This is a genomic window from Alteromonas lipotrueae (genome assembly GCF_019249215.1).
GTDB classification, from domain to species: domain Bacteria; phylum Pseudomonadota; class Gammaproteobacteria; order Enterobacterales; family Alteromonadaceae; genus Alteromonas; species Alteromonas lipotrueae.
This window is the reverse complement of sequence record NZ_JAESDI010000005.1, coordinates 57,672-115,342: the sequence shown is the minus strand read 5'-3', so window position 1 is coordinate 115,342 and position 57,671 is coordinate 57,672. Positions and strand designations below refer to the sequence as shown.

Genomic DNA, 57,671 nt, shown 5'->3' with positions numbered 1-57,671 from the left:
TAGGTTTTTGCGCGATTTAACCGGGTCTAGGTATTCACGGCTGGCCGAACTGCGCACGCCGTCTTTCACGGTCATGTGCATAGGGCCAAAGCCTTCCTGCTGGGCGGCGTTATAATCAGCCGTTGTAGCGTAGCCCGCTTCTTTTCCTGCTTCTATAAAGGCGGTGTATAAAGGGTTGGCCATTTCGTTGCCATTGTTAACCCCTAATGGCCCATTGCCACCTCGGTATTCGTCGTTCCCTAGGTAGAAAGATTCAGCCTTTTGGAAGTACGGTAAGCACGCTTGGTAGTTCCAGCCTTGTGCGCCATGTGCTTCCCATTCATCAAAATCTTTTGCATGGCCGCGAACATACACCATGCCATTTATAGATGAAGAACCTCCTAATACCTTGCCTCGTGGGCAATGCATTTTACGGTTATCTAGAAACGGCTCTTCTTCAGTGTGGAACTGCCATGCGTATTTGTCGCTATTCATGGGAATAGACAATGCCGTGGGCATTTTAATAAAAATGCTTTTATCGCTACTGCCGGTTTCTAGCAAAAGCACGTTATGGCTTGCGTCTTCTGATAGCCGGTTAGCTAACACACACCCTGCAGAGCCAGCACCTACTATGATGTAATCATATGCTTGCTTACTCATTAAAACGGGCTCTCTATGTCGGTCATGCCCACATATACTGATTTGGTCTGTGTGTAGTGATCGAGCGTTTCAATTCCGTTTTCGCGGCCAATACCAGACTGCTTATAGCCGCCCACAGGCATTTCAGCCGGTGAATTACCATAGCTGTTTATCCAGCAAATACCGGCTTGCAGCTTGTGGATAACACGGTGTGCCCGTTTAATATCTTTGGTAAACACACCTGCAGCCAAGCCTAAGTGGGTATTGTTACCACGCTGAATAACATCGGCTTCGTCTTCAAACACCAACACACTCATGACTGGGCCAAAGATTTCTTCTTTAACAATAGTCATATCGTCGGTGCAATCGGTAAATACAGTAGGTGCCACAAAGTAGCCGTTTGGCGCAGATTCAGGGCTAAGCGTTGTGCCGCCCGTTAGTACGGTAGCGCCTTCTTCAACACCTTTATTGATGTAGCTCATCACTAGATCTTGGTGATTTTTAGAAATAAGTGCGCCTAAATTCACGTTAGGATCGAGCGGGTCGCCAGCAACTATGTTTTGTTCTGTACGGGCTTTAAGCTCGTCAATAAAGGCTTGGTATACCGATTTATGCACGTAAACCCGTGTACAGTTTGTGCAAACTTCACCTTGGGTATAAAAGTTACCCAGCATGGCTGCGCTTACTGCTTGCGATACGTCGGCGTCTTCAAACACCAACAATGGCGATTTACCACCAAGTTCCATGGTGACGTCTTTTAATGAACCCGCTGCACTCGCCACTACCTTTTTGCCTGTACCGACTTCGCCAGTAAAAGACACTTTTTCAATATCTGGGTGTTGGGTTAACCATTGGCCAACTTCTGCTGCACCTTGTACAACATTGAACACGCCAGCTGGTACGCCCGCTTCAAAGAAAATTTCAGCAAGTTTAATAGCACCTAATGGTGTTTCTTCTGAAGGTTTAAACAGTAAGGCGTTACCTGCCGCTAAGGCAGGGCCAGACTTCCAACACGCAATTTGTAGCGGGTAGTTCCATGCACCAATGCCCGCACAAATGCCAAGCGGCTCTTTGCGGGTGTAGTAAAAGTCGTCACCCACCATTTGCTGTTGACCCACTTGCGTTGGCGCCAAGCCTGCAAAATATTCAATGACATCAGCACCGGTTTCAACGTCTACACACTCGGCTTCTTGCCAAGGCTTACCTGTATCTAGAACTTCAATTTTAGCCAGTTCATCGTTTCGTTCGCGTAACAATGACACAGCTTTTAATAAAATACGGCTACGCTCAACCGGTGTCATAGCAGACCAAGTAGCAAAGCCTTCTTTTGCGCTTGCTATTGCCGCTTGTTGCACCCCTTCGTCTGCCACTTCAACATGGTAAATAACTTCGTCGGTAGCAGGGTTTTTAACCGCAAACGTTTCGCCACTTTTATTGGCGATGAATTTGCCATGAATGAAATTTTGATAAACCGGTGTTGTCACATTAAAACCTATCTTGATAAGTGCCAGCAGATTAAAACATGCTGACATTGTTCAAATTCACTTTGTCAGGCGTGCAGACTACTTTACGCAGGCCTGATCTCTCGAAGTAACACGCATACCGCTTGATTAACGTCTTGAATCCGTTATCTATACATAAAGCGTTTACAGATAAAGTTTCCACTTGAGATTACAACTGCTAGTTGAAAGCTTGTTTCCACAAACGGCACTATTCAGTATTGAAGACTAAGAAAGATATTCAACTCTATCTGAGAAATGTGTATTTTTTATTAATTGATCGTTCAATAAAAATAAATACTAAGGGATTAACACTAATAATTCAACGTTGACAAAAGCTGAATTTATTTAAAAATGATTTGAGCTAAATCTAAGGCGCTTTGATTGAGCACAGACTAAAAGGTCAAAATGCACAAAAACTGATGCTTTATTGGTTTACTTTTCTTTATTTAGTATGATTTATATACTATTTTTGGAGCCGGTTATTTTGGTATAAATAAACTTTCGTCTGTTAGAAGTTACGATTAGATTGAACACGAACAATTTATTACGCTAAGCACTAACCTAAAAGCAGTTCATAAAACACTCAAAAAAGTTCTAGATACTATGCATGCCTGGAATAAGTACTAGTTAAATGGATGGGCATAATAAGTATCCTCAAATAATTTCAAAATGCATTGCCACCCTATATGGGTTAGATTATCCCTAGTATTCTTCTTAACAAAACCAAACTAGTGCATACTTTCGTAAGAAGCTGCAACACTGTGACAAACAAGGCGAAAATTACTTAAGTGCAAAAAATTAAACTTACACAAGATGAAAACCTATCTATTAGAGTCGATTATCAGCTGCTACCAAGCGATCATCAGCGTCTTGACCTGTTTTTTTCATTGCCTGACGACATGGGAATTAGCGCTAAAACCCTCACCGAAGAACAATATTTTCACCATAGCATTCAAAATCACAGTGCCTACTACTCCGATCAACTCCATGTACCACTGGTACGCAGTCGCTTTATCAGTCAGAAAAAAGGCGAGCAGAGTGATTACCGCTTAAACTTGAATTTGTACTCGTATCAAATACGTACCGCACTCGACACTGATATAAAACAAACCCTCAAGTTAAAAGACAGCAAAACCTTTTACCCCCAAGCTATAGAACTTGCAGAACAAACCTCTAGTTTGTTGAAAAAGCTCAGGCGTTATACACCCACTGATGAAAAATTAAGGGCTTACTTCGAAAATGCAGACAACTATTTAAGTTGGCAGGTAGAGCAGTCATTTTTGAAGTTGTTATCGGCTGCACCTAAAAGCAGTGATTATTCCAGTGAGCGAAAATTTCTTTTCGATTTTTGTCGCCGTGAGAACCAATACCGTGAAGATAATCAATACAATTCACAAATCACACTGGATGATCCCAATCGTATTACTAACAAAATGCGGTTATTACAGCGCTTAATTGAGTACGGCGTGGTGTTCCAGAAAAAAACCAAAAGTTTGAATACCTATTTAAACCGCCTAGTGCGTGGCACGGTTACCGCAATTATTATGGCTTTAGTGATGGTATTGGTGTTGAACGCTCGTACTAACTTCACTGAAGTTACCGTCGCCTTTGTAGGTATTCTTGGGGTTATTTACGGGCTAAGGGAAATCTTTAAAGAAGACATTACGCGGGTAATTTGGCGGCGTATTCAAAAAGGGCTACCGAAATGGAAGATTATTTATAGCCACAGTGTGAATAAAAGCAGAATAGCCACCCAAACTATTTGGCTTGAATACATTCGCAATAAAGATTTACCGAAGCAAGTTGATAAGTTGTATCAAACCCGCAGGCAACAAAACAAACAAGCGGCACAGTTACTTCATTTTCGCAGCGACACTCGCGTAAATGCGAAAAACTTCCTGCCAGGTTACGACGACATACAGCAACGTATTTATTTTAACCTCACCCCCTTTGTTCGCTTTCTAAAGAAAGGTGAAGGTAGGCTGTATTCTTTAGAAAACAACAAAATTACTAAACAAGCCGTTGAGCGACGCTATCAAATAAACGTTGTGCTGATGCATACCAACAAACAAAAGCAGCAGCAAGTACAACGATTTAAGATAACCCTAAACCGCTCTACTATTATCAATATTGAAGCACTGGAAGTCCGTGAAAACCCGTGAATTTTTTACCTGCTGAATTATTCATCCTACTGTTGCGGGTTATTCTGATGCAGGCCAGTCTTCTTCACTTATCATTTCTTTTTCAATCAGCGCGTTTCTAAGCGTATTTATTTTCACCTTCAGTTCATCCCTAATTAGCCGTATAGCAGGCGTTATAAGTTGTCTGCTAGGTAACACCAGCCACATTTCAGTTAGGGAAATTTGATAAGCAGGCATAACCCGCTGAAGGCGCCCCGCCAGTAAATCCTCTGCAATATCAATAACCGATTTCTTTGCGATTCCCACCCCATCAACACACCATCGGCGCACAATATCGCCGTCATTCACTGCACGGTTACTTTTCACTTTAACTTTGAATTTCTCTTTGTCTTTATACAAATCCCAACCGTCGTGGGTTAGCTCGTACAATTTGTAAAGCAATGCATTGTGATTTGCTAATTCTTCGGGGCTAGTAGGTTCCCCATACTTTTCAATATAGCGTGGCGAAGCACAAATAAAGTGTGGAATATTACAAATTTTGAACCCATACATATTGAGCTCTTGAACCGCGCTTTTGGTCATGGCTCTTAGTGCAACGTCTACCCCGTCGCGGTAGAAATCCACACGGCTGTCACTTACCTGTAACCTAACTGATACGTCTTCATGTTCCGCCATAATATCGTTTAGCAAAACCCGCATTAGGTTACGTCCCATCTCCGAAGACATGGCCATTTTCACTTCGCCATTAATGTCTTGCTGCTCTTCACTAATACGCATAACACCTTGTTGCAGCAAGTCTACTGCTTGCTGACATAAGGGTAGAAAACGCTCACCTTCAGGGGATATTCGTATTTTGCGGGTAGTTCTCACAAACAGTTGAGTGCCAAGCTCTTGCTCTATACGCTTTAATGCTACGCTTGCGGCAGAGGAACTTATGTCTAGCTGGTTCGCTGCAGCAGTTATTGAATGCAGTTCTGCCACCTTGAGCAATACTTGCAAGTCTTCTATCTTCATAACATCTTCTTTTTTATTTAGTAGAATTTAGTTTTATTAACGCTATGGTTGTGTAACTACAATGGCATAAACTTTAGCCAGGTTCCTTTCATTATAGCTAAAACCGAATCAATATCTTCAAGTACAGCAACTATTATCCACGTTTTAACGAAAGTGTATTGGCGATTAGCCCATTTATCCACTGCCTTTCAGCCCATAAAATACACCCAAGCAATCAAGTTAAAGGGTTTAAAAATGAAATTCACAGTTAAAGCAACATCGCTCGCACTTGCGTTTTCTAGCGCCGTGTCACTTTCAACATCATTTACAAGTACATCAGCGTTTGCCGCAGAAACAGCATCTAAGGTCGTAGCAGCAGATGATATTGAATGGGGTTACCTTAACCCGCTTCGCGGCGATAAGAGCCCAGGCGCAGCAGACCTTTGGGGCGACCGCACTAAAGATACTGCAACCGGTATGCTAGTACGTTTTAATAAAGGTTTTGAGTCTCCACCGCATATTCATAATATTACGTATCGCGGCATTGTGATTGAAGGTGCTATGCATAATGACGATCCTAGTGCAGGTAAAATGTGGATGCCTGCGGGTTCTTTTTGGACCCAACCTGCTGGCGAAGATCACACCACAGCAGCAAACGGCAGCGCCAATTTAATCTATTTAGAAATTGATTCTGGCCCTTATTTGGTACAACCATCTAATGAGCATTTTGATAATGGTGAACGCCCGTTAAACCTGCATAAAGACAACATTGTGTGGCTTAACAGTGGTGAGCTGCACGACATAACTGCAGCGGGTGTCTCGTCTACTTATTTGTGGGGCAGCTCCGGCGATATGAATGGCTCAATGGTAAAATTACCCGCTGGCTTTAAAGGCACTATTGGTACACGCGCCAGCGAATTTCGCGCTGTCGTTATAGCTGGCGACGTAGATTATCAGTCAGTAGAAGTAACATCACCTATATCGTTAAGTGCGGGTAGCTATGTGGAGTCTACTGGCACCTTTAACCATCAACTAGTGAATGAAGGTCAGCAAGAAGCGACTATTTATATTCGCACCGATAGTGCATACCGCGTATTCTAATAACCATAATGAGTGGGTTAAGCCTATAGCTTTAAAGGGTTAACTCACTTGTTCTAGTTTTTAGTTAGCCCGTACCGTAAAAGGCCGTGACTTGTGAGCTGTTGGTTGGCTTCTGCATTAAATTGAAACGCGTTCTTAATAGGCTATTAATAGGTGGAAAATTTTTCATTTGTTTATTAACTTATTCCTTCCTAATCAATTAGTTGAATAGCTCCCATATTTGGTTGACGAGTATATTAGAAGTTTGTAATAGTGTAGCATTACCTTATACTTTGCATTCTTCTTTGTGTTTACTTTTCCCTTGGCCAATCTCGGAGCACATCAATGAGAACATTTCTGAGAATAGCCAGTTTTGGCTTAGTTTCTTTTACCTCTAATGCATTAGCCCAAAGTACACCTTCAGAATTCGCTGAATTAAGCTTTCAAGCGTTGCTTGATATTGATATAAACGAAAACGATACTCAGCAATTTTCAGCGAATAAGTGGAGCTTCTCTGTACAACTAAAAGCCGCAGAATTTGATGGCTATAAAATCGATGATAGCGATATAAGTCTCGATGATGTGTTGTTCTCGCCTGGTGAAGAACCACGAACTACAAACAACTTTCCTGTTGTACCGACAATTATCGACCAGTACGCTAAAATTGTTCAACTAGGTTACCAAGTAAATGAAGGTCTAAAACTCGGAATTCAAGTTCCTTTCATTCACCAAGAAACTGACCATATCAGTGTAGTACCAGGTTACGAACATTTTGTTATTTCATCTTCAGGCATGGGCGATATTGCGCTTTCAGCAAGTTATGCGTTAGAAGACAATAGTGATTTTAGTTGGTGGGTAACAGCGGGAATTAGTTTGCCAACCGGATCCATCGATGAGCAAGGCGATACGCCTAGAGATGCAGGTAATCAACAACTTCCCTACACAATGCAGCTAGGCTCGGGAACCTACGACTTCCCTGTTGAAGTGAGTTATCAAAATAAGGGCGAGCACGCATTTACTATCACCCTATCAGCCATGCTCCGCACGGGTACCAACGATAGGAACTATCGCCTAGGAAACAACTATAAACTTAGTGGAAAATATAACTTCCCACTTTCCCAGAGCACAGCATTGTTCACTGGAGTCGCCTTTGGCTACTCAGAATCTATCCACGGGCAAGACGATGAAATCACGATAGGTGGTAACAACCCCTACCCTGCAAGTATTACTAATCCTGATCTGTATGGCGGAGAAAAAGTAAGTGTGTTCGGGGGGATTTCATTTGTTCCCATCGACTGGTTAAAAGTGGTTGCCGATGTCAGTAAGCCTTTATATCAAAATCTAAATGGCCCTCAACCCCAAGAGTTGTGGCGAGCTGGCCTTCAACTTTCTGTGTTGTATTAAGCGTTGTATATGCGTTCATTACTGATTGTTGTCGTTCTGACCTTAGGTGTCAGTCACTCAGCATTTGCTGACCTAAAAAAGGTCGACAAGCTTAAAGCGGCTTACATGTTTAACTTCACAAAATTTATGACATGGAGCAGTATTAACACTGACTCGGTCAATTTTTGCGTGCAGAATGATGAGGCGTTTCAGCAATTTTTAACCCAGTTAGTTGAAAGCAGGCCTAGTAGCAGTGGTGCACCCATTCGCATCGTTGTGTTAGATGGTAAACAGAGCTGCACCTTTGCATTCCTAACCAAAAATGATGACAGCCTGTTAAACCTTACCACTTCAACCATCATTATAAGTGATTTACCTAACCTTATTGACCGCCCATCGGTATTTACGTTTTATGAGGAAAACAACCGGTTAAGGTTTGAAATTGATTTAGCAGAGGCTGAGCGTCTTAATTTATCGATTAGCTCCGAATTGTTGAAGGTAGCGAAAATAAAATGATATTTCGTTCTACGTCGTTTTTCACAAAACAATTGTTTGCCATCCTCTCGGTTAACTTCCTATCGCTATGCCTAGTAGCGGGTTTACTGTATTCCAATTTTGTGGATGATTACAAAACTAACTTAGTGAACGTGCTTAGCAGCCAGTCTAAATTGTTGGCTTCGGCCAGCCGTTCATCGGTACTTTTCAATGACGCTCAACCTACCCAAGATTTACTGTTTGCAGCATCGCAGTTGCAAGCTACGTTAACCGCCAAGGTTTACGATGCTGAATTTAACCTGTTCGCCGAATATGCCAGAGAAGGCGTCTTCGACTTAATCTCCCCCCAGCAGCTACCTTTAGGGGCCACCTTTAAAGACGATGCGCTTTACTTTTTAGAACCTATCATTTTTGATAAAGAAATTATTGGCTACCTTTTGTTATCGGCCAGTACGCACTCTCTTGATACACAACAGCATCAAGCAATGCTGGTAGTATTAAGCGTATTGTTGCTAAGCATGCTGCTCTCTTACTTGCTAAATTTTCGTTTACAGAAACTCTTTACCAGCCCCATCGACAAACTGATCGCGCTTATTAGAAAAGTCGCAACATCTCGTGAATATCACACTCGCCTGCCAGCAGTACGCAATGATGAATTAGGCGAATTATTTTCTGGCGTTAACGATATTTTAGCAACCGTTGAAAATCACCAAGAGCAGCTAAAGGCTCATAATACTGAGCTTGAGAGTTTAGTAGAGCTTCGAACTCGCCAACTTTACCAACGTGCCAATTATGATGCGTTAACGCACTTACCGAATCGCCACCTATTTTTGGATCAATTGGAACTTGCGGTAAACAAAGCCAATAAATATGGCAGCCCACTGGCCGTCATGTTTCTAGATTTAGATCGCTTTAAACTTATCAACGACAGTTTAGGGCATGATATTGGCGATAAGGTACTTATTGAAGTTTCGAAAAAGCTGACTGAAATTGTGAAACGACAAGACAGTGTATCTAGGTGGGGTGGCGATGAATTTGTTGTTATGGTTGAAGAAACTCACTCTAAAGATGATTTAGCGTACCTTGCGAATGAAATTATCGCGAGCTTGAGTGAACCGATGCTATTGGAAGGTCATCAACTTCACATTTCTACCAGTATTGGTATCGCAATATATGAAACTCAGAATGAAAACGGCATATCCCTCTTAAAGCATGCCGATACCAGTATGTATCATGCGAAAGAGAATGGACCAGGCCAGTTCTGCTTCTTCGATAACGGCATGTTAGAGAATTCATTAAATCGACTGTCTGTGGAAGGGCAACTTCGACAAGCGCTAAAACTTGAAGATGCTTTTCATATGGTTTATCAGCCCCAAATTTGTGCCCATTCTGGTCATGTTCAAGGCATGGAAGCGTTAATACGTTGGCAAGATGATGAAGGTAACTATATTCCTCCTTCACACTTCATACCTATTGCTGAAGAAGCAGGTCTTATCAATATGCTGAGCATATGGATTTTAAATCGTGTGAGCGCTCAAATGAATCAATGGCGTGCACAAGGGATTCCTATAGTGCCTATTGCGATTAACTTGCCAGCTTGTTTTATTACCCAATTAGATTGTGCCGAGCAAATTGCCGAGATTATGTCGTGTAACCAGATTCCGCCTGAATTCATTGAAATTGAACTGACTGAAAATACGTTTATAAGCTCTACCGAATTTGCATTAACATCACTGAAGAAACTAAAAAAATTGGGCTTTAAAGTATCCATTGATGACTTTGGTACCGGCTATTCCTGCTTAAGCTATATTTCTACGTTACCCATTGATAAATTGAAAATTGATGGCAGCTTCGTTAAAAAACTAGGCAAGTCAAAATCTAACGATGGTATTGTAAGCGCTATTGTTATGCTGGCCAAAGGACTTAACCTAGCCACGGTGGGTGAATGCGTAGAAACAGAAAACCAGCTTGTACGCCTGCGTGAAATGGGCTGCGACGTGATTCAAGGCTACTATTACCATCCTCCCTTACAGGTGGGTGCAGCTGCAACATTGATGCTAGAAACTATCGAGAACTAAATTTTTCCAACAAACCACCTAGCGGTAAGCCCGACCGCTAGCGTAATGACTACACTCGTTAATGTGCCCAGTAATACATATTCCGTTAGTTTCTTGTCTTCGCTTTTTGTCAAATCACCAAACCGAAAGATTGATTTAGCAGCAAGTAGAAAACCTATTGCAGCAAATTGATTGAGCAGTACAAAGGTAAGAATAAGCAACCGCTCTAAATAGCCAATTCGCTGCCCTGCCATGGCGAGCGTATTTTGTATAGGAAGCTGAACCAGTGGGCTAGTTGTTTTAGGTTTGGCATGCTCATCAAGCTCTTTGCTCCATGGCGACAGAAGTTGTTTTATGAAAATGGACGTTGGTTTTAAAATAATTAAGTACGCCAAGAGTAAGGCCAGATGCTGGTGATTAACCAGTAAGAGTTGCTTAAACAATGCCCCGACCTGATTAGTAAGCATCGCCCATAAAATAACAATTACACCTATGTGCGCGGCTTGATCGACTGCAAACGCTAGTGTTGTGCTTCCCGCGTAAGACTTTATTGCATCAATAACAAAATGGCTTATTAATACCCCACCAGCTACCATCAATAATGCTGCAATATCGATATCCGCCATGCCCGCCTCTTTTGTCGTAAATACCGACACGGCGAACAACGTAATAAGTGCTAGCACACCATGCAGTAGAGCATGAAGGTATAACGCAGGCGATTGCAGATGTTTAGTGTTTCGGCTTTCCACCCAGCGAGTTGGCTGAAAATAGAAGTCTCCCAGTAAATGGGCAACCAATAGCCCTATTACCATGCTAAGTTGCTCCATGCTTACTGCTCCGTTTTCACTTCTGTTGCCATGTAATGCAAATAATCACTAACTAGGTGATATTGACTCGCGATTAAAATACGGGTGATGTTGCTACGGGTTTTCCCCAGTGTATTCGCTATACTTTCGTGACCTTTATCTTTTGCTTTAATATAGGCAAGTAACGTTTCTGACTGTGTTTGCGTTAAGGAAGTCATATGACTATCGACAAATGCAGTCAATAGACTTGCGTGTTTATTAAACGCTTCATTGTCGCTTGAAAAAGCGAGGAATTGGGACTTCATACTATCCAGCGTCCTACCCGAGCGTACGAAGGCGTCACCATTTCCAGTTTTCACTTTTCCATCAGTAAAACTTACTCCACCAATCCCTACGCTAATACGCACATCTGTAGTGGGCGTGCAGGCTTTTAATGCTAACCTGATGCAAATGGCGACAAGCATAGCACTTTCAGGCTCAGGTATGACAACTTGAAAAGCATCACCACGAAATACGTCGTACTGCCCGTTGTATAATGCAGATTGCGCTTTAAGTTCGTTGGTTAGCACCTGTAACACATGTGCTAAATCAGTATCGCTTAACTGCTGTGAGTTTGCGATATCACCGGTTATCACCGCCTGCCGCTTTTTTGTATTATCCATACCTTCCCTTTTCGGTGACAGCTCGCTTTAGTTCATCATTAGCCAGTTTGCCCTCGTGTTCACGAACTTGCATCATAGACACGACTCAGATTGCCTGTGTTTTTATACAAGTGCAATATTACACGGCAGTTAGTTTGCTTAGTTATAAAGTTACTATAAATAATCACATTTAACAAAGTTACCATAAACAATCACTTATCGAAAGGTTACTCTAAACGGTAACAGAAACAGAATAACGACACGAATCAGCGCAAATTACTCACTCAAAAAAGGCCGTGTACGAAGGGATATTCCCCAATCTTATACTGCGACTTGCAAAGGTAGAATGATTGCTCTACCCTCACCTCATTAAAGTAGAGCAAATATTCTACCCGTCTCGTAGAAGTTGGCCAGAGATTGGAGATCAAAATGACACCCGATGAGCGAAAAAATGACATTGCCGCACGGTTAGAAAACGCATTTAGCGTTAATGGCTTCACCCAGCCTAATGTCGCCTCGTTAAAAGAACAAACAGGCACTACGCTAAAAACCTTATACAAATATTTTCCTTCTAAGGAAGAGATGATCATTGGGGCGCTCACCCATCGCCACCAGCGGTATTTATCATTTCTAGCAACAGACTTCCCGAACGATATGAAAGCCGCAGTACAGCATGTTTTTTCACGTTTGGCGTTATGGCTACAGCAATACGCCCCTAACGGATGCATGTCACTACAAGCCTTATCTAGCTACCCAAACTACACACAGATAACCACAGCCGTAAATACTCATAAAGCCGACGTACGCCAATGGCTTTACGACTTAACCCAAAGCGAATCACTGTCTCGTTCACTTTTCATTATGCATGAAGGTATGTCGGCTGCGTGGCCAACCATGGGCGAAGAAGCGTTAACCACAACGCAAGCTATGTTAGATCAAACACTTGTAGAACACGGTTTATCTTAAAGGAGACAATTTATGTCACAACTTCCCTCACACATGAAAGGGGTCGTACTTACACGCCATGGCGATCTTGATGCGCTTAGTCTTCGTCACGATCTCTCCCTGCCTATTCCAGCTACCACCGACGTTGTGATTAAAGTGGCCGCCGCGGGTGTCAATAACACAGACATAAATACCCGCAAGGGATGGTACACAAAGGACGATGGCACTGACGTGGAATCGTGGAATGGTGAACCGTTCGCACTTCCTCGAATACAGGGCGCAGATGTATGCGGCTATATTGTGGCTGTAGGCAGTGAAGTAGACACTGCACGCATTGGTGAGCGGGTAATGATTGAACCCTGCTTAACCGAAGCGGATGGTGCTAAATTACCTTCACCTTGGTATTTTGGATCTGAATGCGACGGTGGTTTTGCACAGTACACAAAAGTTGCTGCAAAACATGCGTATACCGTAAATACAACCATGTCAGATGCCGAACTTGCTTCCTTTCCATGTTCATATTCTACCGCTGAAAACATGCTGCACCGCGCTAAAGTAGCGGCGGGAGACAGGGTGCTTGTTACTGGCGCTTCTGGTGGCGTTGGCTCTGCTGCAGTGCAATTAGCAAAAGCACGAGGCGCTTTTGTAGTGGCTATCACCAGTGAATCAAAACAAGAAGCATTGAAAGCACTGGGGGCAGACGACACCCTAACCCGCGACTGTAATTGGTTAACGTATACGAAAGATAAGCCGTTTGATGTTGTTATCGATTTGGTGGCAGGACCAAGATGGCCTGAGCTACTTGATATGATGCGCCCCTTTGGTCGCTACGCAGTATCGGGTGCTATTGGTGGGCATAGCGTAACCTTAGATGTTAGAACCTTGTACTTAAAAGATTTACAATTACTGGGCTGTACTGTGATTTGTGAAGAGGTATTTGGCAACGTAGTGAAACGCATTGAAGCAGGCGATATTGGCCCACTTGTCTCTAAAACTTACCCCATTGAAGATATAAAACAAGCGCAAACAGACTTCGAACAAAAAGCGCATATTGGAAAACTGGTGCTTACGTTTTAACGCAGCGCTGTTTCACGGTTTTCCCATACATCGACGCGATTACGCCCTAGCGATTTAGCCAAATAAAGTGCAGCATCGGCACGCTGAATTAATTCATTAGGGCTCACTGGATGAGTAAATGCCATTGTGGAAGCGCCTAAGCTTATCGTCAGCCTGCTGTTGTAGCTTGACTGTTTGAACACAATGGCCGCTTGCTCAATATTGCTTCGAATACGCTCTGCTACTTTGAGTGCGGAATTCATGTCAGTAAATGGCATGATGACAGCAAACTCTTCTCCACCATACCTTGCCACTACATCGTCATTACCAACACAGGTTTCCTTCAGTATTTCTGCAACCTTTATTAACACACGATCGCCCGCCACATGCCCATAACAATCGTTGTAAATTTTAAAGTGATCGACATCAATTAATAATAAGCTTAGTGGCATTTTACACTGAACGCTTCTTTGTATATCGCTTTGCAATGTATCGTCAAACAGCCTTCTGTTCGCTATACCGGTTAAGCCATCTATATTGGCAAGCTTTGCCAACTTGAGGTTGGCTTCTATAAGTTGTTGTTTTGCCTCATACAGAGCCCGTTCGTTATGCGCGTTTTGTAATGTGTTAGCCAACATCTGCGCGATACGCTCTAAGTACTTAATATCATAATCACGCCACGTATAAGGGCTACCCGTGATATCACAGCCAATGAAACCGAAAATGCCCTCATCCAATTCAATCGCGGCACAAAGAATTGAACAAATGTGCTCTCGCTCAAACTCCTCTTTTTCCCCCGCGGCTTCTCTTGGTAAATAGGCCACATTATTCACTTTAAAAAGGCCATCTTGCTTAATCTTTCTATCAAGGTAAGGCATGGTTTCCATCGGTAACGCTTGAAGATCATTTTTATAAGGCGTTACCCCTGCAGCTACCCATTCGTGGGTGTTACAGGCGAATTTTTTGTCGTCATAAAATTCGAATAAATAGCAGCGGTCAAGATCGCAGAATTCACCGAACGCGCCTAAAATATTCTCTATAAGACTATCTACTTTGTCACTGGTAGTATTTATAAGCTGCGAAGATAGAGTTGAAAGTAGCCCATTAAACGTAATGTGTTTGCCCACGGGTGAAGATTCTTCCGGCGCGATAAACAAATTATTTTGAACCGCCTTTGCGTTGATAACCACTAAGCTAACGCCGCCGACCGTGATAACCGCACTTTCTATAAAAAACTGAATCCCCCTTTCATAAGATTGAATGCGTACCCATTGGCAAAGGTGCAAGGTTTCCTCTGCTATAGCGAATGGATGATAGCTACCAGAAAGCTCATCTTTAGTAATAGGATCGAAAAAACGCAGGCTGTCTAAGAACGCATCAGATACCACTGCCTCACCAAACTGACGCGCAAATGCAATGCTTACGTCAAACGCTGTATCACCAAGACGTTTGAACAACAAACACGTAGGGAGTTGACGTAACAATGCAATGCCTTCATTTGGCTTCACATATCCCCCTTATGGGAAGTTAAACAATTAGCTTTTACTTTAGTACATATTGGTAAAACACGCTCCTTAGCCAATAGTCCAGAATGTAACAATTTTTGCAGTAAACCATTGCAAGAAACTTACGTAATAAATTACAGCAACTATGTTTCACCATAGTGTCATTCTTTAGGATGCGAGATAACTTACGAATGGGTCAACATGAATGAATCAATAAGTGGGCTTTTGGACAAGCTAGTTGATGAAGACGAAGGAAAAAAGCAAAGCGCAGGAGATATTATTGCTCGCTTCGAAGACAGAGGCTTTGGTCCACTACTACTCATACCTTCACTAATTGCACTACTGCCTACTGGCGCCATTCCCGGCGTGCCTTCCTTATGTGGTATCACCCTCTTTCTAATCTGTATACAAGTTGCTTTAGGCAGAAGTGCGCCTTGGTTACCAAATAAAATTACTAAACAAGAAATTAAACAAGACAAGTTAGAAAACGCGGTAGACAGAGCCAAACCTTACGTTAAAAAAACCGAGAGGCTGTTAAAACCACGTTTAACAGTACTATCAAAAACGCCATGGAAAAATATAGTTGCAGGTTATTGTGCTATAGCATCATTGTGTATGATCCCTCTTGAGGTTGTTCCTTTCGCCGTAGCACTCCCTGCTTTTGCGCTAACATTAACCGCTATAGGCATGACCAACCGAGACGGTGTGTTTATTGGCCTAGGGATGATAATTCAGCTGGGGACTGTGTATTTAGCTCTGAAGGTTTCTGGCTTATTGTAGAGAGTAATCACGTAAAACTTAGCGATTAAATGGTATTTTCAGCAATGCTATTATGCCTGCATTATCGTTTGTTGCTGGGTATTCTTTTTGGCCAATAGCAATATCTTCATCGCGCATGGTTGCGCGGCTTTTGAAGCTGCCAAAGAGTTTGTCCCACCAAGAGACGCTGAAACCAAAATTAGTATTAGACTCTGCTTTTGTCTGGCTGTGGTGGATGCGGTGCAGCCGTTGGGTAATGATAACCATCCCAATTCTGTCATCCCATTTTTGAGGCAGTCGGATATTCGCATGGTTAAACAAGGCAAATCCGTTCAAACCAACTTCGAAAATAACTATCGCAATAGCAGGCACACCGAACGCAATAACCACCGCCGCTTTAATGAACAAGCTTAATACAATTTCGATAGGATGGAAGCGAAGCCCTGTGGTGGTATCTACATGACTGTCTGCGTGGTGCATCTTATGAATACGCCACAGCAGAGGAATTTTATGAAATAGTCTGTGCTGCCAATAAATCACCACATCAAGCAGCAATACACTAAGCGCAACCACAACCCAATGGCTCAAACTTACGCGGTTAAATAACCCCACATTAGTACTATCCGCCCATAGAGCCACACCCACTAAACTGGCGGGCATCACCACTTTTGAGCACAGCGCGCCTAATACCACCATACTCAGGTTGCCTTTCCACCTGCTGGCTCGCCCCAATACCGATTGCCTAGCAGGCAGCCATGCTTCTAGCAAAGCCATTATCACGAAAATGCCTAAAAATAGACAGACTCGTACAAGTGCAGTGTTATCCACTATTGCTTCTCTTTCTCTTTATTAGTGCAGTAATCATCAATACCTTCTACAGCTTTAAGGGTAGTAAAACCACTGTAAACTCGGGTGATGATGGTAATGCCACACGCTACCGCAAAAACATAAGCCAACACCGGAAAATACGCTGGCCATATACAGAATGCTAAAAATAAGAGTATGGTTTCGGTACCCTCGGTAAGCCCCTGCATATAGTAAAAGCTCTTATTCTTAAACTGTGGTTTTTCGATATTAAATTTTTCTGCGGCTACGGCGAAGGCCAAAAAGCTACTGCCCGTGCCTACAAACGCGGCCATTAGCACTAGCGCAGGTACACCCCATTCGGCAGGGTTTGCTACACCAAACGCTAACGGCACGGCAGCGTAGAATAAAAAGTCTAAACAAATATCTAAAAAGCCACCTGCACTACTGCTACTTTGCTGAAAGCGAGCAAGTTCGCCGTCAATACCATCGGATACTCTATTTGCAACAATACATATGAACGCCATTGCCCACCACCCATTGATAATGGCAGGAACCGACAGCATACCAATAACAAAACCAGCCAAGGTAATTTGATTTGGGGTAACGCAGGCTTTGCTCAGCGCCAAAATCATGGGTCTTAACAGCGGCTTTATAAAAGGCGTAACTTTCGCATCTAACATGTTTCTATCTCAATTAAGCGCCCTTGGGCAGCTTCTACATCTTCACTATCGTGCGTGACCAATAAGGTGGGTAGACCACGGGCTTTAAGCTGACTAAATACCCAAGTTCGCATTTGAGTTTTGGTTGCAGCATCTAATTTACTAAACGGCTCATCGAGTAACACCACATTAGGTGCGGCAGCCAACGTTCGCAACAAGGCGATACGCGCCTGTTGTCCGCCCGATAAGGTCTGTACGGGTCGATGCTGTAAACTTTCAAGCCCCACTTCGGCTAACATCTCAGTCACCCGTTGATCACGCTGCGCTCTTGATAACGTTTTTTTACTAGGCGCATTATGAATCGAAGCTTTATCAAGCATATTGCTAGGCAATGCAAACGCAATATTTTGCCCAACTGTCATATGTTCAAAAAGCAAAGGGTCTTGATATAGCACGCCTACCCCACGATTATGAGCTGGCATGCCGTTAATGCACTTATCATTAATGTATATACTACCCTTCATGGAAAAAGGCGCAGTTAATTGCCCAGCAATTGCGTTAAGTAAGGTCGATTTGCCAGAGCCGCTTGGCCCCATGATAGAAAGCACTTCGCCTGGGTTAATCTCTTCATCGAGTGAAAACAAGGTATCTGTGTATCGAAACAAACTCACCTTATCTAATTTCAAGGTCATAATTTCGATTTCCGTGTTTGTAGAAGCGAATAGCGCCCCATCGGGTTAAAACAAACTGTGGGCAACCACCAGGCCAATACAAAGCCCAATAAGGGCATAAGCGTTTGTACTATCACATACACTGCAGTCAACCGAGCACTGCTACCCGATGCCGCGGCCACCGCTTCTGTGGTAACAGTAGCAATACGCCCACCGGTACTTAGCAAGGTAGGCAAATACTGGCTGAAACTAATAGCCAGCCCTAATGCAAAAGCCACCAGTATAGGGGCAAGCAATAACGGTAGCTTTATGTTCACAAATACCTGCCATGGTGTTTTTCCCATGCCATAAGCTACCTGCGCATACCTAGGGTCAAACTTACGATAAGCCACCGCCAACGAAATAAACACATAAGGCAATACATAAACAAGATGGCTAATAAATAAATGAAACCACACGGCCTCGTTAAAATAGGCTAATTGAAACCATACTAAGCCATATAAGAAGGCCACGCCTGGCACTAGCAGTGGTAAAAACAAAGTAAGTGACAACAACGCCCCTGACCATCCGTTAAAGTAAGACGTAGGTTTACTATTATGGTCTCCATGCCCGCTAACCGTTTCTGCTTCTAGCGCCATGATAGCGACTATCACCGAAAAGCCGCTCACTAACGTGGCTAGCAACAGGGTATTATTGAAAGGCTCAGCCAGTGCCCAAAGCGTGGTTTTCCAATGCAATAAGGTTAACCCTGCTGGTAAAAAAGCAGGAAACTGCCAAAAAGTGGCAAAAGACCAAAGTACGGTACTGACGATTATCGAGAGTACTATCACGGCGTAAACTGCAACTATGGCGTACGCCAGTAACGAGGAAAACACTTGACCTGTGTGCCTAAAGCCATTTGAGTAGAAACGCCCTTGAGCATACTTTGCTACGTGTTCACCCACAACCCATACACACAGTGCTACTAGCGTTACTGCTACTTGTAACAGTGCAGCTGCCGATGCCTGAAAGCGCATCGATAAATCAACATGGTTGAACCATTGCACCACTGCCACTGCTAGCGTGGGCGGGTTATTTGGGCCTAGTAGCAAGGGTATCTCCACATTCGCCGTGGCATAGGCTAACACAGCCAATATGGGTAAACGCGCTTGAGGATAAACGGTGGGGAAAATGACTTTAAAGAATACGGTTACCGGCGAGTAACCTAGCGCCGTCGCGCTTTTAAAATAGCCATCGAACTTACGTTTAACATGTGGCTGCGACATCACAGTTATCGCCATTAAAAATACGAAAGGTAATTCTTTAAGGGCCAGCGCAATAATAATAGAGATGCCGTAACTGTCGTACGGAAATGCCCACATCGGCGGTAATAGCGTACTAGCGCCACCTACACTAGCTGCTTCATCGGTTCCTATACTACTTAGTATGTTACTAAAATTTGCCGCGATGCTCGAAAAGAAGCCAGAGGGTGAAAGCACGAATAATAACGCAATGGCAGCTGCAGCATGTGGCAAGACTAATAACGGGCTAAGCCAAGTTTGCAGTTTATTGAGATAGGCTGAGCGGTAAAATACCGCCAACAGTAAAAAGGCACTAGCAACTGAAATTACGGTGGCTGACAAGCCTGTGATAAATGACAACAGCACCATTTTACCCATGCCATCTATCGCCAATAACTGTGCAAAAACAGTGAAGGTAAAATCATGCGCATCCAGTGCGGGAAAGTAACCAAAAGCAGGTAACATCACACCAACAAGCCCTGCTAATACCGGCAGGCTTAACAGCAAAACAAGTAGCACCCGTACGCTCAGCGTTATGCGTTGAAAAAGTGTCATGCTGCGAAGCAATGTGAATCGTGAGAACACCGACATTAGAACCGCTCACCGTAACGGTCAAACCATGCTTGTCGTATGGCATCTGTCCAACTGCTATGAGGCTCAGCGAAAAGTGGCACTGCCTCTTCTTTGTTTATTGCAGAAACGTGGTGCGAAACAGGTTTAAACATCGCTTTGTCGTTAGCAGCAAGCATAGAAAAGTCGAGTACTGAGTCGTCACCCCACACTGCCAATTGTTGTTTTTTCGCTTGGGCTTGGGGAGATAATAAAAAATTCACCACCTGCTTAGCAGCTTCAACATTTTCGGTGTTGTAAGTAATGCCTATGAAATGCACGTTCGCCAGGCTGCCGTCTTCCATCGCATAGGTACGAATGCTGCTAGGTAAGTCAAAACGATTTACTGCACTGGGTATTTCTGCGGCGGTAAAAGAAAAGGCCAAAAGTAATTCGCTGGTTCCCATTAAACGTTGTAGTTGTGAAGCCTGGCGCAGCATATAATCCCCTTGTTTATACATCAGAGGATGCAACGCATCTAGGTATTCAAAAAGCGCGAGGGTGATTTTCGCCAATGCAGTGTCAGTTACCGGCTGATACAGCAAGCCCTGTTGATCTTCATTTAACGCAATAGCCGCATACTTTAAAAAGCTTATACCTAAATAATCGTTGGGTATTGGGTAGGTGAATCGACCCGGGTATTGCTTGGCAAAGGCAAGTAACTCATGAATATTCAGCGGAGGCTTTTCTACAAATCGGTGATTATAATAAAACACCATAGACGCCTTGCCCCACGGTGCTTCTTGCCCGTCGGTAGCAATACCAAAATCGGTGATCATTGCAGGGTTTCGAGACGGATTAGTGAGTGCAAAATTAGGAATACTATTTGCCCAGTCTTTCAATAATAAATTATGGCGTTTCATGGCGGCAAAATTTTCGCCATTAATCCAAATTAAGTTAACGCTACCTTGGGTATGATTACCGGCGGCTTTTTCGGCAAGTACACGAGACACCGCATCGCTGGTGTCGGCTAGTTTCACGTGGTTTAAGGTTATATTATATTGCTTGCTTACTTGCTGGCTTACCCACTGAATATACCCGTTCACTTGAGCACTACCGCCCCACGCATGGAACTGCACCGTCGGCGCATCGCCTAAAATCTGATTTGAAGCTGGTGATTGATTTTGAGGCTGATCTTTTAATTGAGTACTTGTTTGAGCATCCGCATTTATTTGAGCCTGCGCTTGGGCGGGCTCAAGTGCGTAAGCCAACGTAATAGTAAACATTACGGTCGTTATTACGCTTAAAATGGCTTTTAAAAGGCCCGTCACCTGACCCGCAATATGAGCCACTAATCGAGCAATGACTTGAACGGCTGCTTCAACAGCTACACGAACACCTGCAGCCCCTCTTAAACTAATCCTTAGGGCATCGAACATACACAGTGGCATTAGACAAAACAAACTGCCTAATGCCACTAACGATAAATTACTCTTGGTCATTCAGCGCCCAGTTGTAATCCAAAAACTCAATGTCGCTTTTCCCTGACAGAATCGCTTTTATGTCATTGTCATCGAGTGCCGAACCATCTTTGAATGAAAGCGCATTCTCATATTGAGCGATAAACCCAGTTAAGCTTGATGAATCACGCCACTTCATTTCAAAGTCTTCTTTGTACCAACTAAAAATTTTCGAAATGTGTAGGGTATTACCATCGTAATAATTGCGGCTATTGTCAGATAAAAAACGAACGGTTTGCTGTTCTAATTGTTCACTTAACTTATCGCCCACATAGGCTTCTTCACGTAATGCAGGGCAACCAATACTGGCGCAGTTTACTGCAAAGTGAATGCGAGGTTCGTTATACACTCCCTTTGCACGAATGAGACCGTGCTCTAAATCGTCGAGGGTACGCTTTTCACCTAACAGTGGCGCAAAAGCTTGCTTCCAAGGTGATGAAAAGAAACCGCCAATATCTCGAATAGAGGTTAAATCGGGGTAGCGGGTTAATATTAAATCGATGGTATACGCATTGTACGCATTAATTAAAAACGCTAACTGCGTGTTTTTATCCCACTGACTAAACGTATCTTTCGACACTGCCGATAAACTTTTCAGATAAGCAGAAAGCTCACTTTGCGAAGCTTTAAAACCCGCATAATCAACTTCTGTGCTCGTACCCTTAATTTCTACTCCATCACGCGTGGTCACCGGGTTAATAGGCACAACGTATTTAGCTAGCATTGCTGAAAAGGGAGTGTGTAACCCTTCTTCAGCGTGCGCCAGTGGCATAACCAGTAGCGCAGTTACGACAAGTAATTGGGTTGTTCTTTTTAAGCGGTTTAGGCCTAAAGATAGTTTCATCATAATTGCTGCCCTATTAACCACGACGCCAAGTGTGGAATTTTTCCACATAGCTTAGTAACTTTTCTGGTGTGTTAGCGCGCTTCCATGTACCAGCAGTGTTTTTGGCACCCTCGGCCCACGTTGGGTAAGCGTGAATAGTGCCAAGTAATTTGTTAAGTCCCAAATCGTGCTTCATGGCTAATACAAATTCCGCGAGCAAATCACCAGCGTGTTCAGACACAATGGTCACCCCTAAAATTTTATCTTTGCCCGGCGGTGTCAGTACTTTTATAAAGCCTTTAATAGCGCTCTCTGCAATGGCTCTATCAAGTTCTTCAAACTCGTAGCGGGTGACTTCTACTTCAATGCCCTGCTCAGCTGCATCGTTTTCGCTTAACCCTACCCGCGCTACTTCAGGGTCGATGAAGGTAGTCCAAGGAATAACACGGTAATCAACTTTGAATTTTTTAAAGATACCGAATAAAGCATTTACCGCAGCATACCAAGCGTGATGCGATGCAACATGGGTAAACTGATATGGCCCAACTACATCACCCGCCGCATAAATGTTAGGCATTAAGGTTTGTAGGTAGTCATCGGTTTCAATAGTGCGGTCAAATTGAATGCCTAACTCTTCTAACCCAAAACCGTTAAGGCGTGCTTTACGCCCTACCGCCACAATCACTTCATCGTATTCAATAGCGCTTTCTTTGCCGTCTTTCGCTAATACTAAGGTTTTAACACCGTCTTTATTTTCAAAACGAAGGGCGTCGTGGCTGGTTAATACGTTTACGCCGCTATCGCGAAGTACGGTTTCTGAAAATTCAGCGACTTCTTTGTCTTCACGGCCCATAAGCTGTGGTGCTCGCTCAACTTGAGTGACGTCACTGCCCAAACGCGCAAAGGCTTGGGCTAGTTCGCAACCAATCGGGCCGCCACCTAATACAATCATGCGTTTTGGCGTTTCTTCTAATTCAGCAAAACGGCTCCATAACGTATCAGAAGTTACGTAGCCACTCTCTTCAATACCTGGCAATGGCGGTACAAACGGGCTTGCGCCCGTAGCCACTACAATGCTTTTGGTCGTTAAGGTTTGCATGCCGCCATCGTTTTGCTTTATTTCCACCGTCCAAGGATCGATGATTTTCGCGTAGCCTTTTACTACATCCACACCCAAACTGGTGTAGCGCTCTACACTGTCTACCGGCGCGATAGTACCAATAACGTTATGTACACGCTGCATCACTGTTTTAAAAGACATGGTAGGTTCAACACTGTGCAAACCATAGTTTTCAGCTTGACGCATCTGGTTGGCTACTTTGGCAGTTTTGATGAGGGCTTTACTTGGTACGCAACCATAGTTCAAACAGTCACCGCCCATTTCACCGGCTTCCACAAGCGTAACTTTCGCTTTTACCGCTGCGGCAATATAGCTGGTCACTAAGCCACCCGCACCTGCGCCAATAACAATAAGGTTTCTATCGAATTTAGCCGGCTTTTTATAGCCTTTGTATACACGGCGACGCTCAACAAACGCCACAATGGCTTTAGCAATCCACGGGAATATACCCAGTAATACAAACGATAATATAAGTCCTGGCGATACAATGCCCGATAAGCTGTCTATCTGCGCAAGCTGGGTACCAGCATTTACATATACGATGGTTCCCGCCAACATGCCTAACTGACTTACCCAGTAGAATGTCCACGTTTTAATTGATGTTAAGCCCATCAACAGATTAATCAGGAAGAACGGAAACACGGGCACTAAACGCAATGTGAATAAATAGAAAGCACCTTGTTTTTCAACGCCTTCGTCAATCTTTTTAAGCTTTTCACCAAAACGCTTTCTTACGGTATCGCGTAAAATAAAGCGTGCCACTAAGAAGGCTAAGGTAGCACCTACGCTTGATGCAAACGATACAATAACAAAACCTTGCACTAGTCCAAATAAGGCACCCGCGGCTAAGGTAAGAATGGCAGCACCGGGCAACGATAAAGCTGTTACTGCAACATAAATAGCGAAGAAGACACCAATACTTACCAATGGGTTTTCTTCAATTTGTTGTGTAAAGGTATCTAATGAGCCTTTCAAACCATCAAGGGTAAGATAGGTATTCAAATCTAAGTAAAAAAAGCCAAAAACGGCAGCCACCAATACGGCGATAAGTGCAATTTTCTTAAACATAAACTATTCCTTAATTGCGCTTAAAACGCGTATTGCATAGTGAACTGAACGTGACGAGGTGTATTGGGCATGGCCAGAGTAGCGCCAAAATAACCACCTTCAAACACAGGCTGCCAGTTCTCTTCATCGGTAATATTAATAATATCAACACGAAGGCGCATATCATCAGTAACCTGATAATCGGCATTTACATCAATATTGATTTGATCCCGAATAAATACAGTTTGTAGGAAATCTAGTGGGAACGACTTGGTGTACAAGGCTGATGCACCAACTTGTAAGTCATCAGTAAGTTGCCAGCCAGCATTTAATGACACAATTTGCGATGGAATGCCCTGCACTAATGAGTCAGACGGAGCAAACGCCGCAAAGGACGGCGAACCAACGCCATTGCCTTCAATAATGTCTGGTCGACTATCGTCAAAAGCATCGGCCACTTGTGCAGTATCTTGAAACGCCGCTGAATCATCGAAGCGCGCATCCAAATAACTGTACGCCGCATTTACCCACACATCTTGCCCTTGGTAGAAAACTTGCAGCTCTGCGCCTTTGGTTTTCACACCACTGTTGCTGCCATCGCGGTTACGTAAACTACGAGTTTGGTCAAATACCGACACTTCACCATACCAATGACTATCAGGAGAATACTTAAGCCCTACTTCGTAAAGGGTATTTTCAGTGGCAAAATTTAGCGGGTTAATTTCGTTGGCACTGGTAAGTGTAGTCCCCCCTGCCATGCTATTGGATGTGGCATCATTCTCTGACCACGCCACATAAGCATTGAGTGATTCTGTTAGCTTGTACACCGCACTGAGTTGTACGCTTTCAAGTATATCGTTATAAGTGTCAGAAGCGGCGGTAACCCCTTCAGGAGCAATGGGATCGCGCGCTTCTACATCGTAATAGTCGAATCTAACACCGGCAATGGTTGAAAACGATTCTGTCCACTGTGAACGCTGCTGCAATGCAAGGCCCGTTTGTAAGGTGGTTGAATCCGTGGTGTCAGATAAATTGTAATCCCCTACACCATCGCCATCTATATCATACTGGGCACCAGGTGATACAAATACGCCGGGACGAAGCTCAACCAATCGTGCTTTTTGTGCATCGGTTAAGGGTATTTCTCGGTTACTTAAGGGGCCGGTTAAATCTACAGGGCTGTCAGCTTCAGTCGTAAACTGGCTGTAACCTAATACATCGTTGTAACGTAACGCCACACCAAATGTGGTGGTTTGCTTATCGTTCCAAACCACGTCTAATTCAGTGCGATTCTCGAACGCATCGGCACCATCAATAATCTCTACAAAGCTATTTTGAGCAATTTCTTCACGGGTTAGGTGTTGATAGTAGGTTATGTTTCGTAGCACAAGGCTATCTGAAAATTGATGGGTTAAATTGCTGCGCAGTACAGTAGTTTCAGCACCATTAATATCATCAGGGTGGGTATACACCTGACTTCGGGGAATAACCACTTCACCGGTTGGTGAAATAATAGCGCCCGCACCAGGTACGGTACTGCCATTCGTTTGTACGCCTTGGCCCGTTATATAAAGGTTGTTATCAATCAGGTTTTGCGTGGGGCGATTAATACCTGCAATGTCAGGATATTCGGCATCGTAATACTCTGCACTAACGTCCCATGTTGTGGCATCGCTCGGTGTATATCGGTACGCAATAAACAGGTTTTTGCTTTCACGCTCGGCAAAATCAAAAAAGCTACCGTGATCTAGCCACTCAACGCTGACTCTAACCCCACTCTTTCCTTCTTCAATGGCGGCACCATAATCAAGCTGCGCTGAGTATTGATCCCAACGACCAGCCCTCAACGTGATATTCCCTTCGCTACCTGAAGTAGGCGCAGTTTTGGTTTGCAGGTTCACAAAGCCACCATTTCGCTGCGTGCTGCCAAACAGTACGGGCGAGGGCCCTTTCACGACATCTAATTGCTCAACACTGTTGAATGAAACCGGTAAACCAAAACCATTGTTGCCTGATTGGCGGCGTATACCATCTTGAAATAGCTCGCCCAATTGCCCACGTATACTTGGCAAACTAGGGGTACCAAAACCGCTAGAAGCATAAGCGTTAGGCGCAGCTTTAACAATATCGTGTAAGTTATTGATGTTTAATGCATCCATAGCTTCAGCCGACAAAGATGTTACCGCTCGCGGCGTATCAGCTACCGACATGCCAGCGCCAAATAAACCACTTAACGTGTTGTCGCCAGGGTTTAACGGGTTAAGCGCTTGCTGGTTTCCAGTCACCTCAACGACTTCTATGTCTTTTTTAATGTCATTTTTGTCGTTGTTATCAAGCATGTCAGCTTGCTGAGCTTGCAGCCCTTGGCTTACAGATAGAGCCAGTGCACTGATGGCAAGCCCAATATTATTTCTCATTCGTATTTTTACCTTACAAGATTGCTTACTCGACAAGACCGACATCCGGCTAAAAATATTTCATAAGCATTTTTATTTTTTTCTATGAAAGTTTTTGAAATTTAATATGAAAACGCCCGTTCTTTATCGCTACACAAATAAATAGGAGTTAAAATGCAATCTCAACAAACCACTGATATTTCTAATCGCCTCAGTTGGTCTCTTTTCGCCCTTCGCGTTTCTGTTTTCATTGTTATGTTCGTATGGACATTAGACAAATTCGTTAACCCTGCACATAGCGCAAAGATATTTGAACATTTTTATTCAATTGGTGGCGTACCAGAGACGGCCGTATACATTTTAGGTGCATTTCAATTGGCACTGGTCCTTGCTTTCGTTGCCGGTATTGCAAAGCGTTATTCCTACGGCTTGATATTTTTGCTTCACGGCGGGTCAACCTTGTCGTCATTTCCGCAATACTTAGACGCCTTCAACAACATGTTGTTTTTCGCCGCATGGCCAATGTGGGCGGCGTGTTTTGCCCTTTATTTATTAAGAGATGCAGATACTCGTTTTGCTGTAGGTAAATAGTGCAACGCCAACAACTTACACGCCAATGATATCTTAGATAAATATTTACTTATATATAGCAGGTTTAGTTCATTTTGGCAGTAGTATAAAGCTGCTGCCATTCTGTTGCTTCCACCGGCATTATCGATAACCTCCCCCCCTTTTTTACCAAACCTATTTCTGTAATGTTAGGCATTGCCTTAATGACAGATAGCTGCAATACGCTTTCAAACTTTTCAACAAACTTTACATCTACCCGAAACCACCGCGGATTTTCACGCGACGATTTGGGGTCGTAGTAATTAGATTCGGGGTTAAACTGGGTTTCATCTGGGTATCCGGCTTTAACTACTTCTGCTATCCCGGCAATGCCAACTGTTTTACAACTCGAATGATAGATAAAAACTTGATCACCAACGGCGACGTTGTCACGCAAAAAGTTTCTTGCTTGGTAGTTACGCACCCCGTCCCAAGGTTCAGTTTGGTCAGGCCGTGATAGTAAATCATCAATGCTAAATGCATCAGGTTCTGTCTTAAATAACCAGTAAGCCATATATTTTCTCGTTATTATCCTAATTGATATAGCAATGCAGTATAACAAAGGCGGTGAATTTAACGACAGCGCTATACCTTGGTTGCTGTGTACTGGTATAATAGGCGTTCGGTCTGCAATGTTTATATTCGCTTTAGGCAATTTATATTCGCTCTCGGCTATTTATTCTGGCTCTTGGCAGTTTTATATTTGCGATTAGCAATATGAACTATGATGTACTGACCTACTTAATTCTTTTTTTTCTCTGCTATATGTGAATCTTATGCAAGCCACCATTAAGGCCGACCGCGGTCTATTTTCTTATCCTAAATATTGGCCGCACTGCCTTGGTACTGCGCCGTTTCTTCCCATGTCTAAAGAGGAAATGGATGCCCTAGGATGGGACAGCTGTGACGTTATCTTAGTGACTGGTGATGCGTACGTAGATCACCCAAGTTTTGGTATGGCGGTGATTGGCCGTGTACTTGAAGCCCACGGTTTTCGCGTAGGGATTATTTCTCAGCCAGATTGGACGAGTAAAGACGCTTTCATGACCCTTGGTAAGCCGAATTTATACTTCGGTGTTACGGCGGGTAACATGGATTCCATGATAAACCGCTACACGGCAGATAAAAAACTTCGTCACGACGACGCGTATACAGCAGGTAATGTTGGCGGAAAACGCCCAGATCGCGCTGTAACGGTTTACGCACAACGTTGCCGCGAAGCCTTTAAAGGCACGCCTGTTATTGCCGGCGGTATCGAAGCGAGCTTACGCCGTATTGCCCATTACGATTATTGGAGTGAGAAAGTACGTCGTTCTGTATTGTTCGACTCCAAAGCTGACATGTTATTTTTCGGCAATGCCGAGCGCCCATTGGTTGAAGTTACCCACCGCTTAGCGGCAGGTGAAACTATTGATGAAATGCGCGATATTCGCGGCACCGCCATTATCGTAAAAGAAGCACTACCTGAGTGGCAAGGGGTTGATTCAACCTCGTTAGATCGCCCGGGTAAAATTGAACCTATCTCAAGCCCTTATCAAATGGAGCCTGAGTGCGATTCGCAAGATAAAGATAAAACAAACAGCGAAGCCCCTGAAGCTGCACCTGTCGTGATACAGCCTCCGGAACGCAGGAAGCCTTGGGAAAATGTATACGTTAAGCTACCTGCTTACGAAACGGTAAAAGACAATAAAGTTTTATACGCCCATACCTCACGTATTTTGCACCAAGAAACCAACCCAGGTTGTGCACGTGCATTAATGCAGCGCCATGGCGATAGACATATTTGGATAAACCCACCCGCTATGCCTTTGGAAACAGAGGAAATGGATGCGGTATTCGACCTTCCTTATCAGCGTGTGCCCCACCCTGTTTATGGCGATGCCACTATACCCGCCTACGATATGATTAAGTTCAGTATCAATATTATGCGCGGGTGTTACGGCGGTTGTACCTTCTGTTCTATTACAGAGCACGAAGGCCGAATTATTCAAAGCCGCTCTGAAGACTCGATAATTCGTGAAATTGAAGAAATTCGCGATACCGTACCTGGGTTTACCGGTGTAATTTCAGACTTAGGTGGACCTACTGCAAACATGTATCGTTTGCGCTGTAAGAGCCCGAAAGCCGAAGCCACGTGTCGTCGCCCATCTTGTGTATATCCGAGTATTTGTGCGCATATGGACACCGACCATAAGCCTACTATCGATTTGTATCGTCGTGCTCGTGAATTACCCGGCGTAAAGAAAGTGCTTATCGCTTCTGGTGTTCGTTACGATTTGGCGGTTGAAGATCCTGAGTACGTAAAAGAGTTGGCTCTGCATCACGTTGGCGGCTATTTGAAAATAGCACCAGAACACACCGAAGACGGCCCGTTATCTAAAATGATGAAGCCGGGCATGGGCAGCTATTACCGTTTTAAAGCGTTATTTGACAAATATTCACAAGAAGCGGGCAAGAAACAATACTTAATTCCGTACTTTATTGCCTCGCACCCAGGTACCACAGACGACGATATGTTGAATTTGGCGATTTGGCTGAAGGAGAATAAGTTTAAGCTTGATCAAGTGCAGAACTTCTATCCTTCACCAATGGCCACAGCAACGACTATGTACCACACCGAAGTAAATTCACTTCGTAAGGTCACAAAAGACAGTGAAGACGTGCCTTCGGCAAAGGGTGAAATACACCGACGCCTGCATAAAGCTATGCTTCGATATCACGACCCTAAAAACTTCGCGCAAATTCGTGAAGCCCTTAAGCGTATGGGCCGTGAAGATTTAATAGGCCGTGGTGCTCAGCACTTGGTACCGCCGGAAACCGCAGATGAGAAACGCAAAAAAGCGGCGAAAGGCAGAAATGGCGAGCGTGGGTTAACTAAACATACTGGCTTGCCGCCAAGTTTTCAACGTAAAGCCCGAGGCAAAAACAATGCAACTGGTCGGGATAACGACGCATCTAACAGAGGTGGAAATAAAGCCGATAACCGAAGCGGCGGCAAAAATAGCGGGCAAAGCATGCCTAGTTCACAGCGAAGAGGAAAATCAACAGCAAAACGCTAGTTTCCCCTATCGCTGAATGCTAACGATTGGTTAGTTATTTCTTGTAAGCACTTTTTGTAGGCACAGCAATACCTTTGCTGTGCCACTTAAATACCACAAAGATTAAGTCTACTTCTCCGGTATTTTTCACCCCATGTTCATCCCAAGGGGCAGCGTATAGCATGTCGCCGGTGTTAGCTTTAAACACTTCACCTTCAACGCTCCATTCCCCACTCCCCTGAGTAACCAATAGAAACTCTTCGTCACTATGTTCGTGAGGCGGGTGTATTTCCACACCAGGCTTAATAACAGCCATACCCGCTAATGATTGGCTAGTACCAAAGGTTTCATCATTGTGGTAGCTATAGAATATCCAACCCTCTCCTTCATCAATGGCTGCATTGGCCTGTGGGATCACTTGTGTTTTGAAACTGTCGCCAGAGGTTACTTTGTCGGTGTCATTCTTATTAACCGCAAGAGTATCGGCCGCACAAGCAATAAAGAAACTGCCTAAAACAGATAAAATAACAGTTAGCACTTTAGGTAAATTTCGCTTCATTCATCCTCTCCCTTTGGTAAATTTGCTTTTTCAACCACCGCCACATATGAGGCAGTTAAACTGCTAATGTATAGCATATCTGCCGTTTCTAACACCCCTGTTGTTAGCGGATAATTTCCACTTGGGTCTTGTAAGTCACTTGTCACCTTGCCTTGTTCATTTAATTTTATTACATGGCTGTAGGCTTTTGCTTTTGGGCGCAATGATGCAGGCAACCGCTGTACCACTTTACGCAAAAAGGGGGTGTTTGATAAATCGTCTAACGAGGCGGAACGGGGTGAAGCAAACCCTATCCAATAACCGCCATCTGGCGCTGTGGCAATATTATCGGGAAAGCCAGGTAAGTTATCGATGAACACATCCACCAAACCTGTTTTAGGCCCAGCAATAAAGTAACGTAACACACGGTAACTGCCTGTTTCGTTCACTAAGACATATTGTTGGTTTTCGCTGATGGCGACGCCATTAGCAAAGATTAACCCATCCATTAATACAGACGTAACTTGGGTAGTTGGATTGTACGCTAGCAATCTGCCATTACCTTTGTGCTCTAAAATTTCTAACAAGCTGCCGCTTAGGGTTCCGCCATAGGCTTTTGCACTAAATTTAGTGGTGGCGTCAGAAAAATATATCATGCCATTTTCTGCTACATCTACATCATCGGCATACACAATGCGCGTGTCATCAACGGTGTCTGCTAGCAAGGAAATATCACCTGATGGCGAAACAGAAAGTAACCCTAGGTAGGCATCTGCCACTATGAGATTATCATTGGCATCGAACTCTAAGCCTAGCGGCCGCCCGCCCGTGTTTATCCAAGGTGTAAAGTGCGTATCGTTAGGGGCTAATAGCATGATGGTGCCAGAATGCGTGGCCGTGGCAATGGCGCCATCACTTCGCAGTGCAAAATCTTCGGGGCCGTATTCACTTTTTATTGGGTTTGTTTCTTTATTACTAAGGGCTGTTGGCTCGCTTAAGGCTATAGCATGGGCGAAGGATAGCTTATCGTTGGCTTGATGCACGCCGCTATACCCTTTGTCTTGTGGGGCACTCCATGCTTCGGGCTCAACTGGCACAGGCCAAAATGCTAAATACCCCATCACGGCCAGCAAACCACTTATGATTAATATTCGCATTCACTACCCTTATTAAGTCCATCAAAGAATGTAGATGGCTAGCAATAGCATGTTCTTACCCGAGGGTTAAATTTAGATTGGTGATTATTCAATATGTCCAACGGCTATAAGTAGCATACACTCAGCACAACGATGGCCAAAAGGGATGCGAATGCATTATTAATACATGAACAGCAACTTGCCAGATGAAGGTTTAAATTTAGACTCAGATAATAAGACATAAAAAGCGCGGCTTTCACATTTAGTTAGTTAAACGAAGTAAAAGCCACGCTGTATTAGTTCACATTATCAATACGCTCGTGTTTGTTAAGCGCTTTAAGCCATTGGCGATTGCGGTTCCGTCGATACTGATGTGCTCTTGTTGCCATTGCCATTGCCATTGCCATTGCCATCAATATTTTGCGTTGTTGTTTGATCTTCTTTTTTAAAATTAGACAAAAGAGTTTCACGCTTAAGCAACGTATTACCACGCCATATACTCCACACCACATACACGAACATTGGCAAGTTCAATTGCAACGATGCCACCGATAGTGAATGTTCCCCGTTCACAGCGCTATAAATAAGTAAAAGCATTAACACACTGATACCTGAAATTATCAGCCACACTGGTTTGGTAAGCCGCTTTACCGCAACCGTAAGTGCCACATTTAAAACCATTACTCCCCAGAATACTGCAATTAACGAACCCGCAAAGAATATATCTGCTATTGCCGTGAATGCCAATGCACTCACGCTGCCCCACACCGTGCAATACCATAAACGCGTGGCCAACACAGGATGGGCTTTTTTAGACAACCACACTTCCATACCCGATACGCACAGCATGGTTAGCATGATACCCAAAACAAAATACAGCACCTTACTTGGTACTCCGGCAAAGTCACCAAAGTGGAGGCGATAAACAGCCCATAACAATTGCTTACCCCAGACGCCATCGTCATAGCCTGCGGTACCTAAATAATTACCTGCGGTATCAAATCGGTAGGCTTCACCGTATATCATTCGCCCCGGTACTTGTGCATAAATTTCAATAAACTGCTCAGGTTTGTTTACCTCATGAACAGTCACAAATATAAGCAGGTTTTCTGGCGCAATGGTTTCCATTTGCGCGATGGCTTTACCTATCGCAGGTTTACCTTCTTGCGCCTCTATAACTGGATCGGGCGTAAATACTTGGTTTATTACCGCATCCCTATCACCGCCATAATTAAGCTGTGCCACCAACACCAGTACGATACCAGCCAACCCAAAGTAAGCACCCGTCACACCAATAATCAAATGAAATGGTGCAGCCCAAAGGCCAAAGCGATTGTGTAAATCAATTTGATTTTGCTGACCATTGCCGCCGCGCCGAAATTTAAACGCGTCTCTTGCTAAACGTTTATGCGCAATGATACCCGTTACAATGAGTGTACAAATAATCGCACCTAAGGCACTGACTAATATCATGCCCCAGCTATGGGGTAGATTGAGATATAAATGTAAGTCCACCAACATTTGAGTGAAAGGCACGCTTTCCTTCTCAAGCAAATTTCCCTGTGCATCAGCGAAATAAGCAGCATGATCGTTTTCTACCACTAACCGTGGTATCCCTGATGTAGGAAGCACCACAAATAGATGATCCGTTTCTTCGGGATGTTTAGCTAAAAAGCGGTCCATCGCCTTTTCTACTGCCCCATCCTCGACGGATTCAAACTCGGGAATATGCGGTTGTTCCCAGCGTTCAAATTCTAAATGGAATACAGCAATAGTGCCTGACAAGCACACTAAAAAGAGCAATACACTTAAAAATACGCCTACCCAACTGTGTGCATTTAGCGCTGACTGTTTTGTTGCTTTTTTCATTTTTATTCCTAAATTGGCATTGCCATCAGTATTGCTAAACTTACTGCTGTTGCTACAAGGTAGCCGCCAACCGTTTTAATTTTCTTAGATGTTGCTAGGTAGTGGTAGACCGCAAGCCCCCAAATAATGGGCGATATCACCATACAAATTGCCAGTTGACTGGCTATTTCAAGGGGAAGTAATGCACTAAGTGCTAAGGAAGCCACCACACTAAATATCAGCATTAACATCAACACAATGATGGAATGAAGAATATGCTGTATTGAAGTACTAACGGAAAGATCGAGTTTTCTAGGTTCAGGACGTTGTTGCGTTGCGGGGGCAGCACTCTGATTCGCCGCGATAAATGGCCATACTAACAATCCGGGTAAGCAAAGTGCGTACACTACACCAAACTCCCACCCAACCGACATTGACCACGCAATGGACGACATTAACCAAATAGCAACCCCGATATAGAGCATCGGTGAGGTTTGGCGTTGCCAACTTTTATAGACAGCCGCCATAGACACAACTGAGAGGCCGCTTGCGGCAAATAACATGAACATAACTTACCTTCGAATACGAATAATGAATGCCGAATAGTTGAACGCTTAAGTAGGATAAAATAATGCACAGCAACGCCTTTTCTACATTACCCTACCGACTCATTTATCGCGCTTTTTCATCGACTGATTTTTATGTATAAATTACCAAATATCGCCAAGCAATGAAAACAATAATTATTCTTATTTAGTATTTTTTTAGCTATCCTCATGGGTTACATACAAAAAGGCCGACTTACAGCAGTAAGTCGGCCTTTAATAGTAAAGTCGTTGCGTAAAAACGTTTTACGCAGCTTGTGTTTCTTCTTCCATTTCAATAACTTCATGGCTTAACAAGTATTCAAATGCGGCAAGTGAAGCTTTTGCACCCTCGCCCATTGAAATAACGATTTGCTTATAAGGAACCGTTGTTACGTCACCCGCCGCAAAGATGCCTGGCGCTGAAGTATTGCATTTGGTATCAATCACAATTTCGCCATATTTGCTCATATCTACGACACCTTCCATGAATTGGCTATTTGGCACTAGGCCAATTTGTACAAATACGCCCGAAAGCTCAAGGGTATGTAACTCATTGGTATTGCGATCTTGATACTCAATTGCGTTAACTTTGCCATTCTCAGCCTTAATCTGATGGGTAGCTGCGTTTCTGATAATCGTGATATTTTCGCGTTTTTCAGCTTGGTCAATCAGTACTTGGTCAGCCTTAAGTTCTGGCATAAATTCAAATACCGTTACCGATTTAACAATACCCGCTAAATCAAGCGCCGCTTCAATACCCGAGTTACCACCACCAATGACTGCAACGTCTTTACCTTTAAAGAAAGGACCATCGCAGTGTGGGCAGTACGCCACGCCATTACCTACGTTTTCTTTCTCACCTGGAACACCAAGTTCTCTCCAACGTGCGCCAGTAGCAACAACAATTGAACGAGTGCGAATTTTTTCGCCAGACGATAACGTAATAGTTTTAACGTTACCTTGTTCTACAGAATCAACACGAACGTGCTCTTTAAGCGTGATATCGTAATCGTTCATGTGTTCCATTAAGTTACCTACTAGCTCAGGGCCAGTAGTTTTAGATACCGAGATAAGGTTCTCAATACCCATTGTATCTTTCACTTGACCACCGAAACGATCGGCAACCACAGTCACTTTTAAACCTTTACGTGCGCTGTATATCGCTGATGCCACGCCCGCTGGACCACCACCGATTACGGTAACGTCTTGTAGCGGTATCGACTCACCTTTGTTCGCATCTTTCAGCGACGGGTCACGTTCGATAAGTTTATCGATAAGAACCGATGCATCTACCTTACCATTAGCGAATAGCTCACCATTAAGGTAAACGCTTGGAACGCCTTGAATATCACGTTCTGCTACTACGTTTTGATACAATCCACCGTCAATCATTTCAGACGTAATGTTTGGATTAAGTAGTGCAAATTGGTTAAGCGCCTGAACGACTTCTGGGCAGTTATGGCAGCTTAAGCTGATAAATACTTCGAAGTTAAGTTCTTCTTTAACGCCTTTAACAATCGCTTTTACGCTGTCATCAATTTTAAGCTCGGTACCTGATGCGTGAAGCATACCTAAGATAAGCGAGTTAAATTCGTGACCGCCAGGAACACCAGAAAAGCGAATACCTGTATCTTCACCATCAGCTTCTAGTAAAAAACTGATAGAGCTGCGTAATACACCGTTAGTGTCACGCTCTTCAAGGCTTAGTTTGTCACTTACACCAGCAATGTCGGACAGAAACGACACAAGCTCTTCACGCTTGCTGTGTTCACCGGTCTGTACGACGAAGGTTACGTTTTTCTGCATTGACTCAGCATAGCCTTTCAACGCTTGTAAAATTTCTTTAGTTAACACGGTAGTCTGCCTTATTTTCGACACGCCGATCCCTGCCAACCATTTTTCAGGCTAACAACATAAGCAGGAATTGGAAATTAATTTGATAGGGAGTGGAGACCCACTCCCATTACTTACTTATAAGCGCTAAGCGGTTGCTTAGATTTTGCCTACTAGGTCAAGAGAAGGAGCTAGTGTAGCTTCGCCTTCTTTCCATTTAGCTGGGCAAACTTCGCCTGGGTGAGAAGCAACGTACTGAGCAGCTTTGATTTTGCGAACTAGGTCGTCTGCATCACGGCCGATACCTTCAGAAGTGATTTCCATCGCTTGAACGATGCCTTCTGGGTCAACAACAAATGTTGCACGGTCAGCAAGACCCATAGTTTCACGCATACAATCGAAGTTGCGAGTGATTTCACCAGTAGGGTCGCCAATCATTGCAAACTTGATTTTGTTGATAGTGTCAGACGAATCGTGCCACGCTTTGTGAGTAAAATGAGTGTCAGTTGATACTGAGAATACTTCTACGCCACGAGACTGAAGCTCTTCGTACTTATCAGCAATGTCGCCAAGTTCAGTTGGACATACAAATGTGAAATCTGCTGGATAGAAAACAAATACTGCCCACTTACCGCTGATATCTTCGCTGCTTACTTCGATGAATTCGCCGTCTTTAAATGCTTGTGCTTTGAACGGTTTGATAGCAGTGTTAATTAATGCCATGTTTACTTTCTCCATTTAGTGAGTGTTGTTTTGTACTTACGACACTTGGTCTATAAATACAACAGTACGAAAAATTACAAAGCCCATTTTGTTTTCAGCGCTTTGCTGTTTTGCAAAATCGACTTCGTTGAAACTGGTGATAAGAATAGCGCGGATTTTTTAAAAAAACTAATTGGTATTTTTGAATGTTTCAATCAAGTTTACCAATCAATAATATTAAATAACCGCAAAAATCCCGAACGAGCGAAATTTCTCACATTCCACCTCCCCACGCAAGCCTCGCATTCAAAAACCAATAAAGGTAATGTTAACGCCATCATTGTTACAACGGCATTGCAGTTATGGATCGCGCGAAATTTCTTAATCAAGAAATTGCCAGAATTGATGGCACCTTACCTTCTCCTCACTTAGCTAAACATTTGAAAATGGCCCAAAGCCCCTTCGTGTTTTACCGCGGTAGCGCACAATTATTTTATGCGGATTTAGCGAATCACCATTTACCAGTACCAGACGCTTGTTTTTCGATGTCACTGACCAGTGTTATGGGTGATTGCCACACGTCTAACTTTGGCTTTATTACTGAGGAAGGCTCACACGGCGATACCGTTATTTTTACGCCGAACGATTTTGACGATGCCTGTGTTGGCTATGCACATTGGGATATTCTTCGCTATCTTGCTTCACTGTCTCTCGTAGAAGCCCATTGCAAAGGTATTTCTGAAGGCCGCTTTTTGATAGACATGCCAGACCCGCTAAAACCTGCGGTAGACCGCCATCAGGTTAAACATGCTCAATCCCTTTTCATTCAAGAGTACGTGGCAACATGCCAGCGCGTAACTGAAAAGGCGACCGTTATTAATGAAGCTATGGAGCAAGAGCCCGATGGCAAATTGAAAAAATTCTATCGCAAAGCATTGGAGCGCTCTTCTTGTGGTGAAAAGTTCGAATCTAAAAGTGCGTTAGCAAAAGCGGTACATTTAACGCAGGATGGACTTAAATTTAAGCACATCACCGATAAATACACGCCGTTGAGCCCAACGGAACATCAGCAGGTCTTAGCGGCATTCGCACCTTATATGGATGATGACATTGTCGATATCACCAGCAGAGAAAATGCAGGAACTGGTTCGGTAAATATGCGCCGCTTTTATTTTTTAGTTGGCCCCAAAAAACCGCATAACGCTGAAAGTTTTCGTTATTGCCATATTGTTGAGGTGAAACAACAGCGCAAAGCCGCGCCCTTATTCTACTTCGATAATGTGTGCCCGGTGAATAAATTGAACCCTGCTCATTTAACCGCCCGCAGCCAACGACGAATGCAACGCCGCCCAGACCTATTGTTAGATGAGGTTATATGGGACAATGCACACTGGTTAATTCGCTCTCGTCACCACGCTAAAGTGGGGCTAGATCCTCATGATATTGGTATGGGAAATAAAGCGCTAAACGGTGACTTTGGATACTTTGCTAAACTCTGCGGTTACACCCTTGCCTTAGCGCATTGCCGAGGTGATAGGCGAAGTACACGCTTTGCCAAAAGTGCGGTAAAGGCGTTAACCGACGACACCAATAACGCTCTAATTACTAATGCTAATCACTATGCAAGGCAGGTTATCGATGACCACAACTGGTTTTGCGATACGCTAAAACACAGTTAACGCAGGGGTTTATCGTTTGACGACAACCAGAGCGCGCTGAAAACTATTTAGTCTTTGTAGTGTTATTTATCGACGCCGATTTCCCATTTATGACGAGCCAATGTCATAAATAACTTTATTTATATGAGTTAACCCATTGATTATTATATTTTAATCAAAAATAAACTTGAATAACGTTAAGTCATTCCTGCGTTGGCATTATCGTTATAGGCTAGGTCTAGCAATAACAAAGAGGGTCTGCTTTGACAGACCTAATAATAAAAGACCTAAGAGGGAAACAACCAGTGAAAACTCCATTGTCACTTATAACAGCAGGTATTCTTACTGCATTTTCGGCCAATGCCAGCGACTTAGTTATCAGCGGTGTTGTCGATGCATCACTCACCGGCGGTGTTCCTAAAGCTGTTGAGCTTTACGTTGTAAACGATATTGCCGACTTATCAGTATACGGGCTTGGCTCAGCCAATAATGGCGGCGGTACTGATGGTGTAGAATTTACGTTTCCAGCAGATAGTGCCTCAGCGGGTAGCTATATTTATGTAGCATCTGAAATTGATGGTTTTACGGAATTTTTCGGTTATGCACCAGACTATGATTCATCCGCCATGGGAATTAATGGCGATGATGCGGTAGAGCTTTTCGAAAACGACGCGGTTATCGATACTTTCGGTGACATTAATGTTGACGGGAATGGCACAGCTTGGGAATACCTAGACGGCTGGGCTTACCGAAAAGATGGTTCAGTCGCTAATGGCGGTACGTTCTCATCTGACAACTGGACTTACAGCGGCGTGGACGCATTAGATGATGCAGCAACCAATGCTGCTGCAGCGACCCCCTTCCCTGTTGCTACTTTTAGTACTGAAGGCGGCGGTGATGATGAAGTTCCACCAGAAGAGCCTGTCATTGAGCTAGGTGTTTGTGCTGACGCAGCAACCCTTATTAGTACCATTCAAGGGAGCGGCGATGCTTCAGAAGAAGTTGGTAACAGCCATATTGTTGAAGCCATTGTTACGGGCATGGGTGCAGGCGGTTTCTTCTTACAAGAAGAAACAGCAGATAGTGATGGTGATGATGCCACTTCTGAAGGTATTTTCGTTAATGGTAGCACTACCGTTGCGGTAGGTAACGTTGCTCGCCTATATGGTGAAGTTGTTGAAAATTACGGCATGACTACGCTGAACCTAGACAGCGATGTAACTGCACTTGATTGTGGCGCAAGCGATGACGTATTGATGACAACTATCGATATGCCTTACGATTATTCTCTTGAGCCATTTGAAGGCATGCTAGCTTCTGTTGTTGATGCTACGGTAACTAGCACAAACGATTTGTGGCGTTACGGCGAAATTCAAGTAAGTGACAGCGTTAAACGCCAGCCTAGCGACGTAGCAGCACCACTTTCAGACGCATACGTTGAAGCAGTTGCAGCCTCAGAAGCCAGCTTACTTAAGATTGAAGATAACAGCAGTTCTAGTTACCCAGACACCGTTAACTACTTCCCTACCTTTAGCTACGCAAATGCTATTCGTATTGGTGATACTGTGTCTGCAAGCGGCCCGCTAAACTATAGCTTCGGTGCGTTTAGAATTAACCCTACCGATGTGATAACAGTAACCTCTACTCGCGAAGCGAACCCGGTAGTAACTGAAGGTAACTTATCGATTGCTACCTTCAACGTATTGAACTACTTCAATGGCGAAGTAGATGCTAACGGCGATGTAACTTTCGATTTCGATGCAAACCGTGGTGCAGAAGACGAAACTGAATTTGCATTACAAGAAGCCCGTATCGTTGAAGCCATTGTTGGCTTAAACGCTGACGTTGTTGGCTTAATGGAAATTGAAAACGACGGCTTTGGCGATGACAGTGCTATTGTCAGCCTAGTGGCTGCGGTAAACGCTGAACTTGCCGATACCGAACAGTACTCATTTATCAGCACAGCTGATAGCACAGAAATTGGTACCGATGCTATTACCGTTGGTTTGTTATACCGCGCTTCTATTGTAACGCCTGAAGGTGATGCACAAGTAGTAGATATGCCAATTCAGCAAATTGATGAAGACAGTGTGGCACAAATGCGCCCTTCTTTAATTCAATCGTTTGCGCACCTTGAAAGCGGTAAAACCTTTGCTGTTGCCGTTAACCACTTTAAATCGAAAGGTTCACAGTGTGGTGAAGATATTGCTGAAGAAGTGAGTGAAACTGATGCTATTCAAGGTAGCTGTAATGCACTACGTGTATCTGCTGCTATTACCCTTGGTGAAGCATTAAGTGATGAGAGCTTACCTGAGCGTATTCTAGTGTTAGGTGACTTGAACTCATACAGCGCTGAAGATCCTGTTGCTGTTCTTACCGACTACACCGCTGAAACCCAAGGCTACACGGTAATGACCGCAGCAAATACAGGTATGGACGATGGTGCCTCTGTAGAAGTAACCGCTAATTATGGTTACGTAAATCTTGCAGAAGAGTTTGATGCAGAAGGTTACTCTTACTGGTTCTACGGTACAGAGCAAGTAGGTAGCTTAGACCATGTGCTAGCAAGTGAAACCATGCTTGCTGATGCGGTAGATGGTGCACATTGGAGTATTAACTCTCCTGAAGTTTACCAATTCCAGTATGATCAAGCGCTGACCTATTACGCTGATGAAGACGGCTATGCATTTACTGATGTAGGTCCATTCCGTAGCTCAGATCACGACCCGTTCATTGCAACCTTCAACTTAGAAGCAGAATTACCAGATGAAGGTGACGATGTAGTTGAAGTTGATAACGATTCTGGTGGTTCTATGGGCTTCATTTTAGCACTAATGGCGGGTGTGCTAACCTTTCGCCGCCGTTCAGCTAAGTAAATTCATCAAAAATAACCCCCGTAAATAAATGCTGGCGGTTTAAAACTAAAAAAGGGATGGTTTAAAAACCATCCCTTTTTTATATCTGCTTTATATCCGAGTATTATTTAGTTTATGCAGGCATAACTATACGGAGCAAGCCTCACTGTCCAATGTATTCATTTATGCTGTAGGGTGACCAAGAACGCCCAAGGCTTCCTTATCGTGAGGCGCTTCTACCTCAAGCCCTAACTTATCAATATACTGATCGCGCTTGTCTGCTTGTGAAGCTGATAACTTTTCGTTAGTTAACATGCATGCTGCCAGTGTGACCACTTCCAATTGCTCATCACTTAAGGGTTGGGTACTGTGCAATTGAAGCAATACCTTCATTAAGCTCAATGCAATTTGTTTATCTTTTGGCGAAATGGTGAGTGCTTGGCGCAAATTATTGTAAGCAGGTTGCAACCGGTTCTCTTTATAATGCACCGTAGCCATATTCTTCAGTTCTTTAGTCGTGAATTGTATCTCTGTGCGTTCAATAGACTCTTGTTTTAGATATTCATCGACGACTTGCGAGGAAAAAGTATCACCTTCAATTTGCGTTTTAAGCTTCTCCAGTATGCTGATGCACTGCTCACGCATGCCTAGTTCATGAAAGGCTTTCATTTTGTCTAGGTTATCTTCCATCGATTGCCCAGTGGTGCGAACTGAACTGGCGTTCATGATTTCTTCGGCCGACTTCTTTTGATTTCGAAGACACAACATACGCGCTTTAATTACGTCAATTTGATCGCCAAGTTGGATTTGAACCCCTTTTTGCTGACTGAACTCTTCTAAGTCATTTTGTGCACGCTGTATGTATCTATCACCTTCCCCAGCACCAAGGCTAGTGGCTAAATCGATAGTAGAACGAATTACATTTAAAGAAAGTTCCGGTGAGTCATGAATAGAATTCTTGGCAAACTTCGCCATATTTTGAACCGCAGACAACTGACCTACTTTGTCGTGGTTGAGCCTTGCCAAATCCCACAATCGCTTATTGCGTTCAATATTACGAGGCGCTAACTTACTCGCTTCTTTCATTTGTTCGTAAGCTAACTCAAATTGTTCTTTTTCAATAAAGTACTGTGCCAACAGGTCATAGGTTAAAAAACGGGTATCTCGACGAAGTAATAAATCTTCAACCATTGATTGCGCTTCTTCCAACTCATCCTGTCGTAACAACGAACGGGCTAAACCAATATGTACCCACGCATGATCCATGGTTTGCAGTAATTCACGGTAATAATTTTCAGACGTTTCATAATCACGCAGTTGCAGCAAACACTCGCCAATAAGGCGCCTAATTCTGGGGTGATAGTCTAACAGTGACACGTCTTTTAATTGACGTTCGGCATAGTACATCGCAGTAGAATAGTCGCCAATCTTCATACAATGGAGCATTTTATGAAGCTTATAGCGTATCTGAAGTAAGTAATTTAAACGAGACTCTATACTGCTTGGCGTTAATGGTTTTACCCAGAAATCATCGGGCTGCAACTCAACAATGCAATTGACCAATTCAGGCGAGGTTTCGGCACTCAAAAAGATAACCGTGGTGGTATCATTGATATGATTTAAGTGCTTAAGCTCTTCGAATAAATGAAAGCCGTCTTTATCATGACTAACATTGAATGCAAGCAGCACGAAATCAAAACGCTTTTCTTCACACAAACGAATAGCGTGAAAGGCATTAAATGCACTCACTACATGTTTGATACCAATAGCATGCAACGCAGAGGCTACTACATCGTGCACTAAACCCTGGTTGTCGATGACCAGAACGCGCAAATCCTCTTTAGAGGTGGGGGCAGGAATTTTTTCCAACATTCAACTAATCACTTTTTTCTTGTCCCTAAGACTTACCGTAGTTACCGCATCTGTTAAATGGAGGGTTTAACTATCTACGATATTATAAGTCAATAACCTACTGTTGGGGTGTAACAGTAACCGCATCACTTGGGAATTATACTTTTGACTTATATTCTCGATACTAGCATTAGAAGCAAGGGTTTAGCTATAGGTGAATTACTTTGGTGGATCAATATTTTCATTAATGCTGGTATTCAACCTAAACCACCCCGCAACGGAGTGTCTCTCACGTTTTGCGGTGAGTACCTCGTGCGGGAATAGAGCACTAAGAAAAATCGCAATAGTGCCTTTTTCAGGTAACACCCTAACCCCAATGTCATCCTGCTCACTAGTATATAGTACTAACTCACCACCGTCGGTAGTTTGCCAATCTTCATTTAGATAAGTCACCACCGATAACATTCTATTGCTTTGACCTTTGAAAGCATCTAGATGACGTTTGTAAAAATTACCGGGAGCATAACAAGCAAAATGGCTCTCGAATGAAAATAACCCCATGAACAAATGGCGATTAATGTACAGCCTTAAAGCCTCACACCATTCTAGCCACAATTGGCCTTCTGACGAGGTACCGTCTATCCAGCATATTTCGTCGCTTCTGACTTTTTCTAGGTGTTGAAATTGTTCAGCCCGACCAATTCCGGCGCGCCGATATGCTTGCTTAGACAATGTATCTTGACAAGCGACCAGTGCATCTATAACAAATTCAGGTACGCCTAACGGCCTAATACTAAAGCCCTTTTCGAGTAAATCGCTCTCGATACTACTGAAATAATCTTCATCAAAAACATAAAGAGGTGAAGGTAAATCTAACGAAAAACGTTCCATGATTGATTCTGGCTTGGCGCAGCAGTGGCGCGCGTAAACGGATGCGGGTTTATACGCCTAAGTGACCGGTGCAGCAAGCGATAAATGCACAGTTTACGAACAATTGTGAAAGACCCAATCCCTCTAGTTGTAAAGCATTGGTTTTAATGGGAATAAAACTTGCTTCAAAAGCTTGGTCAAACAAGAATTAATACCGTTAGCCCCACGGAAATAATTATGCTCAAATATGAAAAACAACCACTGGTGGTAAAGGCATGAGTCAGGATCAAACAGTCATTGAAGAAACCGAACATCATCTAGCGCTACGTAACTTGCGCTTAGACGATTACAACGACGTTAAATCATTAATGGACAACGTGTATGCAAACGTTGGGGGGGCTTGGCCTTATAACAACTTCAAGGCGCAAGTAACCACATTCCCTGAAGGTCAAATTTGTATTGAAGACAAAGGCAAGGTGGTGGCCTTTGCTATCTCTGTCATTGTGGATTACGACCAATTCGGCGACAAACACAGTTACGATGAAATTACTGGCGATGCCTATCTTACTACCCACGATCCAAACGGTGATGTGTTGTATGGCGTTGAAGTCATCGTTTGTCCCGACTATCGAGGGCTAAGACTAGGTCGACGGTTGTACGAAGCGCGCAAAGAGTTATGTAGAAACCTGAACTTGAAGTCAATTATGGCTGGCGGGCGTATTCCTACTTATAAGAATTACGCAAAAGAACTGTCACCCTATGAATACATTGAACAGGTAAAATCTAAAGACATATACGATCCTATCCTTACTTTTCAGCTGTCTAATGGTTTTGAGGTAAAACAGGTTCTCAGTGCCTATTTGCCCGAGGACGAAGCGTCCAAAGGCTATGCAACGTTACTGCAATGGCACAATATCTATTATGAGCCGAATAATCCGTCACTTATTACTGGCCGTAAATCGAGCGCGCGTATCGGTTGTATTCAGTGGCAAATGCGTTACTTCAATAATGTGGAAGAACTCCTTCAACAAGTTGAATATTTCGTAGACGCGTTATCGGATTATTCCTGCGATGTGGCATTGTTTCCTGAGTTTTTCAACGCGCCATTAATGGGGCTAAGTCCGTCTGATACTTCGATAGATGCAATATGGCACTTGGCCACTTATACCGACGAGATTCTTACCTCCATTTCGCATCTTGCTGTGTCTTACAACATCACTATTATTGCTGGCTCCATGCCAGTGGTAGAAGAAGACGAACTGTATAACGTGAGTTATATCTGTAAGCGCGATGGCACTATAGAGAGTCAGTACAAATTACACCTTACCCCACACGAGAAGAAAGATTGGATAATGAAAGGCGGCAATAGCCTTAAAGTATTCGATACCGATTTCGGAAAAATCGGAGTACTGATATGTTACGACGTGGAATTTCCTGAACTTGCGCGGTTACTGTCTGAACAAGAGATGCAAATTCTGTTCGTTCCTTTTTGGACAGATACTAAGAACGGCTATTTACGCGTTAGACGTTGTGCACAAGCCCGCGCGATTGAAAACGAATGTTATGTGGCCATAGCTGGCAGCGTGGGTAACTTACCCAAAGTAGACAACGTTGATATTCAATACGGTCAAACTGCGGTTTTTTCACCTAGCGATTTTGCATTCCCCCATGATGCTATTGTGTCTGAAACTACCCCAAACACTGAAATGACGCTAATCGTGGACCTAGATTTAGATAAACTCACTAAGCTTCAAAATGAGGGCTCCGTGAGGAATTATCTAGATCGCCGCCGCGATTTGTATCGTGTAGAATGGTTTGATAATGATACGTAATCGCCATTGGTATTTATAATTAATTCAATATAATATCGATGTTATTGTGCGCGATTAATTATATTTTCGGTTGCTGCGCCTACAACGAGGTAGGTTGCAGTTAACCCAATGCTTAAACGAGATAAAATAGAGAACTTATGGCAAATAATTCGAACAACGATGATTTTCCAACTATTCGCTTAGATGATGAAGATCGTCGCGATTATCAAAAAAAGCGTCAGCCTTCGCCAACCAAGGCATCTTCGAATTCCTCATCGCCTTCCAGCCCCTCCCCCAAAGCCCCTGAGAATAGCAGTGGCGGCGGTAATGGCCTCTGGGTATTCCTAATCGCACTTATTGCCCTTGGTGCCTGTGGCGGATGTTACTACCTGTACACATTGGTAGAACAGCAAAAAATGGTGGCTTCTCTCGCTGAAAAGCGCATTTTTGAATTAGAGAAAAAGCTTTCTGCCACGGGTGAAGAAATGGGCGAATCCACCGTGGCTTTGCAAGTTAAAGTTAATGAGTTAGCCAGTAAAACCAATGATTTGTGGGAGCAGATGGACAAACTTTGGGCTTCAGCCTGGCGCCGAAATCAAAAAGAAATTGCTGACCTAGGTGATAGAGTTGGTAACGTTCAAACTGCGCTTCAGGGCAATATTAAGAAGGTTGCCGATGATGTGACTAGCCAGCAGGGCCAAGTTGGCTCGGTGAAAAATCAACTGGCTTCATTGGCTGACGAAATTCTTGCCTTTAACGTTCAATTAGAACAAGTCTCTGGTGATAAACGCAGCAGTGAACAACAAGTTCGGAATTTGTCAGACAAATTATCAGTATTAGAGCAGCGTAACAGCTCTCTTTCTGGGCGCATTACTAGCCTTGAAAATGAACTAAGAGAGATAGCCACCAAAGTAGTTTCTCGAAGCACAACGAGCGCTACAAACTCGGCGCCCTCTTCAACTGCGAGCGTATCGGAAGGCTAATCTTAATTTTAAACGTGTATAAATCGTTAAAGGAGCTAAATGGCTCCTTTTTTTGCGCTGAATTTATTGACCATAAGTAGCATATAATCTGCCTCTCTTCGATGCTATAAACATTATATCCGTGGGTAGCCTTGTGTATTGCTATTTTCAGGCTATTTTTTTGCTCGAGTAAGAACAGGCTGCAACAATGATTCACCAATCCAACGCTAGTCATATAATCGACAACAATAACGTAAAAATTATTGGTTCAGGGACAAAGACGCTTATGCTTGCACATGGGTTTGGCTGTGACCAAAACATGTGGAAATACCTTAGCCCCTATCTTGAGCAAAAGTACAAAATTGTGCTTTTTGACTATGTAGGTTGCGGAAAATCTAATGTCAGTGCTTTTGATAAAACACGGTATGAAGCGTTAGAAGGATATGCACAAGATGTCGTCGATATTTGTGAAGCACTTGAGTTAACTGAAGTGACATTTATAGGCCACTCGGTAAGCGGTATTATTGGTTATCTTGCTTCAATTTCTGCCCCGCAGTATTTTTCAAGCTTCGTATTAGTATGCCCCTCTCCATGTTTCTTGAATCTACCACCGGATTATTTCGGCGGTTTCGAAGAAGCAGACTTGGCAGAGCTTATTAACTTAATGGACAAAAATTATATTGGGTGGGCGAGTTACCTTGCGCCATTGGTGATGGGGGGAGAGAACGATCCCGGTTTAGTGAAAGAGCTTGAAAGCAGCTTTTGTTCCACCGACCCCAAATATGCAAAACCTTTTGCTAAAGCTACTTTCTTTTCTGATTATAGAAATATTCTTCCAACCATTGCTTTCCCTTCACTCATTTTACAAAGTAGCAGCGACTCATTAGCGTCAGTAGAAGTCGGGAAATATATGCATGAAAATACGCCCTTATCATCGCTTGAAGTTATCGATGCTCACGGTCATTGTTTGCATATGACAAACCCCGCAACTATTGCAGAAAAAATAGAGTCTTTCGTACCTTGAAGGACGATAAGCTCGACCTTTTTCCTAGTTTACTTTTAGTCTCTGATTTAGGCTCCGGGAATATTAATTTTTGCAACAAAGATGCTTTGGACCTGCTTGGTTATTCTCGCGAAGGCGTTACGGATAGTAACGTTTCCAACATTATTTCGCGGGCGAGTTTAATTTTTTTTGAAAGCTATGTGAGACCTTCTTTGCTCGATTCGGGTAGGTTTTCGGAACTTCAATTAACTGTCATTACTGCGCAGCATGAACGAATACCAATATTGGCTAATGTTATACTGCATGGTGAGCAACTCTATTGGTCTATGCACACAGCGAAGAGTCGCGACAAGCTCTATCAAGAGCTAATAGAAGTGAGAGACAGCTTGGAATTAAAAACCGACGAGCTCACATTACTCTCCCGTCTCGATCCGCTTACTAATTTACTCAATCGTCGTGCTGCCTCTGCTGATATTCGTAAGCTACTCGATCAGGTAAACCGAAAGTTTGTTCCTGTGTCTTTTTTACTTATTGATATTGATTTTTTTAAAAATATTAATGACAAACACGGACACGATATAGGAGATGAGGTTATTGGTGTACTTTCACATACGTTGAAAACGGCCACACGAAAAACCGATGTTGTTGCCCGTTGGGGCGGCGAAGAGTTTCTGATAGTGCTATATAACTCAACCCAGGATAATGCCCGACTCTATTGTAAGTATTTGCATGAAAGGATTGCAGAATTACGTTACTCGCGAGCAGATAACATTACGGTGAGTATTGGCGTGACGCAAATACCCATGCCGCAACATAACACTGTTTTACAAGTAGAAACATTAATTAAAGAAGCCGATGATGCGCTTTACCGTGCTAAAGGCGAAGGCAGAAATCGTACTATATTCCACACAGACAGACACGCCAAAATCTAGGTAAAAACCCTCGCTAGGCCTTTGTAAACGTAGGCATTAACTCTAGGTTATCTGATACCCATCAGTCATTGTAAGATGCGCTTTCAGCATTCTCTATACGTGCTTTTGTTGAGGGGTGAGATTGAAACCAACTATTTTCAGAGCCCTGCTGCTCACTGTCGTTCGATAATTTACGCATTACGTCTGCAAAGTCAGCGGGATCGCGTTGCATTAATTTTAATTGTGAAATAGCAAAGTTGTCAGCCTGCCATTCATGCTTTTGTGAGTACTGGTTTTGCACAACACTAGAGCCTATTCCCATAAAAGACTCAATTGCTCCGCTTAAATCACCGAAAAAGTAACTTATCGCTAGAGTTGCAAATAAAGACTCGGCTATCAATTGCATGGAATGGTTTTGTGCCACATGGCCAATTTCGTGTAACAAAATAGCATCAAGTAATGCTTGGTCGCCATCTACCAGTGTTACCAAGTCATCGGTAAACACTATGGTGCCGTCAGGTAACGCAAAGGCATTGGGTCCAATCAAATCGGAATATCTAAAGTGAACCCGAATATTACTTTCGATACCGAGTCCGCTAACTTGCTTTACAACAGTGTCAAAGCCCATCATTAACTGCTCACGTTGCAAATCAGGTAGCGTGCTAGGCTCCAACATTGAATAATCTAATGCGCTCAACGTATGCTGTGAAGCTACGGATTTAATAGAGTATGGTATCTGGTTAGCAAATTTAACGGCCGCCCATGGCATGCCTTGTACGAAAATAACATAGAGTAAAAGTGGTACTAATAAAACACTCGCAATTAGCCAAGGCTTTTTAGTTTCCATTTGAGAGATACGACTACCTGCCCCACCATCTAACCACTGATCTAACAGGGGCGATGGAGAGCAAACCAGTAAGCGGTCGTTAGGTAGAGTAATTTCTCGAGGTAAATTACCCAGCTTCGACTTCGCATTGACTTCAAATTGCTGAAACCTCAGCGGCTCAGTGCTTTCACTTCTGCCAACGCCGGCACTTTCACCACTGTCAGCAATATCGCTCGCGTCTATTTCTAGACGGCTTGTTGTCACACATTGCTCATCCTTAACACGCTTGTCACCATTTAATAAACGAATGATCAATGTATTTTTTTCAATATTCGCGATAACTGATGTTACCGCTGAATCTTTTGATTGATATAACTGCCCGGGTATCACTAGGCTAGCCTAATGCGACATCAACATCGAACAACGTAGCCGCTTCTTCAGCTGTCGCGCCCACAGAACCGGTGTTAACGGACGTAACGCTATCAATACCTGATAACACAGTGACCTCAGTGGCATTAGCAAAGAAATGAGCACTGCGAATTTTCGCCCAGGGAATAGCAAAGCCTAAGGAAAGAACGATAGCGATAACGTTGGTTGTTCTAAGCCATACCAACGGCAATACACCCACATTGGACTTGAATTGCGCCACGTTTGGTATTTCACTACTTTCATAAATATGATTGCGGATAAGCGCGGTATAAAAGCTAGATGAAATAGCATAGGCAATAAGATACATGGCGAACAAAGTGAACATCACCAAAGGAGCACCGTTTTCTAGTGTTTGAATAAGACTAGTAAAGCCAAATCCCATTATACTTGCACCTACCAAAAACACAGCCACCACAATGCCCACAGCGCCGAGTGAGGCAACGTAATAAGATCCCGTGCTCAATTTGGTGGTAAAACTACTGTCACCGAAGGCTGATTCGTCAACGAGGTATTCGTCTATCTTCTTAAGCGCCCACGGCAACATCAAGTACATGGTAAATAAGCTAACGAATGGCAACACCACGAAAACTACAAACGCGTCACCAAAGCCGCCATTGAATTTAAATCGAACATTTCGATACCCTGTCATACGCATACTGAAACGTTGACCTAGTACTATCATAAAGGGCGTGAATAGCATTAAGGCCAACACCATAAACGCACCCGCAATAGGGCTTATTGCGCTTAAAATAAAGTAACTAGCAAATAAACACACCGCAATAATACGGCCTTTTAAAATTTGTAAAGGATTCGCTAGATAAGAAAACCGATGACCATCAATCTCGGTATTTCCATAAAAGTATCGGTTGGTTCTTACTTTTGCCCACGCAGAATAAATACCTAATGTCACAATAGTGAGCAATAAATTCACAATCCAAATAGAAAAGAATTCTGACGCTTTACCATGAAAGGAAACCTTACCCTTTCTTAAAACACTTGCGGTCGATACTGTGGAGGAAGCTCCTGTAGATGGAGCTTCTGTAGATGAATTCTCTGGTAATTCTAACTGCGCGATTCGCTCTTCCAACTCTTGCGCCCGTTCAGGGTGCTCAATATCGTCAATAGCGGCGCGAGCTTGCTTCAATTCTTCCAGTGAATACGTTGAGTAATCAATATTTGATGACATACATCCCTCTTATTATCAGTAATTTCCATATGCTTAAAGCATTACCAATACTAAACATACGCAACATTTACTATGGGGGCAACGTTTTACAGACATAAAAAAAGCACCCTAGGGTGCTTTTTTCATTAAAAACTTAAGCTTATCGACGTAGGCCAAGACGCTTAATTAGGTCAAGATAACGCTCAGCGTTCTTGCCTTTAAGGTAGTCTAGAAGCTTACGACGCTGGCTAACCATACGTAGAAGACCGCGACGTGAGTGGTGGTCTTTCTTATGATCAGCAAAATGGCCTTGAAGCTTGTTGATGTTGTGAGTTAACAACGCAACTTGAACTTCAGGTGAACCAGTATCACCTTCTTTTACGCCATAATCAGCAATGATTGTTGCAGTTTCGTCTTTAGTTAGTGACATAACATTCTCCTAAATTATGTCCGGCCGATCACTAATTCAGCCAGACGGAATGAAGCGCGTATTATAATGACAGCGCGCGAGTTAGCAAGGGAAAGTGTAAACTTTATTGGTTGTACACAACCCGTCTTTTCGGATTGACAAAAATATCGCCATTAGACCCAACTTGGTCTTTTGGATCTTGTACGCCTTCACCTACGCCTAAAAACAAACCTTGTTCGTCTTCACCGAAGTAAACCCGGTAAGGCTGACCGACGACTAACGCTTCGTTGCACGTGCCTTTAATACTTTGACCGTTGTCGAAACGATGTTTTTCATCATCGTTAATACAAACCAGAGGCAGTCTACTTACTGCGGTATCCATGGGGATCATAAATGCATCTAGTGCTGCAAAGTCACCCTCATCTAGTGCTTCTTGAGTCGCAATTAGCGTATCAAGAGACACCATTTTATCGGTTGGATAATCGGCTACTTCAGTGCGATGCAAACGTGTTACATAAGCGCCGCACTCAAGAATTTGACCAATATCGTCAACTAACGAACGAATGTAGGTTCCTTTACTGCATTTAACGCGCATATCTACTTCTGGTAGCGCAATACGAGTAACTTCAAGCTCGAATATTTCAATATCTCTCGCTTCACGCTCAACCGTTATTCCCTGACGAGCATAATGATAAAGAGGCTTGCCTTGGTGTTTTAGCGCCGAAAACATAGAAGGCACTTGTTTGCTTTTGCCTAAAAATTGCAAACATGTGTTTCGAACCGTCGCTTCATCTACCGTCACCGGCTTTTCTTCAACGACTTCACCGTCTGCATCAGAAGTGCTGGTGCGAATACCTAGCGTTGCGGTCACTTCATAGGTTTTCTCCGCATCTAATAAGAATTGCGAAAACTTAGTAGCTTCGCCTAAACATAAAGGCAGCATACCGCTGGCTAAAGGGTCTAGCGCGCCTGTATGCCCCCCTTTTGAAGCTTTGAACAACCAACGTACCTTTTGAAGAAGTTGGTTTGAAGAACCGCCTAATGGCTTATCTAGCAATACTATGCCGTTAATATCACGGCCTTTACGACGCCTTGCCATTTATTCCTTCTCTTCTGACTCGTCGGTATCTCGCTTCGCGTCATCTGCCGCAACGGTTTGCGATACCAAGTTAGAAATGCGCATACCTTCAATAATTGATTTATCTTCAAAGAAATGAAGATGTGGCACAGAGCGCATGCGTAAACGCTTAGCCAAAATACTACGAATAAACGGCTGAAACTCGGCCAGCTGTTTTATTTGTCTTTTGCCTTCTTCTTCTGTGCTGTTATAGATAGTCACATATATTTTAGCGTGGGCTAAATCTCGTGTTACATCTACATCAGACACAGTAATAAGCGGCATATCGCCAACGCGGTGTTTGTATTCATTTTGCAGAATGCTAGCTACTTCTTTATGAACTTGCTGCGACACTCTGTCGGTACGTGAAAATTCACGAGCCATAACTTTCTCCTGTCTTTAAATCAGCGATAGTCGCCAGTCACTCAGGCTTTTATAAGCTAATCCGCTTTTAGGCATAGCCTTGTAAAGCTTAGCCTATAAACAACCTAGTCTCATTTTGAAAAGTGACAGACAAAAACGGGGGCTTGTGCCCCCGCTTTATTTATACTGATTTAGTTAGGCAATTAGATTTCGCGTTTAACTTCAACGATTTCGAAGACTTCGATTTGGTCTCCAACTTTTACGTCGTTGTAGTTCTTAACGCCGATACCACATTCCATACCGTTACGTACATCTTGTACGTCATCTTTGAAGCGACGTAGAGATTCTAGTTCACCTTCATAGATTACTACGTTTTCACGAAGTACACGGATTGGATTGCTACGCTTAACCACACCTTCTGTAACCATACAACCAGCGATAGCACCAAGCTTAGGCGATTTAAATACATCACGCACTTCAGCCAGACCAATAATTTCTTGTCTGAACTCTGGCGCAAGCATACCGCTCATTGCTGCTTTCACTTCGTCGATTAGGCTATAGATAACGCTGTAGTAGCGTAAATCAATTTCTTCAGCTTCTAGTACGCGACGTGCAGTTGCATCGGCACGAACGTTAAAGCCAAGTACGATAGCGCCAGAAGCTGCTGCCAATGTCGCATCAGTTTCAGTGATCCCACCTACGCCGCTACCAACAATGTTAACTTTAACTTCTGCCGTTGATAGTTTAATCAACGATTCAGCAATCGCTTCAACAGAACCTTGTACGTCAGCTTTAAGTACGATGTTAAGTTCGCTAACGTCACCTGCTTCCATGTTCGCAAACATGTTTTCAAGCTTGGCTTTTTGCTGACGAGCTAGTTTAAGCTCACGCTTCTTCTGATGACGTTTAGCCGCTACTTCACGGGCTTTACGCTCATCTTTCACTACCGCTGCATCTTCACCAGCTACTGGAACACCAGATAAACCTAGTACTTCAACAGGGGTAGACGGGCCAGCTAGCTTAAGCTCTTGACCATGCTCATCGCGCATTGCACGAACACGTCCGTACTCTTCACCACACAGTAGGATATCACCGGCTTTCAGCTCACCTTCTTGGATAAGTACTGAAGCCACTGGACCACGACCTTTATCAAGACGTGATTCAATAACGATACCGCGACCAGGACCTTTAGCTACCGCTTGTAGGTCAAGTAATTCAGCTTGAAGGTTAATGGCTTCTAAAAGACCATCAACACCCATACCGGTTTTAGCAGAAACGTTACAAAACTGGTGTTCACCGCCCCACTCTTCTGAAATAACTTCCAGTTGAGAAAGCTCAGTTTTAACACGATCTGGATCGGCTGATTCTTTATCCATCTTGTTCACGGCAATAATTAACGGAACACCCGCTGCTCGAGCATGTTGAACCGCTTCTTTCGTTTGTGGCATTACGCCATCATCTGCCGCAACAACCAAGATAACGATATCGGTAGCCGTTGCTCCACGAGCACGCATTGCAGTAAACGCGGCGTGTCCAGGCGTATCTAAGAAGGTAATTTCGCCATTATCAGTTTGTACTTTGTAAGCACCGATATGCTGGGTAATACCACCGGCTTCACCGTCAGCCACTTTCGCGCGACGAATGTAATCAAGTAGTGATGTTTTACCGTGGTCAACGTGACCCATGATGGTGACTACAGGTGCACGTGAAGTTTTATCACCGCCTGTGCCATCATCAGCTAACAATTCTTCTTCAAGCGCGTTGTCGTTAACCAGTTCGAATTTATGACCCATTTCTTCGACAACAAGTACTGCTGTGTCTTGGTCAAGAACTTGGTTAATTGTCGCCATCTCACCCATTTTCATCATGGTTTTGATAACTTCGTTCGACTTAATCGCTAACTTGCTAGCAAGTTCGCCAACAGTGATAGTTTCACCAAGCTTAACGATACGCTCTACAGGTTGAGCTGGCTTATTGAAGCCTTGCTTCAAGTGCTCACCTGCATTTCGCTTAGACTTTCTGCGACGGCGTGAAGAACGCTCAACTTGCGCGTCTTGCTCGTCTTCTGCTTCTTGAGCATAGCGATTTGAATGTAAATGCACTTCTTCAGCTTCCGCTTTCTTACGAGCTTCAGCTTCTTCTTTCCAACGACGCTCGTTTTCTTCTGCTAATTTACGCGCTTCATCAGCGGCTTTCTTAGCATCTTCTTCAAGCTTCTTCTGTGCTTCTTCTTCCTGAGCCTTACGAAGACGTTCTTCTTCAAGACGAGCAGCTTCTTGAGCAGCTTTTTCTTCAGCAGACATTTCAGGCTCATCTTTCTTACGTGCTTCAGCCTCTTTCTTCGCTTGTTCAGCACGACGAGCACGTTCTTCTTCAGCAGCCTTTCTTGACTCTTCCGCTTTACGTGCTTTTTCTTCAGCAGCTTGTTTTGCTTCAGCAGCAGCTTTTTCTTCTGCTTCACGTTTCAAACGTGCTTCTTCGGCTAACTTCGCTTCTTCTTCCGCTATGCGTTGTTGCTCTTCAGCATCAGTACGCTTAACGTAAGTACGCTTTTTACGTACTTCTACTTTAACTTCTTTCGACTTGCCTACGCTAATAGTACTGGTTGTCTTGCGTTTAAGTGTCATGCGCTGTGGTTCGGACGCGCTGCCGTGTTGCTTGCTTAAATGATCCAACAGTTTCTTTTTCTCTTCTTCATTAACCTGAGCGCCGGCATTCTTTGTAATACCCGCGTCTTTAAACTGGCCAACCAATCGGTCAACGGTCGTACCAATGTCGCTGGCGAGCTTTTCAATAGATACATCTGCCATTACGTATTATTCCCCCTGTTGACCTTTACTCTTCATTGAACCAAACGATATTACGTGCTGCCATAATTAGCGCACCCGCAGTAGCTTCGTCTAGTTCATCAATATCACTAATTTCATCTGTGCCTTGCTCGGCCAGTTCTTCAAGGTCGGTAATGCCGCGGCTGGCCAACACATAGGCCACGTGCTTACTCATTCCTTCAAGGCCTAGTAAGGCTTCGGTAGGCTCTGCGCCTTCAAGCGATTCTTCGTTTGCTAATGCACGGGTCGTAAGGAATGCACGTGCACGATTACGCAATTCTTCAACGGTATCTTCATCAAGTCCGTCAATGGCAAGAAGCTCGCTTGCTGGCACGTATGCCACTTCTTCCAATGTAGTGAAACCTTCATCAACCAACATAGCAGCAAACTCTTCGTCTACATCTAAGCCAGCGGTAAAGATGTTCAACACCTTCGCGTTTTCTTCTTCATGTTTCTTGTTCAGATCTTCTACTGTCATCACGTTCAGTTCCCAACCAGTTAACTGGCTAGCAAGGCGAACGTTTTGACCGCTACGACCGATTGCCTGAGCAAGGTTGTCAGCTTCTACCGCTACATCCATCATGTGGCTGTCTTCGTCCACAACAATAGAGGCAACTTCTGCAGGGGCCATGGCGTTAATAACAAATTGTGCTGAGTTTTCATCCCACAATACGATATCAACACGCTCACCACCCAGTTCGCCCGATACTGCTTGTACACGTGAACCACGCATACCCACACATGCACCAACTGGATCTAAGCGTTTGTCGTTAGTTTTAACGGCAATTTTTGCACGGGAACCCGGATCACGGGCCGCCGCTTTAATTTCTAGTGTTTCTTCAGCAATTTCTGGTACTTCAAGTCTGAATAGCTCTACAAGCATGTCAGGATGAGTACGGCTGATAAACAATTGAGCGCCACGTGCTTCAGGGCGGATTACATAAAGTAAACCACGAACACGGTCGCCTGGTCTGAATGTTTCGCGAGGAAGCATATCGTCACGGTAGATAACACCTTCAGCGTTATTCCCTAAATCGATGATAATGTTGTCGCGGTTTACTTTCTTAACCGTACCGGTGACCAACTCGCCGACTTTATCTTCGTATTCCGCAATCATCTGCGCGCGTTCAGCTTCACGTACTTTCTGTACGATAACTTGTTTCGCGGTCTGCGTAGTTATGCGGTCAAATTTGATAGATTCAATCTGATCTTCAACATAATCGCCTAATTGAAGCTCAGGCTCTTCTACTTGCGCAGCAGAAAGGGTAATTTCTGCGAATGGGTTTTCTTGTTCCTGGTCATCAGGAATAATTAACCAACGACGGAATGTGTCGAAGTCGCCAGAGGTTCTGTCGATACTTACTCGAACTTCGATATCGCCTTCGTTTTTCTTTTTGGTGGCACTGGCAATTGCAAATTCCAGCGCTTCAAAAATCTTCTCTCTAGGCACTTGTTTTTCATTTGAA

At 43.6% G+C, this 57,671-nt stretch carries 46 protein-coding genes (2 of these 46 cut by a window edge); 16 read left to right on the top strand and 30 right to left on the bottom strand.

The window, feature by feature from the left end; all coding sequences use genetic code 11:
* Together betA and betB are read right to left on the bottom strand one after the other, a co-directional pair.
* A protein-coding gene (gene betA, locus JKP82_RS06925) for a choline dehydrogenase (RefSeq protein WP_218396373.1) crosses the window boundary here: on the bottom strand, positions 1-639 show its 5' end (the start). The gene continues 1,032 nt to the left of window position 1, outside the view; only the first 639 of its 1,671 coding nucleotides appear in the window; its start codon is at positions 637-639; its stop codon lies off the left edge, out of view.
* Entirely contained in the window at positions 639-2,102 is a 1,464-nt protein-coding gene (gene betB, locus JKP82_RS06920) for a betaine-aldehyde dehydrogenase (protein ID WP_218396538.1), read from the bottom strand. Before betB ends, betA begins: the two co-directional genes overlap by 1 nt.
* A gap of 806 nt (positions 2,103-2,908) precedes the next feature.
* Here betB and JKP82_RS06915 point away from each other — a divergent pair.
* On the top strand, positions 2,909-4,282 hold the full coding sequence (locus JKP82_RS06915) for a hypothetical protein (protein WP_218396371.1): 1,374 nt from the start codon (positions 2,909-2,911) through the stop codon (positions 4,280-4,282).
* 39 nt (positions 4,283-4,321) lie between these two features.
* On the opposite strand, the gene JKP82_RS06910 is transcribed toward JKP82_RS06915, so the two are convergent.
* A complete protein-coding gene (locus JKP82_RS06910; RefSeq protein ID WP_218396369.1) occupies positions 4,322-5,275 on the bottom strand; it encodes a LysR family transcriptional regulator in 954 nt (317 codons plus the stop codon).
* A 234-nt stretch (positions 5,276-5,509) separates the two neighbouring features.
* On the opposite strand from JKP82_RS06910, the gene JKP82_RS06905 reads away from it, so the two are divergent.
* The 4 genes from JKP82_RS06905 to JKP82_RS06890 all read left to right on the top strand — a co-directional run bounded on the left by JKP82_RS06905 (position 5,510) and on the right by JKP82_RS06890 (position 10,290).
* Positions 5,510-6,355: a DUF4437 domain-containing protein gene (locus JKP82_RS06905; RefSeq protein WP_159529946.1), complete on the top strand. Its 846-nt coding sequence runs from the start codon at positions 5,510-5,512 to the stop codon at positions 6,353-6,355.
* A 324-nt stretch (positions 6,356-6,679) separates the two neighbouring features.
* Positions 6,680-7,738, top strand: a complete 1,059-nt coding sequence (locus tag JKP82_RS06900; RefSeq protein WP_218396367.1) for a transporter family protein — start codon at positions 6,680-6,682, stop codon at positions 7,736-7,738.
* A gap of 9 nt (positions 7,739-7,747) precedes the next feature.
* Positions 7,748-8,233 (top strand): YfiR family protein, encoded by a 486-nt coding sequence (locus tag JKP82_RS06895; RefSeq protein ID WP_218396365.1) that lies wholly within the window; start codon positions 7,748-7,750, stop codon positions 8,231-8,233.
* Positions 8,230-10,290, top strand: a complete 2,061-nt coding sequence (locus JKP82_RS06890) for a bifunctional diguanylate cyclase/phosphodiesterase (protein ID WP_159529940.1) — start codon at positions 8,230-8,232, stop codon at positions 10,288-10,290. Before JKP82_RS06895 ends, JKP82_RS06890 begins: the two co-directional genes overlap by 4 nt.
* Here JKP82_RS06890 and JKP82_RS06885 read toward each other — a convergent pair.
* Together JKP82_RS06885 and JKP82_RS06880 are read right to left on the bottom strand one after the other, a co-directional pair.
* Positions 10,287-11,096: a DUF3307 domain-containing protein gene (locus tag JKP82_RS06885; protein ID WP_218396364.1), complete on the bottom strand. Its 810-nt coding sequence runs from the start codon at positions 11,094-11,096 to the stop codon at positions 10,287-10,289. The genes JKP82_RS06890 and JKP82_RS06885 overlap by 4 nt on opposite strands.
* A 2-nt stretch (positions 11,097-11,098) precedes the next feature.
* Positions 11,099-11,737, bottom strand: a complete 639-nt coding sequence (locus JKP82_RS06880) for a hypothetical protein (RefSeq protein WP_218396362.1) — start codon at positions 11,735-11,737, stop codon at positions 11,099-11,101.
* 408 nt (positions 11,738-12,145) lie between these two features.
* Here JKP82_RS06880 and JKP82_RS06875 point away from each other — a divergent pair, with 408 nt between their 5' ends.
* Both JKP82_RS06875 and JKP82_RS06870 read left to right on the top strand, forming a co-directional pair.
* Positions 12,146-12,682 (top strand): TetR/AcrR family transcriptional regulator, encoded by a 537-nt coding sequence (locus tag JKP82_RS06875; RefSeq protein WP_218396360.1) that lies wholly within the window; start codon positions 12,146-12,148, stop codon positions 12,680-12,682.
* 12 nt (positions 12,683-12,694) lie between these two features.
* Positions 12,695-13,738 (top strand): alcohol dehydrogenase family protein, encoded by a 1,044-nt coding sequence (locus tag JKP82_RS06870; protein WP_218396358.1) that lies wholly within the window; start codon positions 12,695-12,697, stop codon positions 13,736-13,738.
* On the opposite strand, the gene JKP82_RS21005 is transcribed toward JKP82_RS06870, so the two are convergent.
* Positions 13,735-15,225: a sensor domain-containing diguanylate cyclase gene (locus JKP82_RS21005; protein WP_159529931.1), complete on the bottom strand. Its 1,491-nt coding sequence runs from the start codon at positions 15,223-15,225 to the stop codon at positions 13,735-13,737. The genes JKP82_RS06870 and JKP82_RS21005 overlap by 4 nt on opposite strands.
* Before the next feature lie 198 nt (positions 15,226-15,423).
* On the opposite strand from JKP82_RS21005, the gene JKP82_RS06860 reads away from it, so the two are divergent.
* Positions 15,424-16,002 (top strand): exopolysaccharide biosynthesis protein, encoded by a 579-nt coding sequence (locus JKP82_RS06860; protein WP_159529929.1) that lies wholly within the window; start codon positions 15,424-15,426, stop codon positions 16,000-16,002.
* A gap of 18 nt (positions 16,003-16,020) precedes the next feature.
* On the opposite strand, the gene JKP82_RS06855 is transcribed toward JKP82_RS06860, so the two are convergent.
* From JKP82_RS06855 to JKP82_RS06820, 8 genes are read right to left on the bottom strand one after another with little or no spacing between them, the layout of a single operon-like run.
* A complete protein-coding gene (locus JKP82_RS06855; RefSeq protein ID WP_159529927.1) occupies positions 16,021-16,809 on the bottom strand; it encodes a sterol desaturase family protein in 789 nt (262 codons plus the stop codon).
* A complete protein-coding gene (locus JKP82_RS06850; protein ID WP_159529925.1) occupies positions 16,809-17,468 on the bottom strand; it encodes a CDP-alcohol phosphatidyltransferase family protein in 660 nt (219 codons plus the stop codon). Before JKP82_RS06850 ends, JKP82_RS06855 begins: the two co-directional genes overlap by 1 nt.
* Positions 17,462-18,139: an ATP-binding cassette domain-containing protein gene (locus JKP82_RS06845; protein ID WP_159529923.1), complete on the bottom strand. Its 678-nt coding sequence runs from the start codon at positions 18,137-18,139 to the stop codon at positions 17,462-17,464. Before JKP82_RS06845 ends, JKP82_RS06850 begins: the two co-directional genes overlap by 7 nt.
* A complete protein-coding gene (locus JKP82_RS06840; RefSeq protein WP_246604433.1) occupies positions 18,136-19,989 on the bottom strand; it encodes an ABC transporter permease in 1,854 nt (617 codons plus the stop codon). The genes JKP82_RS06845 and JKP82_RS06840 overlap by 4 nt, the downstream gene beginning before the upstream one ends.
* The gene (locus tag JKP82_RS06835; RefSeq protein WP_258544354.1) at positions 19,989-21,449 is read right to left on the bottom strand and encodes an ABC transporter substrate-binding protein; all 1,461 of its coding nucleotides are present in this window, start codon (positions 21,447-21,449) and stop codon (positions 19,989-19,991) included. The genes JKP82_RS06840 and JKP82_RS06835 overlap by 1 nt, the downstream gene beginning before the upstream one ends.
* Entirely contained in the window at positions 21,436-22,314 is an 879-nt protein-coding gene (locus JKP82_RS06830; protein ID WP_258544353.1) for a DUF547 domain-containing protein, read from the bottom strand. Before JKP82_RS06830 ends, JKP82_RS06835 begins: the two co-directional genes overlap by 14 nt.
* A gap of 13 nt (positions 22,315-22,327) precedes the next feature.
* The gene (locus JKP82_RS06825; RefSeq protein WP_218396354.1) at positions 22,328-24,481 is read right to left on the bottom strand and encodes a dihydrolipoyl dehydrogenase family protein; all 2,154 of its coding nucleotides are present in this window, start codon (positions 24,479-24,481) and stop codon (positions 22,328-22,330) included.
* A gap of 20 nt (positions 24,482-24,501) precedes the next feature.
* A complete protein-coding gene (locus JKP82_RS06820) occupies positions 24,502-26,877 on the bottom strand; it encodes a TonB-dependent receptor (RefSeq protein ID WP_218396352.1) in 2,376 nt (791 codons plus the stop codon).
* A gap of 153 nt (positions 26,878-27,030) precedes the next feature.
* Between JKP82_RS06820 and JKP82_RS06815 the strand changes: the two genes are divergently transcribed.
* On the top strand, positions 27,031-27,447 hold the full coding sequence (locus JKP82_RS06815; RefSeq protein ID WP_159529915.1) for a hypothetical protein: 417 nt from the start codon (positions 27,031-27,033) through the stop codon (positions 27,445-27,447).
* Between the two features lie 64 nt (positions 27,448-27,511).
* Here the strand turns inward: JKP82_RS06815 and JKP82_RS06810 are convergent, their stop codons facing one another.
* Positions 27,512-27,979 carry an EVE domain-containing protein gene (locus tag JKP82_RS06810; protein ID WP_218396350.1) on the bottom strand — a complete coding sequence of 156 codons (468 nt, stop codon included), beginning with the start codon at positions 27,977-27,979 and terminating at the stop codon, positions 27,512-27,514.
* Positions 27,980-28,241: 262 nt separating this feature from the next.
* Here JKP82_RS06810 and JKP82_RS06805 point away from each other — a divergent pair, with 262 nt between their 5' ends.
* The gene (locus tag JKP82_RS06805; protein ID WP_159529903.1) at positions 28,242-30,524 is read left to right on the top strand and encodes a YgiQ family radical SAM protein; all 2,283 of its coding nucleotides are present in this window, start codon (positions 28,242-28,244) and stop codon (positions 30,522-30,524) included.
* 34 nt (positions 30,525-30,558) lie between these two features.
* Here the strand turns inward: JKP82_RS06805 and JKP82_RS06800 are convergent, their stop codons facing one another.
* The 6 genes from JKP82_RS06800 to ahpC all read right to left on the bottom strand — a co-directional run bounded on the left by JKP82_RS06800 (position 30,559) and on the right by ahpC (position 37,168).
* On the bottom strand, positions 30,559-31,062 hold the full coding sequence (locus tag JKP82_RS06800; RefSeq protein ID WP_159529901.1) for a cupin domain-containing protein: 504 nt from the start codon (positions 31,060-31,062) through the stop codon (positions 30,559-30,561).
* Positions 31,059-32,198 carry an SMP-30/gluconolactonase/LRE family protein gene (locus tag JKP82_RS06795; RefSeq protein WP_218396348.1) on the bottom strand — a complete coding sequence of 380 codons (1,140 nt, stop codon included), beginning with the start codon at positions 32,196-32,198 and terminating at the stop codon, positions 31,059-31,061. The genes JKP82_RS06800 and JKP82_RS06795 overlap by 4 nt, the downstream gene beginning before the upstream one ends.
* A gap of 315 nt (positions 32,199-32,513) precedes the next feature.
* The gene (locus JKP82_RS06790; protein ID WP_218396346.1) at positions 32,514-34,046 is read right to left on the bottom strand and encodes a PepSY domain-containing protein; all 1,533 of its coding nucleotides are present in this window, start codon (positions 34,044-34,046) and stop codon (positions 32,514-32,516) included.
* 8 nt (positions 34,047-34,054) lie between these two features.
* Positions 34,055-34,594, bottom strand: coding sequence for a hypothetical protein (locus JKP82_RS06785; RefSeq protein WP_258544352.1), 540 nt, complete (start codon positions 34,592-34,594; stop codon positions 34,055-34,057).
* Positions 34,595-34,876: 282 nt separating this feature from the next.
* The gene (gene ahpF, locus JKP82_RS06780) at positions 34,877-36,466 is read right to left on the bottom strand and encodes an alkyl hydroperoxide reductase subunit F (RefSeq protein ID WP_218396345.1); all 1,590 of its coding nucleotides are present in this window, start codon (positions 36,464-36,466) and stop codon (positions 34,877-34,879) included.
* A 138-nt stretch (positions 36,467-36,604) separates the two neighbouring features.
* A complete protein-coding gene (ahpC, locus tag JKP82_RS06775) occupies positions 36,605-37,168 on the bottom strand; it encodes an alkyl hydroperoxide reductase subunit C (RefSeq protein ID WP_013783827.1) in 564 nt (187 codons plus the stop codon).
* 341 nt (positions 37,169-37,509) lie between these two features.
* Here ahpC and JKP82_RS06770 point away from each other — a divergent pair, with 341 nt between their 5' ends.
* Both JKP82_RS06770 and JKP82_RS06765 read left to right on the top strand, forming a co-directional pair.
* Positions 37,510-38,826, top strand: a complete 1,317-nt coding sequence (locus JKP82_RS06770) for a DUF2252 family protein (protein ID WP_218396343.1) — start codon at positions 37,510-37,512, stop codon at positions 38,824-38,826.
* A gap of 284 nt (positions 38,827-39,110) precedes the next feature.
* Entirely contained in the window at positions 39,111-41,681 is a 2,571-nt protein-coding gene (locus JKP82_RS06765; protein ID WP_159529893.1) for an ExeM/NucH family extracellular endonuclease, read from the top strand.
* A gap of 162 nt (positions 41,682-41,843) precedes the next feature.
* Here the strand turns inward: JKP82_RS06765 and JKP82_RS06760 are convergent, their stop codons facing one another.
* Both JKP82_RS06760 and JKP82_RS06755 read right to left on the bottom strand, forming a co-directional pair.
* Positions 41,844-43,532 carry a response regulator gene (locus tag JKP82_RS06760; protein WP_218396342.1) on the bottom strand — a complete coding sequence of 563 codons (1,689 nt, stop codon included), beginning with the start codon at positions 43,530-43,532 and terminating at the stop codon, positions 41,844-41,846.
* A gap of 198 nt (positions 43,533-43,730) precedes the next feature.
* Positions 43,731-44,402: a 2OG-Fe(II) oxygenase gene (locus tag JKP82_RS06755; protein ID WP_218396341.1), complete on the bottom strand. Its 672-nt coding sequence runs from the start codon at positions 44,400-44,402 to the stop codon at positions 43,731-43,733.
* 254 nt (positions 44,403-44,656) lie between these two features.
* Here JKP82_RS06755 and JKP82_RS06750 point away from each other — a divergent pair, with 254 nt between their 5' ends.
* The 4 genes from JKP82_RS06750 (at position 44,657) to JKP82_RS06735 (ending at position 49,089) form a co-directional block, all read left to right on the top strand.
* A complete protein-coding gene (locus JKP82_RS06750; RefSeq protein ID WP_159529887.1) occupies positions 44,657-46,213 on the top strand; it encodes a carbon-nitrogen hydrolase family protein in 1,557 nt (518 codons plus the stop codon).
* 137 nt (positions 46,214-46,350) lie between these two features.
* Positions 46,351-47,175 (top strand): AAA family ATPase, encoded by an 825-nt coding sequence (locus tag JKP82_RS06745; protein ID WP_159529885.1) that lies wholly within the window; start codon positions 46,351-46,353, stop codon positions 47,173-47,175.
* A gap of 187 nt (positions 47,176-47,362) precedes the next feature.
* Positions 47,363-48,178 (top strand): alpha/beta fold hydrolase, encoded by an 816-nt coding sequence (locus JKP82_RS06740; RefSeq protein WP_218396339.1) that lies wholly within the window; start codon positions 47,363-47,365, stop codon positions 48,176-48,178.
* Positions 48,179-48,441: 263 nt separating this feature from the next.
* Positions 48,442-49,089 carry a GGDEF domain-containing protein gene (locus JKP82_RS06735; protein WP_159529881.1) on the top strand — a complete coding sequence of 216 codons (648 nt, stop codon included), beginning with the start codon at positions 48,442-48,444 and terminating at the stop codon, positions 49,087-49,089.
* Between the two features lie 61 nt (positions 49,090-49,150).
* Here JKP82_RS06735 and JKP82_RS21000 read toward each other — a convergent pair whose 3' ends face one another.
* The 7 genes from JKP82_RS21000 to nusA all read right to left on the bottom strand — a co-directional run.
* Positions 49,151-50,284: a M48 family metallopeptidase gene (locus tag JKP82_RS21000; protein ID WP_218396337.1), complete on the bottom strand. Its 1,134-nt coding sequence runs from the start codon at positions 50,282-50,284 to the stop codon at positions 49,151-49,153.
* 4 nt (positions 50,285-50,288) lie between these two features.
* On the bottom strand, positions 50,289-51,509 hold the full coding sequence (locus JKP82_RS06725; RefSeq protein WP_159529877.1) for a YjgN family protein: 1,221 nt from the start codon (positions 51,507-51,509) through the stop codon (positions 50,289-50,291).
* A 139-nt stretch (positions 51,510-51,648) separates the two neighbouring features.
* Positions 51,649-51,918 carry a 30S ribosomal protein S15 gene (gene rpsO / locus JKP82_RS06720; protein ID WP_013783816.1) on the bottom strand — a complete coding sequence of 90 codons (270 nt, stop codon included), beginning with the start codon at positions 51,916-51,918 and terminating at the stop codon, positions 51,649-51,651.
* A gap of 103 nt (positions 51,919-52,021) precedes the next feature.
* The gene (truB, locus tag JKP82_RS06715; protein WP_218396335.1) at positions 52,022-52,996 is read right to left on the bottom strand and encodes a tRNA pseudouridine(55) synthase TruB; all 975 of its coding nucleotides are present in this window, start codon (positions 52,994-52,996) and stop codon (positions 52,022-52,024) included.
* Positions 52,997-53,398 (bottom strand): 30S ribosome-binding factor RbfA, encoded by a 402-nt coding sequence (gene rbfA / locus JKP82_RS06710; RefSeq protein WP_013783814.1) that lies wholly within the window; start codon positions 53,396-53,398, stop codon positions 52,997-52,999.
* Between the two features lie 182 nt (positions 53,399-53,580).
* A complete protein-coding gene (gene infB, locus JKP82_RS06705; RefSeq protein WP_159529873.1) occupies positions 53,581-56,187 on the bottom strand; it encodes a translation initiation factor IF-2 in 2,607 nt (868 codons plus the stop codon).
* 25 nt (positions 56,188-56,212) lie between these two features.
* Positions 56,213-57,671: the 3' portion of a transcription termination factor NusA gene (gene nusA / locus JKP82_RS06700; RefSeq protein ID WP_013783812.1), read on the bottom strand. 35 nt of this gene lie beyond the right edge of the window; only the last 1,459 of its 1,494 coding nucleotides appear in the window; its start codon lies beyond the right edge, outside the window; it ends in the stop codon at positions 56,213-56,215.

Bases quoted from the DNA above. Each gene is read 5' to 3' on its own strand.
- JKP82_RS06895 (WP_218396365.1), top strand. From the start codon at position 7,748: ATGCGTTCATTACTGATTGTTGTCGTTCTGACCTTAGGTGTCAGTCAC.
- JKP82_RS06800 (WP_159529901.1), bottom strand. From the start codon at position 31,062: ATGAAGCGAAATTTACCTAAAGTGCTAACTGTTATTTTATCTGTTTTA.
- JKP82_RS06805 (WP_159529903.1), top strand. From the start codon at position 28,242: ATGCAAGCCACCATTAAGGCCGACCGCGGTCTATTTTCTTATCCTAAA.
- JKP82_RS06760 (WP_218396342.1), bottom strand. From the start codon at position 43,532: ATGTTGGAAAAAATTCCTGCCCCCACCTCTAAAGAGGATTTGCGCGTT.
- JKP82_RS06785 (WP_258544352.1), bottom strand. From the start codon at position 34,594: ATGTTCATGTTATTTGCCGCAAGCGGCCTCTCAGTTGTGTCTATGGCG.
- JKP82_RS06885 (WP_218396364.1), bottom strand. From the start codon at position 11,096: ATGGAGCAACTTAGCATGGTAATAGGGCTATTGGTTGCCCATTTACTG.
- JKP82_RS06835 (WP_258544354.1), bottom strand. From the start codon at position 21,449: ATGACCAAGAGTAATTTATCGTTAGTGGCATTAGGCAGTTTGTTTTGT.
- JKP82_RS06860 (WP_159529929.1), top strand. From the start codon at position 15,424: ATGAATGAATCAATAAGTGGGCTTTTGGACAAGCTAGTTGATGAAGAC.
- JKP82_RS06870 (WP_218396358.1), top strand. From the start codon at position 12,695: ATGTCACAACTTCCCTCACACATGAAAGGGGTCGTACTTACACGCCAT.
- JKP82_RS06845 (WP_159529923.1), bottom strand. From the start codon at position 18,139: ATGACCTTGAAATTAGATAAGGTGAGTTTGTTTCGATACACAGATACC.
- JKP82_RS06905 (WP_159529946.1), top strand. From the start codon at position 5,510: ATGAAATTCACAGTTAAAGCAACATCGCTCGCACTTGCGTTTTCTAGC.
- rpsO (WP_013783816.1), bottom strand. From the start codon at position 51,918: ATGTCACTAACTAAAGACGAAACTGCAACAATCATTGCTGATTATGGC.
- JKP82_RS06830 (WP_258544353.1), bottom strand. From the start codon at position 22,314: ATGATGAAACTATCTTTAGGCCTAAACCGCTTAAAAAGAACAACCCAA.
- JKP82_RS06890 (WP_159529940.1), top strand. From the start codon at position 8,230: ATGATATTTCGTTCTACGTCGTTTTTCACAAAACAATTGTTTGCCATC.
- JKP82_RS06725 (WP_159529877.1), bottom strand. From the start codon at position 51,509: ATGTCATCAAATATTGATTACTCAACGTATTCACTGGAAGAATTGAAG.
- infB (WP_159529873.1), bottom strand. From the start codon at position 56,187: ATGGCAGATGTATCTATTGAAAAGCTCGCCAGCGACATTGGTACGACC.
- JKP82_RS06875 (WP_218396360.1), top strand. From the start codon at position 12,146: ATGACACCCGATGAGCGAAAAAATGACATTGCCGCACGGTTAGAAAAC.
- JKP82_RS06825 (WP_218396354.1), bottom strand. From the start codon at position 24,481: ATGTTTAAGAAAATTGCACTTATCGCCGTATTGGTGGCTGCCGTTTTT.
- JKP82_RS06850 (WP_159529925.1), bottom strand. From the start codon at position 17,468: ATGTTAGATGCGAAAGTTACGCCTTTTATAAAGCCGCTGTTAAGACCC.
- JKP82_RS06810 (WP_218396350.1), bottom strand. From the start codon at position 27,979: ATGGCTTACTGGTTATTTAAGACAGAACCTGATGCATTTAGCATTGAT.
- JKP82_RS06770 (WP_218396343.1), top strand. From the start codon at position 37,510: ATGGATCGCGCGAAATTTCTTAATCAAGAAATTGCCAGAATTGATGGC.
- JKP82_RS06900 (WP_218396367.1), top strand. From the start codon at position 6,680: ATGAGAACATTTCTGAGAATAGCCAGTTTTGGCTTAGTTTCTTTTACC.
- JKP82_RS06820 (WP_218396352.1), bottom strand. From the start codon at position 26,877: ATGAGAAATAATATTGGGCTTGCCATCAGTGCACTGGCTCTATCTGTA.
- truB (WP_218396335.1), bottom strand. From the start codon at position 52,996: ATGGCAAGGCGTCGTAAAGGCCGTGATATTAACGGCATAGTATTGCTA.
- JKP82_RS06840 (WP_246604433.1), bottom strand. From the start codon at position 19,989: ATGTCGGTGTTCTCACGATTCACATTGCTTCGCAGCATGACACTTTTT.
- JKP82_RS06880 (WP_218396362.1), bottom strand. From the start codon at position 11,737: ATGGATAATACAAAAAAGCGGCAGGCGGTGATAACCGGTGATATCGCA.
- rbfA (WP_013783814.1), bottom strand. From the start codon at position 53,398: ATGGCTCGTGAATTTTCACGTACCGACAGAGTGTCGCAGCAAGTTCAT.
- ahpC (WP_013783827.1), bottom strand. From the start codon at position 37,168: ATGGCATTAATTAACACTGCTATCAAACCGTTCAAAGCACAAGCATTT.
- JKP82_RS06795 (WP_218396348.1), bottom strand. From the start codon at position 32,198: ATGCGAATATTAATCATAAGTGGTTTGCTGGCCGTGATGGGGTATTTA.
- JKP82_RS06815 (WP_159529915.1), top strand. From the start codon at position 27,031: ATGCAATCTCAACAAACCACTGATATTTCTAATCGCCTCAGTTGGTCT.
- JKP82_RS06910 (WP_218396369.1), bottom strand. From the start codon at position 5,275: ATGAAGATAGAAGACTTGCAAGTATTGCTCAAGGTGGCAGAACTGCAT.
- JKP82_RS06755 (WP_218396341.1), bottom strand. From the start codon at position 44,402: ATGGAACGTTTTTCGTTAGATTTACCTTCACCTCTTTATGTTTTTGAT.
- JKP82_RS06745 (WP_159529885.1), top strand. From the start codon at position 46,351: ATGGCAAATAATTCGAACAACGATGATTTTCCAACTATTCGCTTAGAT.
- JKP82_RS06790 (WP_218396346.1), bottom strand. From the start codon at position 34,046: ATGAAAAAAGCAACAAAACAGTCAGCGCTAAATGCACACAGTTGGGTA.
- JKP82_RS06740 (WP_218396339.1), top strand. From the start codon at position 47,363: ATGATTCACCAATCCAACGCTAGTCATATAATCGACAACAATAACGTA.
- JKP82_RS06750 (WP_159529887.1), top strand. From the start codon at position 44,657: ATGAGTCAGGATCAAACAGTCATTGAAGAAACCGAACATCATCTAGCG.